Here is a 57,671-nt window from a genome sequence, read left to right on the forward strand (position 1 = left end):
TTGGAATTCAGTGTATTTTATGTCATCAGTAGTTGTTTGGTGGTCGTTATTGGGTATGACTTTTACAAAATTCACCTGAGACATTTCTACACCAACTACCGATATTCAAAAATATATAAGAAACCCAATCTAATGGCTTATTTATACGATAGAATACATGGAAGCGCCGAAGTAGTCGTAAAACAAAAACGACCGGAAAAATCTAAATTGATTTTAGAAGAAAAAATGATGTAGAAATTATTTAAAATAGCAGCACAAATTGCATATACTTAGTTTTGAGCCCTTGTTTGTTTTTCAAGCAGGGGCTTTTTTTAATAGAATGTGTAAAAGTTCGGGATAACTTAATTTTAATTCATGGTTATATTATTTTAAATCTTATTTGCTTTGCTTATTTTTGTAAGTTCATACTCATTTATGTCAGACATTATTCAGCTTTTACCCGATCATGTAGCCAACCAAATCGCAGCCGGTGAGGTCGTGCAGCGTCCTGCATCTATTGTAAAAGAGCTTTTGGAGAACTCTATCGATGCGGGAGCTTCAAAAATAGAGCTGATTATAAGAGACTCTGGAAAAAACCTTATTCAGGTGGTTGATGATGGAAAAGGAATGTCTGAGACCGATGCAAGAATGTCTTTTGAAAGACACGCTACATCAAAAATAAGAGGAACTGAAGATATATTTAAAATTGCAACAAAAGGTTTCCGCGGTGAGGCTCTGGCTTCTATTGCAGCTGTTTCTCAGGTAGAATTGAGAACCAAACAAAAAGATGATGCTTTAGGAACCAATATTTACATTGAGGGCGGAGTTTTCCAATTTCAGGAACCGATACAAACCTCAGAAGGATCTAATTTTTTAGTTAAAAACCTTTTCTATAACGTTCCGGCAAGAAGAAAGTTTCTTAAAAACAACAATATTGAATTTCGTCATGTCATAGATGAATTTCAACGTGTAGCACTGGCTCACGAAGGTCTAGAATTTTCTCTTTTTCATGATGACGAACCTATTTTTAAACTGAGAAAAGGAACTCAGATGCAGCGAATTGTCGATATTTTCGGCAGAAAGCTTCATCCACAGCTGATTCCTATCAAAGAAGATATTCTATGGTGTCAACTTCATGGTTTCGTAGCAAAACCGGAAGGTGCTAAAAAAAACCGTGGCGAACAATTCCTTTTTGTAAACGGAAGGTTTTTTAAGAGTCCATATTTCAACAAAGCCGTTCAGGAAGCTTTTGAAGGACTGCTTTTACCGGGATATATTCCTACGTTTTTTCTTTTCCTGGAATTAGACCCTGAAAAAATTGACGTTAATATTCATCCACAAAAAACGGAAGTGAAATTTGAAGATGAGCATCTTATTTTTGCTTTACTCCGTTCTACCATTAAACGTGCTTTAGGAATTTACAATATTGCACCAAGCTTAGATTTTGAAAGAGATCCGCAACTTGATGAAATGATGAATAAAAGCTTTTCGAGCAAAAGTAATAACATTGGAAATCTCAAAATGCCCGAAATAATTGTAGACCGAGATTACAATCCTTTTTTGGAAGAAAGAGGAAATCCGCAAATAGAAATTCAGAATCTTACAAAAATGTATCATCAGAACATTTCTGCAGAGCCTTCAAAGATCAATTTATTTGAGGATGAAGATTTTGATGAAGATTTGATGCGACTTCCTAACGGATATTGGCTTTTCAACAAAGGAGACAGCACATTAATGCTCGATTTGGGCAGAATGCATCGTCTTTTGGTGGCAGAAAGCAATAAAAAATCAAAAAAATCCACAAACAGACAGTCTCTCTTGTTTTCGTTAGAGTATCATATGAACGAGACCGAAAAGAGCAAGTACAAAGCAATAAAAAAATATCTTCCAGAACTGGGGTTTGAAATGAGCATCAATCACGACAGTGTTTTAAGTATTGATGCGGTGCCGGAAGGGTTGAAAGAATCTCAGGTGATGAAATTTCTGGAGAATCTTTTTGATGTTTTAGAATACAAAACCGAAGAAGAGTTTTTACAGTTTTATCAGAATCAATGGAACAAAATGCAGTCGAAATCCCGTTTTGATTTCATCTATAAAGTAGATGCTGAGCAGCTTATCAAAGATTTTACAGCTTTAGGATTTCCTGAATTTTTACCTAACGGAAAAAGATGTTTTTATGAAGTTCCGTTTAATGATTTTAAAAATAAATTTTAAGTAGATGTTTAATAATATACCACCACTTACAAGAGGTTTGATTATAATAAATGTTATCGTTTATATAATATCAAACTTAATTTTATCTGACGAGCTATATTTTTATCTCTCAGCATACTTCCCACTATCTCCCTTTTTTAAATCATGGCAAATTATCACTCACATGTTTATGCATGCACCGATAGGAGATGGTATTGGGTTAATGCACATTATTTTCAATATGTTTACCCTTTATAGTTTTGGCCCTATTTTAGAGCAAAGTTTAGGTGATAAAAAATATTTAATCCTTTACTTTTTAAGTGGTTTAGGAGCATACTTTCTTTTCAATGGCTGGAATTTCATAGAATATCAAAATATTTACAATCAGCTTGAGGCTGTCGGATTTGATGTAAAAGACTATATAAATAATCCTCAAACTTATTTGGCTTCCTCTAAAATTGTTATTGAAAACAGTGAACAATTACAAAAACTAAATTCAATTATGTTTGGGCCTATGCTTGGAGCGTCCGGAGCAATTTTCGGGGTTATTGCAGCATTTGCAACTTTATATCCAGAAGCAAGAATAGGCATTATGTTTATTCCCGTTCCTGTAAAAGTTAAATATGTACTCCCTATTGTGGTAATAGGTTCAATTTACTTAGGCATTAGTGGAAATGGCGGAGGAATTGCTCATTTAGCTCACGTTGGTGGCGCAATTGTAGGATTTATTTTAGCTAAAATCTGGAAAAAACACTTATATCGATTCAAATAACATTTTGTGAAAATTTTCCGATTAATACTTTTTATACTGCATTTAGGATTATTATTTCTGTTAACAGGAGTTTTACTGAATGCTTATATTCCACCAAAGATTTTTCCTTGGTTTAATTTATTATCTTTAGGTTTTCCTATTTTAGTTATTGGATATATTTTAATCACTTTTTTCTGGATTTTCAGCTGGAAAAAAAGAGCATTTGTCTTTATGTTTATGGGATTATTTTTCCTGAATCCCGTTAAAAGATGGGTTAATTATTCTTCAGAAAGTAAGGAAACGGCAAATCTTAAAGTTCTTACATTTAATATAAAAGGAGGGAAATTAGGTAAACAAAAAGTAATTGATTACATCAATGAGCAGAATGCAGATTTAGTTTTTATACAAGAATATGGAGATGAGGGCGAACTGCAATTGAATAACATCACAGGAAAGCACACTGCTTCCATTGTATCTCTTTATACACATTATAAAATATTAAGTCGAAAAAACCTTTTCGATGATCTTCCAGATACAGATATAACCTCACAATGTGAACAAATCGACCTCGAAATAAAAGGCAAAACCTATCGTATTTTTAATGTTCATCTCCAATCTTTTGGTGTTGTAAAAAGCATGGTAAAGCTTAACGGAAGCAGCGAGGAAGATGAGCAAAAAGTGAAAAATATTATCAAAAAATTAATTCCAACCTTTAAGTCGCATCAGGAACAGGTAAAAATCATCCGAGAAAGTATTGATAATTCTCCTTATCCTGTAATCGTAGCAGGAGATTTTAATGCAGTCCCCAACTCTTATGAATATTATAAAACTTCAGAAGGATTAAAAGATGCTTTCTATGAAGTAGGAAGAGGCAGCGGAACAAGCTTTCACGACTACAAATATCCTTTAAGAATAGATTATATTTTCACTTCAGAATCCATAAAACCAGTAAGCTATACCGTTGATCGTTCGGTCAATCTTTCAGATCATTTTCCAGTGATTGCTACTTTTAAAATAGATTAAAAAATATTTATAAAAGCTCTATAAATAACTGATTGGCAGAATTTTTGTTGCTCAACAGATATTTTGAGTTTCATGAAGCGGTTTCCTTTTTTACTTTTCATCCATCTAGGAGTTTTAATATTATTATTGAGCACATTTGCCAACGCCTGGATACCACCCAACTATTTCAGCAAACTCAATCTTCTTTCGCTAGGTTTTCCTTACTTAATTTTAGCGCATATTTTATTAAGTTTTATTTGGATTATAAAAAAGAAAAAAATTGCTTTCGTTTTTATTCTTTCAACTTTAATATTTTACAATCCTATAAGACGATGGATTAACTTTTCGCCCCAAAACAACGACATCGATACCTCAAAAACAGACATAAAAGTTTTAACATTCAATGTAAAATATGGAAGTTCTGGTTGGAGTAAAGTAAAAAAATATATTACCGATCAAAATGCTGACATTATTTTGGTTCAGGAAAAAGACACTAATAAAGCACTAAGAAGCGATTTGATAAAATATCCTTCGGTGATATTAAAAACCAAACATAAAATTTTACGCCAGGGAGACTTAATAGATGATGATTCTAAAGGCAATTCTTTTTACGCAGACATTGATATTAATGGTAAAATAATAAGGGTTATCAATGTTTATCTGGAACCATTCAGACTCAATAAAAATATGCTTGGCATGGAAGATGAAAACTCCGAGAAGCCAGAAAAAAATAAAATTGAAGCCTTATTTTCAAGGTTGATTCCTACCTTCAAAACCCATGAAGATCAAGTAAGGAAAATCAGAAAAGCGGTTGATCATTCGCCTTACCCAGTAATTCTTGCGGGAGACTTTAACTCTGTTCCGAATTCCTGGGAATATTATAATTTAGGTAAAAACTTAGATGATGCCTTTGTAAAAGCCGGAAATGGAAGTTCTACAAGCTTCCATGATTATAAATTTCCTTTGAGAATAGATTATATTTTTGCATCGAGCAGCATTATTCCTAAAAGTTATAAGGTAGATTATTCTGTAAAATTATCGGATCACTATCCTGTAATTGCCGAATTTCTATTAAATTAGTCGTATGAAAAATGTAATCTTTGCTGGGGTAATTTTATCATTGTTAACAGTTGCCTGTTCTAAAAGAGAACCGGTTGTTGATACTGCTCAGGAATTAAAATTAAAATACGACACTACAGCAATAGATTCTTTTTCGCCAGGGGCTATTTCTGTAGATATTGCGAGACAAATAAGAATGTCTTCTCAAAAATATCAGGATTCTTTAAAAGAGGTCTTAAAATTGCAACAGGAAGAAAAAAGAATCACCGCAGAGCTTGAAAAAGAAAATAAAAAGAAAGCTGAAGCAGAGAAAAAGCTAAAAGCTTCTGAAAAAACCACAGAACTTAAACAGGAATAATTAAATCAATTTTTATCGCAAAAGAAATTTTTTGTTCCTTTTTTCGTTTAAAAAACACATCATTCATTTAGATTAATTAAAAAAATATACACAATGAAAAAGCACATTTTAGCAGCAGTAGCAGTGTCTACATTATTTGTTGCATGTACCAAATCTACAACAACTGAAAAAACTGAAAACCCTGACGGATCTGTAACGACGACAACGACGACAGAACTCGGTACCGGATTGGTAGATACCTCAAAAATAGATAAAGCCAAAAGCGATATTAAAAATACCGTAGATAATACAGGTGATAAAATAGAGAATACTGCTCAGAAAGCAAAAGAAGATATCAACGCTGCAGGAAAAGATCTTAAAAGCGAAGCCAATAAAGTGGGCAAAGACATCAAATCTGGAGCTCAAGATGTGAGTAAAGACGTAAAAGATGCAGCCGCAAAAGGTGCTCAGAAAGTAGAAGATGGTGCGAAAAAATTTAAAGAAGATCTTAAAAAGTAAATATTTGATTGTTTTTTAGCGAAAAAACCAAATTATTTGTAAAACTTGTAGTATATTTAGATTTCTAAAAATCACCAAAACAAGTTATTATGAAAAAACTAACTGTATTAAAAGCTAAAAAGCTAACAAGAGAAAATCTGAAAAAAGTACAAGGAGGCTATGTTCCAAAAGATGAGGATGACGGATGCGGATGGAATATGTGCAGGAATTCATTTGGAAGATGCTCTGTCTTTGCTTGTTGATTAAATAAAATCAACTTCAAAATAAAAAAACCGCAGAACAATCTGCGGTTTTTTTTACACTCTATTTAGCTCCAATAAAGGATCGATATATTCTCTGTCATTACTCAGTCTCGGAACTTTGTTTTGCCCGCCCAGTTTACCTTTAGATTCAAGCCAGCAATAAAAAAGATTGGGTCTTGCAATGTGTACCACCGGTTTTTTCAGCGTAATGTTATTGTATCTTTTGGCTTCGTAATCTGAATTAATAGTTTTAAGATGGCGGTCAAAAATATCGGTAAATAATTCTAAATTTTCGGGATGCTCACTAAATTCAAAAATCCATTCGTGGGCGCCACCTTCATTTTCTTTCATAAAAATCGGAGCTCCGGTAAAATCTTTTACAGCAGAATTGGTTTCCTGACAAGCTTTAGTTAAAGCCGATTCTACATTGGTAATCATCAACTCTTCTCCAAAAGCATTGATATAATGCTTTGTACGACCTGTAATTTTTATTCTGAAAGGGCTGATTGAAGTGAAAACGACTGTATCTCCTATTAAATACCTCCAAAGTCCACCATTGGTTGTAATTACCATTGCGTAATTTTTTCGCACTTCTACTCCTTCCAGACTCACCACTTTTGGATTGGAATGATAAAACTCATCCATTGGAATAAACTCATAGAAAATTCCGTAATCTAGCATTAGAAGCATTTCATCACTATTCGATCTGTCCTGAATTCCAAAAAAGCCTTCAGAAGCATTGTAAATTTCATAGTAATTGATGTTTTTTCCGATAATCGGTTTATATTGTTCTTTATAAGGTTTAAAGCTAATTCCACCATGAAAGAAAACTTCCAGGTTTGGCCAAAGTTCAGAAACACTTTTTACATCCGTCTCTTTCAAAACTCTTTGTAAAAGTACCATCATCCAGCTTGGAACTCCCAAAATACTTCCTACATCTTCATTTTTAACTTCAGAAACTATGGCTTTAAGCTTACTTTCCCACTCTCCCATCAACGAAACTTTTTTGCTCGGAGTAGTGGTAATTTCTACCCAAAAAGGAAGGTTATCAATTAAAATAGCCGAAAGATCACCAAATTTTGTATTAAAATCGGCGTATAATTCCGAGCTTCCGCCCAGACGCAGGTTTTTATTGGTGAAAAGCTGATTTTCAGGATGATTGTTGGCATAGATAGACACCATGTCTTTTCCTGCTTTCAGGTGGCAATATTCTAGGCTTTCTGCAGAAATAGGGATGAATTTACTTTTGGCATTAGTTGTTCCCGAAGATTTTGCAAAATGCTTGATGTAGCCCGGCCAGCTTACGTCTTTATGCCCTTGTCTTGCACGTTCTACATACGGTTCAAACTCTTCATAAGAAACGATAGGAACTTTATTTTTAAAATCCTGATAACTCGAAATAGAATTAAACCCATACTTCTTACCGTATTCGGTATCTTCTGCATGGAATAACTGAGAAAACAGGATTCCTTTCTGCGTCTCGATAGGATAATCCATAAAATTCTGAATCTGATCTATCCTTTGCTTGATAAACCAATTAACTACCGTATTGAAAAGTGCTTTCGTTGCCATTAAGACAAATATAATAAATTTTATATTTCATCAGTATTTTTAATACCTATATCTTATTTTAAACATTTAAAAACAAAAAATCAGAATATAACAATCTCATTATCAAAATAAATAATATATATATTCTTACCCATTGTGCGTTTTGAATCTTTGTCTTTCGAAAATAAGTGAAACGGCTTTGTTTAACCTTATTTTAGTTTTTTTATTAAACTTTTTGTATATCCTTGCGTTTTTTTATCCGCCAAGACAGACAAAGTTTTTACAATAAATGCTTTCTTTAAAATAAACAAAGGCATTTCATTTAGAAAAGAAATACAATCGTTTAAATATCAATTATCTAAAAGTATTTACAAAATCCAGAACGGGGTATATTCTCATAAAAGCATAATTTACGATAAGATTTCTTATTTGTACCATACAATATTATAATTAATACGTCAACCTATCTCTAATCATTTGTATTTTTAATCATCATGGTCGTAAATGACATTATTATAAATATAAAAAACCATCACAAATTTGCAATGGTTTCTCTATAAATTTTATTATTGTTAGATTAACAATACTCGTCGTATGCAGCCTGTAGGTTAGCAGCAATTGCTCCTGCAGGATTACCTTCGATATGATGTCTCTCAAGCATATGAACCAACTCTCCATCTTTGAAAAGCGCCACACATGGTGAACTTGGAGGAAATGGAGCTAAATGCTTTCTTGCAGCTTCTACAGCTTCTTTATCAAAACCTGCAAAAACAGTCGTTAAATGATCAGGTTTTTTTTCTCCTGTTAAAGAATAAACAACTCCCGGTCTTGCTGCTCCAGCCGCGCAACCGCATACAGAATTGATTACTAAAAGGGTAGTTCCTGATTGCTTTAAAGCATCTTCTACCTGAGCAGGAGTTGCCAAATCTACGAAACCTTTATCTGTAAGCTCAGCCTTCATAGGCATTACTAAATCTGTTGGATACATTTCTTATTTTTTTTAGTGTTTACAAATTTACAACTTTTCTATATCTATTTACAATTTATAAAAACTATCAAAGTATTTAATAAACAAAATAAATCTCAGCCAACATATAAGAATAAAATAATAATTTCAAATATTAATTAAACTTATTATACACATATTGTTATTTTTTTGTTAGATTTGTAATAGTTCTAAAAACTACTTCCATGAAAAAAAACTTATTGAATTAATAATTCAGGACATTAGAGAAGATCTACTGTCAATGTAATTCCCTCACCTTTATCTCTGTTTATTAGAAAGTTTTTAGAATTAAAAGAACATTGATAAAGGATTTATAATAAATGAAGCCCGAAACATAATGTTTCGGGCTTCGTTAATCAAATCGATATGCAAAGGTTGAATATCCTTTATAAAATTAGTTAATAGGTTTTAGTTGCTTGTTGATAGATCATCTAACAACTGTTGACCTAAAACTATGAAAGTAATTTCTTAGCCATCTCGGAAATACTTTTCCCGTCAGATTTTCCGGCTAAATTTTTTGAAGCGATTCCCATTACTTTTCCTAAATCTTTAATAGATTCAGCTCCTGTTTCAGAAATAATCTGCTTAATTTCAGCTTCTAATTCTTCAGAAGATAGTTGTGCAGGCAAAAATTTCTCAATGACTTTCATCTGAGCTTCTTCTACTTCTGCCAAATCATTTCTTCCCTGAGCGGTAAATTGCTCATAAGAATCTTTACGCTGTTTGATCATTCTCTGCAAAATTGCAATTTCCTGCTCAGGTGAAACTTCTGCTCCTAAGGCTTCCGTTTTCAGCAATAATATCTGAGATTTTACAGCACGAAGAGAGTCTAAAGCCACTCTGTCTTTAGCTCTCATTGCTGTTTTTATTGCTTCGCTTATTATTAATTCTAAACTCATAGTCATTAATTTAACAATGTAAAAGTGTAGCAATGTATCAATCATTTAAATGCACAAAATTGTTACATTATTAGATTGATACATTGTTACATTATTTAGTCTACGTCTTTATTTAAAAATCTGTTTTCTCTGATTTGCATGTTTCCATTGTTATCAGACAAATAGGTGTTGATATTTTGATCTGATGCATTAGAACCATCAATCGAAATATTTTTTCTTTTGAAGGCTGGTACAGACTCAAATTCATTCGCATTATCGAAATTTTGATAACGAGAATTAAATTCTTTCAACTTGTTTCTTCTCTCTACCACTCTTTCCTGATCCGCAGGCTTATTTACGAAAGTGAATTCAGATTCTGGCTGTTTCTGAATTTCTACTTCTGCTCTGTTTTGGAAAACCTGTCTTTCTTCTACCCTTGGCTGCTCAGGAGTCTGATAGAAGGTTTCCATCGTCTGGGTAGTTTCTTCTATTTTTCTCTCGATTACTACTGAAGATTCAAGTTCGTTTTTTGGCTGACCAAAATCATATTTAGGCTCAACAAGAGGTTCGTTAACGGTAAAATTAAACTCAACTTTTTTTTCGTCTGAATAATGATTGTTGAAAGAATTATCAGAAGGTTCTTCTTTTTTATTTTCAAAATCAAAAGAAAAAGACTGAATTTCCAAATCATTAGGATCATCATCAAAAGAAAACAAATGAGAATCGTTATTATTGCTTAATTCTTCATCTTTCCAGCTCTGAATTGGGCTTTCTACTGTATCTCCTTCTCTATCAGAGAATTTCATATCAGTTTTTACATTTTCATCCTCAATAATCATTTTTTTTTCAGAAGACGACATTTTAAAACGTGGCCCGTCGTGATCTTCGTCATCTAATCTGAAAAGATTTTTCCCTCCAAAATCATATCCCTGCTCTGGCGCAACCTCTCTCTCGTCTCTTGTTTTGAAAGGAGAAGATTTTGGTGCCTCCAAAGCATCATTTAAACTAATTCTGATTTTCTCTGTAGGACCCGAAAACTTTTGGTTATCATTTGAAAAACCTGTAGCAATCACCAATACACTTACTGCATCACCTAATTCTTCATCAGCACCAACTCCAAAAATAATGTCAGCTGTGTGACCCGCTTCTTTCTGGATATAATCCATGATGATACCGATTTCGTCCATTGTCGCCTCTTCTACACCACTTCTGATCAACAATAATACATTTCTTGCGCCTGTAATTTTGTTGTCGTTCAATAATGGAGAATCTAATGCTTTTCTTACTGCTTCTTCAGCTTTATTTTCACCTGAGGCTGTACCGGTAGACATCAATGCCGTACCAGAATTTTGAAGCACAGATTTAGCATCTCTAAAGTCAATGTTTACATCAAAGTAACCCGTAATAACCTCTGCCATTCCTTTTGCAGCATTGGTTAAAACCTCATCGGCTTTTGAGAACCCTTGTTTGAACCCAAGGTTACCAAATTGTTGTCTTAATTTATCATTGTTGATTACAATTAATGAATCAACATTATTTCTTAGTTTATCTAGTCCCAATTCTGCCTGATCGAGTCTTCTCTTCCCTTCAAAACTGAAAGGTACGGTAACAATACCTACCGTAAGAATCCCCATATCTTTAGCAACTTTGGCAATAACTGGCGCTGCACCGGTACCGGTACCACCACCCATTCCTGCAGTGATGAATACCATTTTGGTATTTTGGCCCATTGCTGCTTTAATCTCTTCGATACTTTCGATAGCCGCTTTTTCTCCTACTTCAGGATCTGCGCCTGCTCCAAGACCTTCAGTAATGGTAATCCCCAACTGAACTTTGTTTGAAACCGGATTGTTATCTAAAGTCTGAGCATCGGTATTACAGATCACGAAATCTACCCCGTGAATTCCTTTTTCGTACATGTGTTTTAGGGCGTTGTTTCCTCCGCCCCCAACTCCGATAACCTTGATGATCGAAGAATTTCCTTTTGGCAGATCAAATGAAAATCCTTGTGTGCCTATATTTTCCATATTTAATTTTTTCTAATTGATAATCGATTATGATCGTTGATGAAAATATCATTCATCGCTTATCATGCATCATTTATAGTTTTTATTCTACTTCTTCAAAGAATTTTTTAACTTTCTCCATCAGCGACTGTCCAAACGTTGGTTTCGAAGATCTTGATGTTTGTACAGGAACTTTAACCTCTTCCTCTACTTGCGGTGTTACAAGGGTCTGAGATTCAGCATTACTATTAATTTCCTCTACATTTTGCTCAATTTTGTTCTCAACTTCAGTTTCAACCTCTTCTTCTACAGCAACTGTTTTCTTATCTCTTATCTTTAAGCTTTCCATCAATAAACCGATAGAAGTTGCAAATTCTGGGCCTTTAAGATACTGATTTTTATCATTCGCAACGTATTCATTTGCAAAACCAATTCTGCTGTCGAAGCCTGTCGTATAATTTGCCAGCTGACGAAGGTGTTTTAAATTTGAACCACCACCTGTCAAAACAATTCCTGCAATCAGTTTTTTCTTTTGTTCGAAAGCTCCGTAAGCTTTCAATTCTGTATTGACCATTTCTAAAATTTCCTCCACTCTAGCATTGATAATCTGTGCTAAAGTTTTAAGAGAAATCTCTTTATCTGGTCTTCCGTGTAGTCCCGGAATCGTTACAAATGTGCTGTCTTTTTCCAACTCAGGAACTGCAGAACCAAACTTAACTTTTAATTGCTCGGCGTGCTTTTCTATAATGGAACATCCTTCCTTAATATCTTCAGTAATGATACCGCCACCATAAGGAATGACACAAGTGTGACGAATAATATTATCTTTAAAAATAGCAATGTCTGTAGTACCACCACCAATGTCTACAATGGCTACTCCTGCTTCTTTTTCTTCTTTGGTAAGAACAGCTTCAGAAGATGCTAAAGGCTCTAAAGTAAGCGCCTCCATTTCCAAACCTGCTTCTCTTACGCATCTTGCGATGTTTCTGATGCTTCCCATTTGCCCTACGACAACGTGAAAATTGGCTTCCAGACGTTTTCCGTGCATTCCCACGGGCTCCTGAATTTCACCTTCAGAATCAACTTTATATTCTTGCGGAAGAACATGAATAATTTCTTCTCCCGGTAACATTACTAATTTTTTTACTTGGTCTTTTAATGCTTCGATGTCGTCATCTGTGATGAATCTATCTGGCTTCTCTCGCATAATATAATCCGAGTGCTGCAATGAGCGAATGTGCTTTCCTGCGATACCCACAGTGACCTTATGAATAGGAACTCCTGAACTAGATTGTGCTTCTGCCACAGCTGCCTTAATAGAGTTGATGGTTTGTGAAATATTATTCACAATCCCTTTATGAACTCCAAGACTTTTTGCCTTCCCTACACCGAGAATTTCTATTTTCCCGTGTGCATTCCTCCTTCCGACAATGGCGACAATCTTGGTTGTCCCGATGTCAAGACCTACTGAATACTCTTGATTTTCCATTGTATATATTGATTTGATTTAATTCTAATTTAATTTTGACACTTATATCTTATCTTTTGTCAATTTGTCCATTCAGGACTATTTTTTATTCTATATTAACCTTTGCTTTGGGTTTTGTCGTCGTTTTATTTTTCCCTTTGGGTTTGACGACAGCTTTAGGTTTTGTGTTTTCTTTGGGTTTTAAAGAAACCGAATTGATTTTTCTAACTGTCGGTTTTAAATTGATTTCTGCTTTTTTAACAGAAGAAACTGCAACCGGAGCTTTTGCTAAATCTTTATGGCTCGCCTTTAAAATACTATCATTTTCTTTAAAATAAGGATTCAGTGTTGTTACAATCTGATTTTGATATTTTACCGAAATCATCTTATACTTTTGCGGGTCCTGAAACACCAGATATTTTTCTACAAAAGTTTTAAAACCTTTTACTTTTAATTCAATATTATCCAGATCCCCTATCTCCACTCTATAAATCCCTTCACTGGTCAGAAGATTATAGCTGTCTTTATATTTTGAGATTCCGATGAAATATTTTTTGCTGAAATCATCTTTGTCAATTTTATCAACCAACTCAGCCAATTTTTCATACTCATCTTTTTTCACATCACCCGTCACTAACATACATGGATGAGAATAAGTTCTTGAAATTGGAAATTCTACGCCTTTTTCATCCACATAAAAGTCTTTTCCTTTATAATTCAGCCTAAAAACCGGAACCCTTTGTTTGATATCTAAATTTAATTTTCCGTTTAAATTTAAATACACATTCGCACTGTCAACTGCAGGAAGTGCATTGATTTTTTTTTCCAGCTCGGGAATATTTAAATCTCCCACTTTCCTTGACGGATTTTCTTTATTAACGATCTCACGAATATCTTTTTCATCAATAAAATAAACCGGAGTTTTTTCATTCAATTTTACAGAAATTTTATTGTCCGTAATCTTCTGACCCCCAAATTTCTTCAAAGAGAAACTCAGCAGGAATCCAAGAATGATTACTGTGATGGCAATTTTTAAAATTCTGTACTTGTTTTTCATTATTTTGTTTTTCCTTTTTAACGCTATGGTCGCAAGGATTTCTTTTAATTAATACCGTTTATTTTTTGTTCGCTAAGGCGTTTCACTCAGCGAAGGTTTTTTTATAATTTATTTACTACTCTTTTTACTCCGTTCTTAAATAATGTAGAATGAAAATTTAAAATCATTCCTAACTTCATTTCTGTTATTCTTAAATAGTTTAATAGCTGGAAAAAATGATAATCATTAATATCTGGAACTGCTTTTATTTCTATTATTACTTTATTCTCAATTAATAAATCTACTCTAAATGCTTTGTCAATAATTAAACCTTCATAGTTGACACTAATATCTTTTTGACTTTCAACACTAATTCCACTACTTTTCAATTCGTGAATTAAACATTGTTCATAAACATTTTCATAGAGACCAATTCCAAGTTTGCGGTGAATTTTCATTCCCGCATCAAAAACAATACTTGAAATTTCATTCTCTGTCATTTTGTATTTTTATTACTCTACAATGATATTTTTAGCTAACATTTGCTGAGTGAAACGCCCTTGCGAACGATTTTTCATAATTTTAATTAAATACCTTTGCGTTCGTTGCGCTAAAACTTTCCATCCATCCATTCACAAATCGGGTCGTACAACGTATCTATATTTCCTGCACCGACTGTAAGCAAAATGTCGAAATCTTTTTCTTTTATTTTATTGAAAGCATCGGATAAACTCGACACTTCTTTTTTATTTAAAATCACTTTTTCTAATAACCAGTCTGAAGTAATTCCTTCAAAATTTTCCTGAAGCTCTCTCGCAGGATAAATGTCGAGCAAGATCAATTCATTAGAATTATTTAAACTTTCAGCAAAGCCATCCGCAAAATCTCGTGTTCTGCTGAACAAATGTGGCTGGAAAACCACCAATAATTTTTTATCCGGATAGAACGTTTTAATTGAACTAACTACAGCATTAATTTCCGTTGGATGATGCGCATAATCGTCAATATAAATTTTGCCGCTCGGATAAATATGTTTCGTGTATCTTCTCTTAATTCCTTTAAAATTGGCAATTGCGTTCTTTAAGATTTCAAAATCGACTCCTAAATTGTTAAGAATAGCCAATGCAACCGTCGCATTTTCTACATTATGAATTCCCGGAACGTCCCACACAAAATCTTTTATTGTTTCTGTCGGCGTATGAAAATCAAAATAGATTTTGTCATGATCCATACGAAGGTTGTCTGAATAATATTCAGCTTTTTCGTTTACAGCGTACGTTTTATGCGCCCTTCCTATTTCAATGCCTTTTCTTACAAAAAGCTGTTTATCTTCCGGAACCAAAGCCGCAAACTGTTTAAAGCCTTCTTCAATCGTATTTTTATCACCATAAATATCCAGATGATCGGCATCTGTAGAAGTAATCACCGCCCAATCCGGAGAAAGGTTGAGAAAACTTCTGTCATATTCATCGGCTTCAACCACAGAATATTGCGAGCCATTGTACAGAAAATTTGATTTAAAATTCTCAGAAATTCCACCTAAGAAACATGAGAAAGGTAAATGCGCCTCTTTACACAAATGCGCCACCAAAGTGGAAGTTGTAGTTTTTCCATGCGTTCCTGCTACGGCAATACAATCCGTATTTTCAGTAATTAAACCTAAAACTTTAGCACGTTTTAAAACTTCAAACTGATTTTCATTAAAAAAATCTAAAATATCCAGCTTTTTAATTGCCGGAGTATAGATTACCAATGTATTTTCCTTCTGAAGCGAGGTAATTTTTTCATCAATCACGTCTTCAAAAACAATATCAATTCCTTCGCTCATCAAAGCAGTCGTCAATTTTGTGTTGGTTTTATCATAGCCCAGAACTTTCTTGCCCGAAGCATGAAAATAACGCGCCAAAGCACTCATTCCGATACCTCCGATTCCTACGAAGTAAAAATTTTGATATGTTTTTAAATTGTTCATTTTATAGATTCGAGATTTTTAGATTTGAGGTTCGAGATTTTCTCTTGTCTCATATCTTAATGTCTAATTTCTTTATTATTTCGTCTACAATCTCTTTTGCCGCATTGGGTTTGGCAAAATATTTCAGATTTTCAGACATTTCTTTTCTTACCTTTTCATTTTCACAGATCTCTGATAATGTATTCCAGAATTTCTCCTGCATTTCAGAATCTTTTACCATTTTGGCTGCATTTTTTTCAACCAGATTCATCGCATTTTTAGTTTGATGGTCTTCCGCCGCAAATGGGAAAGGAATCAATAAAACAGGTTTCTGCGCCACCGCTAATTCTGAAATTGCGATCGCTCCCGCTCTAGAAACAATTACATCAGCTGCAGAATAAGCTGTTTCCATATCTTTGATGAATTCCTTTATTTGTATTTGGTTGTTAGTTGTTGGTTGTTGGTTATTTCCATCAACGGACAACTGACAACTATCAACAATTTCTTTGAAATCCAATTTTCCGGTTTGCCAGATCAATTGATATCCTTTTTCTTTAAGTTGATCAAGATTTTCTTTCCAACCGTTGTTTAATGTTCTTGAACCTAAAGATCCGCCAACTGATAAAATGGTCAGTTTATTTTTATCTAAACCTAATTTCTCTTTAGCTGAAGAAGTCTCCTGCATTCCTGAAATAATATTCTCACGAATCGGATTTCCTAAAAACTTTATTTTTTCAGCCGGAAAACCTTCCACTTTTGGATAGGCTGTAAACACGGCTTTCGCTTTTTTACTTAAAATTTTATTCGTCACTCCTGCATGAGCATTCTGTTCCTGAATAAAAATCGGGATTCCCATTTTGCTGGCTTCATATAAAGCAGGTCCGCTCGCAAAACCACCAGTTCCTACTGCGAAATCGGGAGCGAAATTTTTAATTATTCTTTTAGATTTAGATAAACTTTTTAAAATTTTGAAGGGCAAACCTAAATTCGATAACATATTTCCTCTATCGATTCCTGCAATGTCAATTCCTTCGATTTTGTAGCCAGCTTGCGGAACTTTTTCCATTTCCATTTTTCCGTTGGCTCCAATGAACAAAAACTCAGCATCAGGAAATCTTTTCTTGATTTCGTCTGCAATAGCAATTGCCGGGAAGATGTGTCCTCCTGTTCCGCCACCTGATAACAATACTTTTAGTTTTTTGTTCATGCTTTTTATTATTGATAAATGATGATTGATAAGCGATATGAAAATCAATTATAAATTATCATCTATATTTTAAGCAATGTCATTTATTTCGACAATGCTTTGTTTTTTGCCCATTCCTTCTTCATCGTAAATCTGGATTCTTGAGCTTATATTTAAAATAATTCCAAGCTGGATGTAGGTTACCAACATGGAGGTTCCTCCATAACTAATCAGTGGTAATGGCTGCCCTGTAACCGGGATAAGATTCACAGCAACGGCAATATTTACTGCCAATTGTATGAAGATCATCACACCGAGACTGAGAACTAGTAATGAGCCGAAAAATGCCGGCATTTTACTGGCTATCATTACAATTCGTACAATCATAATCAGATACATACTGATGAGAAATCCTGCTCCTATTAAACCATATTCTTCTACAATTACTGCAAAAATAAAATCGGATGCAGATTGCGGAAGCATTTGCTTTAATGCAGATTTCCCAGGTCCCATTCCGGTAATTCCACCGTGAACGATCGCGGCTTTCGCCTGCATTACCTGATAATTTTTTGCCTTTACACTTTCATCATCAACATCTGCAGATTTTGCTTTGCTCGATGTAAATGTTTCGATACGGCTCATCCATGTATGAACACGGTTTCCGCCAATCATATTCGTATTCAAAGCAATTAATAAAAACAATGCAATGGCAACAAATGATGCAGAAATGAATCCTGCAATGTATTTCCAGTGTAATTGCCCGATAATCAAGACGATTACAGAAACCATTAAGATCATCAACGCTGTAGAACCATTATCTTTTGCAACCAATACAAAAACCAATAAAATCGGTCCGAAAATGTACATTACATTTTCAATAGGAAGTCTTTCTCTGGTAATTTTCTTGGTTAAATATCTGCACAGATAAATAATCAACATTAAAAAAGCAAAAGAAGACGGTTGGAATGAAATCGGTGTTCCCGGGATTTTCAGCCATCTTGAAGCACTCGCTCCGTCAATAGTCTGCCCTGTAAACATCGTGACAATCAATAAAGCAATCATTAAACCCAGCATAATACTACTGAGTTTTCCCATGTATTCATACTTCACAGTTCCTACCAATCGCATGATTGCCAAACCTAAAACCACAAAGAACATGTGCTTCATAACGTGACCCGTTGTAGTACCGTTATTTACAATATATTCTAAGTTTGAACTCGCAGAATAAACCGGGAAAATAGAGAAAATGGAGATCACAAGAATGACCATCCAAAGTACTTTATCGCCCTTTAGAAATTCGAATCTGCTTTCTTCTATATTCTGTTCGTTCATGTTATTAAATGAATAATGAAAAATTAATAATGAAAAATTTCTTCACTTTTAACTATTCATTGTTAATTCTTAATTTTTTAGCACCTGCTCTTTAAACTGGTGACCTCTGTCTTCGTAGCTTTTGAAAAGATCAAAACTTGCACAACATGGTGAAAGTAAAACCGTATCACCCTTTTTTGCTAAAGCTTTTGAAGTTTTCACCGCTTCTTCCATGCTTGAAGTACTGTAAATCAATTCTTTTTTGTTTTTAAAGAAGTCAATAACTTTCTGATTATCAATCCCTAAACAAACAATTGCTTTTACTTTTCTTTTAACTAAATCTTCAATTTCGGTATAGTCGTTTCCTTTATCTAATCCGCCAACAATCCAAACTGTAGGGTTTTTCATGCTTTCTAAAGCATAATAGGTTGCGTTTACATTGGTTGCTTTGCTGTCGTTGATGTATTTTACACCTTCAATTTCGGTAACAAGTTCCAATCTGTGTTCAACCGCCTGGAAAGTCATTAATGAATTTCTTATACTTTCATTATTGATTTCCAATATTTTACCTGCAATTGAAGCCGCTAAACTATTGGCAACATTGTGATTTCCCAATAAAGACAATTCTTCAATTTTCATTGAGAATTCGTCTTTTAGTTTTACCACAATTTTATCTTCATCTATAAAACCTCCTTCATTCAATTTTTCTTTGGTTGAAAAAGGAATCATTTTCGCTTTAATTTCAAATTTTTCAAGAATATTTTTGCTCATTTCATCATCTTTATTGTAGATGAAGAAATTATCATTTTCCTGATTTTCAGTTATTCTAAATTTTGCTAAAGCATATTCTTCGTAGTTGTAATTGTACTGATCCAAATGATCTTTCGACAAATTCAACAATAAAGAAATATACGGTCTGAAATTCTGAATATCATCTAACTGGAAAGAGCTTACCTCTAAAACATAATATTCATGGTTCTCATCGGCAACTTGTTTTGCAAAACTGTGGCCAATATTTCCGCCTAAACCAACATTCAATCCTTCATTTTTCAGGATGTGATAGATTAAAGATGTTGTCGTTGTTTTTCCGTTGCTTCCAGTGATGGCAATGATTTTTGCATCAGTAAATTCAGATGCAAATTCAATTTCGGAAGAAAGTCTGATTCCTTTCTCTTGAATTTTGATAATCATTTCTGTCTTTTTAGGAATTCCTGGGCTTTTTACAATCCAGTCTGCATTAAGAATTCTTTCCTCATCATGGTTTCCCTCTTCAAATTCAATATCATTTTCCGTTAAAAACTGTTTGTAATGATCCTTAATGGCCCCTTTGTCTGAAAGAAATACTTCCAAACCTTTTTTCTTAGCCAAATACGCAGCACCACATCCACTTTCGCCACCTCCTAAAACAACTATTTTCATAATTTTGTTTGATTTAATGATTAAAAAATTTAAACTTTTTGAAAATGCTAAACGCTTAAATTTTTCAATTTTTTAAATTACTTCTTATCTCATCTTCAATGTAATGAGACACACAATTGCCAACATAACTCCTATGATAATCATCCTATTAACGATTTTGCTTTCGTGAAAACCATCTTTCTGATAATGATGATGAAGCGGAGACATTTTAAACAATCTATTATTTTGGGCATATTCCAGCCCGAATTTTCTTTTTCTGTATTTAAAGACAATCACTTGAAGCATTACCGAGATATTTTCAATTAAGAAAATTCCACAAAGCACAGGAATCATCAGTTCTTTTCTTAAAATAACCGCCAAAACAGCAATTACACCACCCAACATCAAACTTCCGGTATCGCCCATGAAAACCTGCGCCGGATAGGTGTTGTACCAGAAAAATCCGATGACTGCACCGACCATTGCGACAGCAAAAATGGTAGTTTCACCCATATTCGGGAGGAACATAATGTTGAGATAATCTGCGAAAATAATATTCCCGGAAACATATGCAAAAAACGCAAGCGCCAAAAGAATAATCGTACTTGTTCCTGCGGCAAGTCCGTCGATTCCATCGGTAATATTTGCTCCGTTTGAAACAGCTGTTACAATGAAAATAACGATGGGAATAAAAACAATCCATGCCCATTCGTGGGCATCTTTGTCATTCATCCAAAATAAAATTCCACTGTAATCGAACTCATTATTTTTGGTAAAAGGAACGGTAGAAACAGTAATTTTTTCTGTCGGCATAAAGTTTTGCTCAACATTATTTCTGTTGACTACTTTTGCATCTGCATATTTTCTTTTAACCGTAATATCAGGATGAAAATACATTGTAACTCCGATAATTAACCCTAAACCGACCTGACCTACAATTTTGAATTTTCCGCTTAATCCGTCTTTATTTTTCTTTATTTTCTTTAAATAATCGTCTATAAAACCAATCGCTCCCATCCAAATCACCGTTACAATCAAAAGAACGATGTAAATATTGGTAATTCTTGTAAACAGCAATACCGGAATTAAGGTCGCAATAATGATAATGAAACCTCCCATTGTAGGCGTTCCTTCCTTTTGTTTTTGTCCGTCTAATCCCAAATCACGAACTAACTCGCCCATCTGTTTCCCTCTCAGGTAATTGATGATGCTTTTTCCATAAACGAGGGCAATCGTTAATGAAAGTAAAACAGCCATTCCTGCACGAAACGAAATGTACCTCAACATTCCCATTCCAGGAATATGGATGCCTTGGCTCGTTAAATATTCGTATAGATAGTATAACATTTTTTATTTTTTTATAAATGATAAATGATTATTGATGAATGATAAAATCAATTAACATTGATCAATTATCGATTATAAATTTTACTTACTCATAAGCTTCCAAAGCTCATTAATTACTTCTTTGTCGTCAAAATGATGTTTCACACCATTTATTTCCTGATAATTTTCGTGACCTTTTCCGGCTACAAGAATTATGTCTTTCGGTTCGGCAAATTTTATTGCCATTTTTATCGCTTCTCTTCTGTCTGGAATTGAAGTGTATTTGCTGAAGTTTTGTGGCTCAACGCCCGTTTCAATTTCTTTTATAATGGCTGCCGGATCTTCTGTTCGCGGATTATCTGACGTGATAATTGCCAAAGTTGATTTCTTTGTGGCAATATTTCCCATTTCAGGTCTTTTTGAGTGATCTCTGTCGCCTCCACAACCGAAAACCGTAATCAGTCTTTCGTTTTTCGTTCTGATATCATTTACGCTGTCTAAAACATTTTCGAGCGCATCCGGAGTATGAGCATAATCTACAATGAAGAAAATTCCACCGTCGGATCTGAACGTTTCAAATCTTCCGGAAACTCTTTTCAGAGTACTGATTGCCTGAAGAATCTCATCCTGTGGAAAACCTAATTCTGAAGCAATCCCGAAAACCAAAAGCAAATTGTAAACATTGAATTTTCCTGTTAAGGTTGTCCAAAATTCTTTTCCGTTGAAGTTTAACAGCATTCCGTTAAAATCAACTTCCAAAGTTCTTCCGTGATAATCTGCCATTGTTTTCAGAGCATAAGATTTTTTCTTTGCTTTCGTATTTTGCAACATCACATTTCCGTTTTTGTCATCAACATTGGTGATTGCAACGGCATTTTCATTTAACTCATCAAAAAATCTTTTTTTCGTTTTTAAATATTCGTCAAACGTTTTATGATAATCAAGATGATCATGGGTAAGATTGGTAAATCCAGCAATTTTGAAATGCAAACCTTCAGTTCTATTCTGAGAAATTCCGTGTGAGCTTACTTCCATAAAGGCAAATTCACAACCTTCTTCCACGGCTTTAGCTAAGATCTGATTGATTGTAATCACATCCGGCGTTGTATGTGTCGCAGGAATTATTTCTTCTCCAATTCTAATTTCTACCGTTGATAATAAAGCCGAAGTATAACCTAAATTTTTAAAAACATCAAAAAGCAAAGTAGAAACAGAAGTTTTTCCATTAGTTCCTGTAACGCCAATTAATTTTAATTTTTCTGAAGGATTTCCATAGAAATTAGAAGCCAATTGACCTAAAGTTTTAGACGTGTCTTTTACTTTAATGTAGGTAATATTTTGATCTAAATTTTCCGGTAGATCTTCACAAACAATTGTTGTTGCGCCTTTCTCAATAGATGATGCAATAAATGAATGTCCGTCTGCAACCATTCCTTTTACTGCAACGTAAAGTGAGTCTTCGGTAACCTTTCTGCTGTCGAAAACCAAAGCAGAAACTTCACGGTCGTTATTACCGTGACTTTCTAAAACTGGAATTCTGTTTAATAATTCAACTAATTGCATTGCTTGATGCTTTTTATTTTAATTCTTTATGAATATTTTATTTTTAATAGGATTACATCCTATCTTTTATTAAATCGTCCTTTCAGGACTCTTTTTATTAATTCTGCAGAGACAAATATATTCTCTGATTTTTACTTATCGTTGTCCCTTCAAGCGGAAATTGTTCCTTAATTCTTCCCACTCCCTTAAAATCTACACGATAGCCTAAATTTTCCAATTGCGGGATAACGTTTTTACCGATTAGCCCAACTACACTTGGCATTTGCTTATTGTTAATCGCTACTTTTACATTCGGTTCTACCATTTTATTAAGGTTCACCTTTCTGTCAACAAGCATTTCTTTTTCAATATTCTGTGGCGTTTTCAGGAAAGTTTTACCAGCAATCTCTTTAAAAACAGGAGCAGAAACAGTTCCTCCATAAAAACTTTTAGCCGTATTCGGCTCACTAATCATTACATAACACGTATATTTCGGGTTATCTGCCGGATAAAATCCTGCAAATGAGGCTCTGTATTTCATTGGACCAGGAAGCCAATATTCAAATCTTGCTGTTCCTGTTTTTCCTGCCATTTTTAGGTTTGGCGTGAATATACTTCTGCCCGTTCCCTTTTCTACTGCTTTTGTTAAAGCTGCAGTCATCATCTGAATCGCCTTATCAGAAGCCATTTTCTTAACAATTACCTCTTCTTTTGCCTGAAAAATTGTTTTCCCATCTTTCATTATTTTATCAATGAAAAGAGGTTTTACCATTTTTCCTTTATTCGCAACTCCATTGTAGAAAGTGGTCAACTGTAAAAGATTAATGTTTGATGAATAGCCATAAGATATTGAAGCCAATGTTGCAGCGTTCCATCTTTTATTTTCCGGTGTTACGATTTTTGGTTTTGTAATGCCTGGAAGCTCTATATCCATTTTATCAAATAGCTTCCATCTTCTTAAATGATCAAGGAAAATCTGCGGTTTTTCTGCGTAATATTTTGTAATCAGTTTTGCCGTTCCTACGTTGCTTGATTTTGCTAAAACATCACTGATGTCATATGTTCCACCACCATGACCATCAGAAATTCTCTGTTTAGCATACGTCCAGACTCCATTTCCAACATCTACCGTTGTGTTTTCATCAATAAAACCATCATCCATTGCCGCCAAAAGAGAAATCGTTTTAAAGGTAGATCCTGGTTCGATATTATCTTTTAAGGCATAATTGTAAGCATCTTCGTAAACTCCCGGTTCGGTTTGTCTTAAATTAACCAAAGCTCTCACTTTTCCGGTTTCAACCTCCATTACGATTACGGTTCCGTGTTTTGCTTCAAAATTGATCAGTTGTTTTTCTAAAGCAGAATGCGCAATATCTTGGATTCTAAGATCTAAAGTCGTATAAACATCCTGTCCGTCAACTGGTTCGCTAACTTTCCAGAAATCAATTGGTTTCCATTGAGATGAGTTGACTCTTTGCTCCAATCTGTTTCCATCAGTTCCGGTAAGATATTTTGAGAAAGCCCCTTCAAGACCAGCTTTTACTGCCCCATTGTCGATCCCAATTGTTCCAGAACCGATTTCTGAAGTTGCGAGTTCTCTTTTATAATTTCTGTCAACAATGAATCCTCCTTTATTTTTTCCTCTTCTAAAAATCGGAAAACTTCTGATTCTGTCGTATTGGTCAAAATCTAAACCCTTCACCAAAGAATAATATTGGTTTTTCTTTTTCTTCTGTTCGTCGAATCTTTTTCTAAAGTCAGCTCTCGGTTTTCCGAACATTTTGCTTAAAGAATCTGTCAACGCACCAATATTATTGCTGTAAACAGTATCTTTTATGGTTTTAAAATCAAGAAAAATATCATAACGCATCACCGTAGTTGCTAAAATAGATCCATCTGAAGCAAATAAATTTCCGCGAGCCGCTTTTAAAGTTGCTGTACGATAATTACTGTTGATATAATCGTCTTTAATTTCCTGAACATTGGTATTTTGAAGAACAACTATTCTCGCCAAAAACATCACGAATATACATAAAGCAACAGTTGCGAAGAGGTAACCCCATCGCAGTGTTTTTTTTCTTTTGTTATCGTAATCATTTTGTTTTTGCATCACTACTGTCTAATTTTATTAACAATTTGTGAGGGTGACTTTCTAAAGTCATTAATGAATCTGCGGCGACTTCTTTGCCCAATTGAGATTCCATTTTTACTTTTATGAGCTTGCTTTGGGCGTAAGCGTTTCTCGATTTATACTCTTCTGTTTCTTCTTTTAAAGCGTTAACAATTTTTATTTTTTTGTTGACTAAATGATTACTATAAATCATCGCCATCATTAAGACAAACAACAACAGGAAAAACTTGTAATGAATTTTTATTTCATCACGATTCAGAAAGTTTCCCTTTATAATATCTATAAAAGTGAGTCTTTTCTGGGGGCGATTTGTTGTTCTTTTTGCCACGTTTTCAATAATTGATGATTGATAAATTATAATTGATCTTAAAATCATTTATCAATCATTATTTATCATTTATATTTTGATTCCGGTTCTCATTTTAGCACTTCTGGCTCTTGAGTTTTCCTCAATCTCCTTGTCATCAGGAATAATTGCTTTGCTCTTTACCAGCTCGAATGTTTTTTCGTAATTCCCATAGATATCACGTTGCGGCTCGCCTTCAAACATTCCGTTCTTCAAGAATCTTTTTACCAAACGATCCTCCAGAGAATGATAAGAAATCACCACCAATCGACCTCCTGGTTTTAAAACATTATAAGACTGCACCAGCATTTCTTTTAATACATCAAGCTCTTGATTAACCTCAATTCTTATTGCCTGGAATAATTGCGCATAAAATTTATTCACTTTATGAGGTGGAAGATAACTGAACAACTTCTTCAAATCTTCAGTTGTTTCAATTGCTTTTATTTTCCTGTGATGTACGATGTCACGAGCTAATTTTCTCGCTTCTCTCAACTCACCATAATAGTAAAAAATATCCGCTAAAGCCTCTTCTTCATAATCATTGATTACTTTTTTGGCATCAAGACTCTGCATGACATTCATTCTCATGTCAAGCGGCGCATTGCTTCTCGTAGAAAAACCTCTTTCGCCTGCATCAAATTGATGAGACGAAACACCAAGATCAGCCAAAATACCGTCAACCTTAGAAACACCATACATTAAAAGAGAATTTTCAAGAAATCTGAAATTCTGATTGATTAATGTAAATTTCGGGTCGTCGATATTATTTTTGAGCGCATCAAGATCTTGGTCAAAACCGTATAGCTTTCCTTTTTCGGAAAGCCTGCTTACAATTTCGCGCGAATGTCCACCGCCACCAAATGTACAGTCAACATAAATACCGTCTGGATTGGTCACCAAATCATCCACACTTTGCTTCAATAAAACGGGGTTATGATACATGTTATATTTGTGTTTATTTAATTATTCTTCATCAAACGCTCCCATCACGCCTTCTGCAAGGCTTGCGAAATCATCTTCATTGGTTGCAATTACTTTTTCATATGCTTCTTTATCCCAAATTTCAAAAAGTTCACCCGCACTCGTCACCACAATATCTTTCTGAAGATTGGCAAATTGGGTAAGATCTTTCGAAATCTGCAGCCTACCAGCACTATCCAGCTCCACAGTTTTCACTCCAGCGGTAAACATTCTGATAAAATCAGCATTTTTTTTGATGAATCTATTCAACTTATTTATCTTATCCATCAGCTTATCCCACATTTTCATAGGGTAAACCTCAAGACATGGTTGAAACACAGAACGCTTTACCACAAAGGTTTTATCTTCAAAGTCTTCCATCTGCTTTATAAGAGATGAAGGAACTTTCAAGCGACCCTTGTCGTCTATTTTGCATTCATATGTTCCAATGAAATTCCTCATTTGGGACAAAATTATAAATATTTTTCCAAATCCTCCCACTTTTTCCCACTTTTTGACTTAATGTTAATAAGTTTACTAAATATTGACTATCAGAGAGATAAAATAATTTATCATATTTGCCGTAGCGGCTATTGTATTTAGGGCATAACAAAAAGAATTGTAAAAAACACCATAACAATAGGTCTCATATATTATTTTTAGTTTATATTAGTTATATCAAAAAATTTTTGGTGTTTAATTTGTATTTTTGCAAGGCTTAGATAGGCATTATGAGATTTATTACAAAAAAAGAAAAGAAATATACGTTTATAGAGGCTGGAGAAGGTCACCCGCTTGTGCTTTTGCATGGATTAATGGGGGGACTGAGTAATTTTGATAAAATGGTGAATTTTTTTTCAGAAAAAGGTTTTAAGGTTTACGTTCCTCAATTACCGATTTATGATTTGCCGGTACTCAACACCAATCTCACCACGATTGCAAAATATGTAATCAAATTTATAGAAACCAATATTGGAAAGCCTGTTACTATCGTAGGCAATTCTATGGGAGGTCATGTAGGTTTAATTTTAACTTTAGCACGCCCAGATTTGGTACAGAATCTTGTATTAACAGGAAGTTCAGGTTTATACGAAAGAGCTTTTGGTGATAGTTTCCCAAGAAAAAACGATCGTTCTTACATCAGGAAGAAAGCAGAAGAAGTTTTCTATGACCCCTCGGTAGCTACTGAGGATTTGGTAGATGAAGTTTTCAGCGTAGTAAATGACCGAATGAAAGGAATTAAAACGGTGATGCTTGCAAGAAGTGCCATCAAACACAATATGCTCAACGATCTCCCAAAAATCTCCAGGCCAACGTGTCTGATTTGGGGAAAACAAGACAATGTAACACCTCCGGAAGTAGCAATTGACATGCACAAATTTATTCCTAATTCAGATTTATTCTGGATTGACAAATGTGGTCATGCTGCAATGATGGAAAAACCCGATGAGTTTAATGAAATTCTTTACAGTTGGGTAAAAGACAAAGTATAAAATGATAAACCATTAAGACCTTCTTAATGGTTTATTTTTCTAAATAAAATTCAAGAAAAATGGTTATAAAAACAGCAGAGTTTGTGAAAAGCAGCGGAAAATGGCAGGAATGCCCTGAAGGAACGATTCCTGAATATGCTTTTATCGGACGATCAAACGTTGGGAAGTCTTCATTAATCAACGGAATGTTGAACAGGAAGGATTTGGCAAAAACTTCAGGAACTCCAGGAAAAACTCAGTTGATCAATCATTTCCTTATTAATGAAAACTGGTTTCTTACCGATTTACCAGGATACGGATATGCAAAAGTCTCAAAAGTAATGAGAAGAGATTTTGAAAAATTGATTAATAATTATATTTTAAACAGAAATAACCTCGTTAATCTTTTCGTTCTTGTTGATTCTCGTCACAGTCCGCAAAATATTGATTTGGAGTTTATCCAATGGTGTGGAGAAAGTGGCGTTCCTTTTTCAATTGTTTTCACGAAAGCTGATAAGCTTAAGCCAAGCATTTTGATTAAAAATGTGGAAGACTACAAAACTGAGCTTCACAAAACATGGGAAGATTTACCGGAAATCTACGTTACCTCTGGGGAAAAGAAAACCGGAACTGAAGAAATTTTAAGTTTTATTCAAAAAACAAATGAATTTTTGACTAATAACAGCGTAACATTCAATGAGTAATATTGTTTGGAAAATAAAAAGTTTCGAAGAACTGACGACTTCTGAACTTTACGAAATCATCAAAGCAAGAGTAGATGTTTTTGTGGTTGAGCAAGACACCCCTTATCCTGATTTGGATGGATACGATCAAAAAGCACTGCATCTTTGGGCAGAGCAAGAGGATAAGACCGTATTAGCATACTGTCGAATTTTTGACAGAGGAATAAAATATAATGAAACCTCAATAGGAAGAGTTTTAACCACAGAAAAAGCCAGAGGAAAAAATTTAGGTAAGCAATTAATACAATATGCCGTTGAAACGATAGAAAATAGATTTAAAACTTCTGAAGTAAGAATTTCTGCACAGGATTATCTCTTAAGGTTTTATTCTGGTTTTGGCTTTACAGCTACCGAAAAGAAATATTTAGAAGATAATATTCCACATACAGAGATGTTTAGGAAATAAATCTGATTACATCACTACATAAAAAGCCAGGGTTTTAAAAACTCTGGCTTTTTTCATTGAAATTATTTTAAATTTTATCATTTACGGGCGAACGCAAACAGCCTACATAATAACGTTATAACTTTTTACAATACTGATATATATATTGTTAAAGCATGCAGTAAAAAGATATTCTAAATACATTTCTCAAGCCGTGAAAACAAAATTATCCTTCAATAAATATATACAGCAATCTACATTGCACCCAAAATACTTTTTATAATTAAAAAATATAATTCTTATCCCTCACAATATCGATGAGTTTATCTTAATATTGGATTTTTTAGAATATAGAAAGTTTGTAAAACAAAAAAGACTGTTAATCAATGATTAACAGTCTTTCTATGTACCCCAGACGGGACTTGAACCCGTACACCCGAAGGCACAGGATTTTAAGTCCTGCGTGTCTACCAATTCCACCACCAGGGCGTGATGTGAGCGAAAAACGGGACTCGAACCCGCGACCCCAACCTTGGCAAGGTTGTGCTCTACCAGCTGAGCTATTTTCGCAATAAAGTAGTGCGGATGAAGGGACTCGAACCCCCACGCCTCACGGCACCAGATCCTAAGTCTGGCATGGCTACCAATTACACCACATCCGCATTATTATTGAGTTATTTTAAAGAACTTCTTTCGTTTTTCTGAGTGCAAATATAGGACAATTTTCTTTACCTCCAAACCTTTTTGAAAAAAAAATTAAATTTTTGTGAAATTTATTTGAAACCCTTCTTTTTAAATTTCATTTTATTACTTTTACACCGTTAATATTTACGATATGGAATTACAAGGAACGGTAAAGAAAATCACTGAAGTTCAAACATTTGCAAGTGGCTTTCAAAAAAGAGAAATGGTTATTCTTACACAAGAGCAGTATCCGCAGCCCATCAACATCGAATTTTTACAAGATAAAATAAATTTGTTGGACACATTGAAAGAAGGAGAAAATGTAAAAGTAGGAATCAACATCAGAGGTAGAGAATGGGTTTCACCACAAGGAGAAACTAAATATTTCAACTCTATTACAGGATGGAAAGTAGAAAAAGTTTTAGATAATGGTTCAGAACCTACACAGGCGTCTCCATCTCAATCTGCAACTCCGGTTTCTAACGAAAATCCTTTTGCAAGTGACGATGACGACGATTTACCTTTTTAATAAGAAATAAAATCAAATACTAATCCCGCTTTTTCAAAAAGTGGGATTTTTTCATCATAATGGTACGATTAGACGAAAACGCAATATCATTTCCAGACCCCGCACACTATGACGGTCACGAAGGCATCATTGCTTTCGGCGGTGATTTATCTGTAGAAAGAGTTTGGTTTGCTTATCAAAACGGAATTTTTCCTTGGTTTAATCCTGGTGAGGAAATTCTTTGGTGGTGTCCCGACCCGAGATTTGTATTATTTCCCAATGAAGTAAAAATTTCAAAGTCGATGAGAAAAATTTTAGATAAAAAAGCTTTTACCATTACTGAAAACCAAAACTTCCAAGAAGTGATAAAAAACTGTCGGGAAATCAATCGTAAAGGACAAGAAGGAACATGGCTTTCTGACGAACTAATGGAAACTTTTAACACCCTTCACCGTTATGGGCTTGCCCGAAGCGTAGAGGTTTGGCAAAATAATGAGCTCGTTGGCGGACTTTATGGGATACAGATCGGAAAAGTTTTTTGTGGTGAAAGTATGTTTGCAAAGGTGAGCAATGCCTCCAAAGCAGGGTTCATTCATTTTATAGAAACACACAAAAATGATCTTGAACTGATTGACTGCCAGTCGCACACCGATCATTTGGAAAGTTTGGGCGCGAGAATGATTCCTAAAAAAGATTTTTTGACAATTTTACACGAAAACAATGAACGCAGATAAAGAAAAATGGCTTCTTCTGATTATACTAAGTGTCATTTGGGGCTCTTCATTTATTTTAATTAAAAAATCCTTAGAACATTTCAGCCCTTATCAGGTGGGAGCTTTAAGAGTTTTAATTGCCGGAATTATTTTAATGCCGATTGCAATTTCAAAATATAAATTGTTCCCAAAGAAACATTTAAAATGGCTTATTTTAGCCGCGTTTACAGGCAATTTCATCCCAATGTTCTTATTCCCTATTGCCGAAACAGAAATCAGCAGCAGTATAGCAGGAATCATCAATTCTATGATGCCTATTTTCGTCATTATTGTCGGAGCTTTAGTCTGGAAATTTGAAACTACAAGAAGACAGATGACCGGAGTTTTCATAAGCTTTACCGGGGTTTGCCTGCTTGCATTTGGCGGTGATGACAGCGCTCAGTTTAAATTATTTCCCATTGTCCTGCTTCTTTTGGCAACATTGTGTTACGCAATGAGCACTACGACTGTAAAATCAAAATTAATGGATGTTTCATCTACCGTTTTATCGGCATTTGTATTTTCTTTCGTTTTGTTTTTGCCTTCAGTAATTGCTTTGCTTTCTACAGGTTTTGTTTCTGAATTCACTTTCAGCAAAGAAAATATGATCGGGTTAGGATTTGTGAGCTTGCTTTCAGTTTTCGGAACCGGACTGGCGATGATGATGAATTATAGATTATTAAAAGTTTCCACTCCTCTGTTTGCATCAACCGTTACTTTGATAATGCCGATTGTTGCTATTATTTGGGGCATTTTAGATGGTGAAAAATTAACTACTTTGCAATTTGCAGGAACAAGTGTCATTATTGCCGGTTTAATCTTTTTAAGAGCTAAAACAGCGGTAAAAAAATAATAAGCACATTTACGCTGAATTGATTTAAATCCCTTCCCTATCTGTAAAAAATAACTTACGTAAAACAAAAAAATCCCGCATCACTGCAGGATTTTCTTATTTTAATTAATTGCTTAAAATTGTTTTCAGGAAGGTTCAAAAACTTTCATCAACCAACATAAGACTATAAATTCTTCTTTTTCACTTTAGCTTTGGCTTTCTTCACCTCATCTTTGATGTACGGATATTTTTTCTGCATATCTGTAATCAATGAAGGATCGAGTTCTAAAGCCTTTTCCAAAGATTCGCTGCCTTCTTCTTTATTATTAAGAATAAAATGGCAGTTACTCAACTGATAAAACAATTCCGCTCTGTAATGATGCTTCAAAGCTAAATTTAAAACCGTAACGGCTTCTTCATATTCACCAACCAACATCAACACTTCAGAATACGCATACCAGTTGTAAAATCTTGAAGGTTCTGCATCTACCAATTTTTTCAAACAAGAAAGGCTTTCTTCAAACTTACCAGAATCGATGAACAAAAATGCCAATCTTTTCTGATAATCCAGATTGCTGTCATTTAACAATGTTGCTTCTCTTGCAAAATGCAAAGCTTCCGGCATTCCGCCCATTTCTTCGTAAAGATAAGACTGCTCCATCATCGCAAGATAAAACTGAGGATCTTCTCTTAATGATTTCTGGAAAGAATTTAAAGCAATGATCGGCTGTTTTAAAGCTTTGTGGCACAATCCGATTTTATAGAAAGTAAATGCTTTGGTATATTCCAACTCCAACATTTCTTCGTATACTTCAATTGCTTTCTGATACTGATTTAAAGCTTCGTAACACGCTGCTTTGCTCGCATAAACTCCAACTGCGCTGGAATTGATCGCCAACATATAATCGAAACCTTTGATGGCTTCTTCGTAATTTTTTCTATTGAAATAATACTGTCCATACTCGCTCCATGCAATTTCTGAATACGGAAAATCGTCAAGATAATCGTTCAGAAAAGCAATAGCTTCTTCGCCCTTATTCAAATCATTAAAGCAGATCATTGCGTTTTCTAAAGAATATTCATCCATAGGATCTTCTTTGAGTGCTTGCTGATAATGTTTAAGTGCGTTAAAAGGATCTCCCAGATTCACATATTCGTCTGCAATAAAGTTATTGAGGAAGTTTTCTTCTTCATTCAATTCTAGGGCTTTTTTGCAGATTTCGATGGATCTTTTAGGATTACCTAAATTCGAATAATATTTGGCGTAGCAAACCAAAAAGTCTGTATTCTCCATAGAAGAACCTTTTAACTCATTGATCAATTCTTTCGCCATATTATAATCTTCCCACTCTAAAAGAACCTCCAATTTTTTAATCTTGATTTCTAAAGAGTTGGGATGGAGTTTAAGACCGAAATTAACTGCCATATCGGCATAATTAAAGTCACCAAGCTCCAAGTAATAAACAATAATGTCTTCTAACTCTTCTGTATCGAAGTAGAATTCATCATTATTTTCCATCATTTCTTCGAACTTTTTTACAAGTTCATTTCCAAAATACTCTTCCAATACCGTTATCCTTGGTCGGCCAATGTCTGAATATACTTACAGACCTCGACAAACTTTTTTTTTAATTAATATTACTTCTGAAATTTATATTTCAAAATGTATGCAAAGTTGCGATTTTTTTTTGACATTCATTTTCGTAAATTTCTATCTTAAAGATAGTGAAAAGAACATTATAATCAAACGATTGTGGATAAAAAAAAGAGTTATTGTTAAATTAACACAATCAGACGCTTTCTGGTGGAAATTTCGTCTTCCCAAATCATTTCAATATCTTTCAAGTGAACGGTTTCGGTATCAATTTTTAATTTTCCGCTAACTGCAGCACGAAACATCTCAGGAATAACCTCAGAAAGAAGCAATTTCATTTCTTCTTGGGTCCAGCTTCCCAAACCGGAGCCAGAAATTTGGATATCTGTTCCACGTAAAATCTGGGAAGATAGCTGAATCGTGTCACCGCTCATTCCGCCAACGGAAACCAAACGTGTTTTAGGGGAAAAAGTTCCGTCACCTTTTAAAGCTGATAAAATATTTTCAACCGAATGTCCCCAAATATAATCCAAGACAATATCAATCGGATTTTCGGAATGAATATCTTTAATTTTTTGTTTAAATTCTTCATCATTGAGCTGTAAAGAAACAACCTCATCGGCTCCTAATTCAAGCAACGATTGCAAAGCTTCTTCGTTTCTTCCGGTTGCAATAACTTTTTTAGCGCCATATAATTTGGCAATCTGAACGGCAACTTTTCCGGTGATTCCTGTAGCACCATTAATTAAAACAGTTTCTCCTGATTTTAAATTAGTTTTAAACTTAAGTCCCATTGCAGAGCCCATTACAGCATTTGGTAAAGCTGCTGCAATCGCAAAATCTAATTCTTCGGGAATCGGAACAATCATTTTTTTGTCAGCAACTGCTTTTTCTGAAACAGTTCCTTTTTTACTGAAGAAATAAACCTTAGAACCATCTTCTAGAAAGCCTACTCCATCGCTTCCTACAATTGTTGGCTGATGTTCGGTATTTTCTGTTGAATAATGTTTTCCGCTGGCTCTTGCTCTGTCGAGATGTTTGATCGAGGCTGCTTTTACGAATATTAAAGCTTCATTATCATTATTAACGATTGGATCGGGGAAATCTGCGTATTGAGGAATTCCTCCTTTTTCAAATACTACTGCTGCTTTCATTTGTTTTAAATTTTATACAAAATTATTTTGAAGTGAGTAAAAGTGCAATAACATTTGTTATCAGTTGAGAAGGAAGCTAGAGGATTGAAGCAGGAAGGTTTTGAAAGCAATAAAGAGGACTATTAAATTAAAAAGTTCTTATCTAAATTTGGAATTATATTTGGTTGAAAAAACTTCCTTTTTCTAGCACTAACTTCTACCTATGAAAGCTTTTCTTTCAAAATTTTACTTTTAATTCTGCTCAAATGAACCGTTGTGATGCCCAAATAAGAAGCAATATAATGCTGTGGAACTCTTTTGATAATGTTGGGCTTTTCTTTACAAAGGTTAAGGTATCGCTCTTGCGGGCTTTCTTTAATGAACGAAAAAAAATGCTTCATATAATCAAAAACCCTTTCAAAAACAGAATCCATAAATTCGCTTCTCAGTTTCGGGTCTTCATAAACTTCTTCTAAAATTTTGTCTGCAATTTTTTTGTCAATCTGCCACAAAACACAAGGTTCGATCGTCTCAAATGAAACCATACTCGGTAAACCTTTTCGGAAACTTTCAAGCGAAGAAAACATGGTATTTTCCATGAAAAACTGAAATGTAACATCTTTCCCATCGTTGTTGTAACAGGCTCTTACAATTCCTTTTTCAATAAAATAGGCATTCTGTGAAATTTCATTTTCTTTTAAAAGAATCGTTTTTGCAGGAACTTCCAATCGTGTGAAGTTCTTCCTGTATTTTCCCCATGTTTCTTTTGGAAAAGAGAATCTATTTTGTAAATGTTCGAACATTTTTGTAAAAAAGAACGGAACCCAAAGCTCCGTTCTCATTATTTTTTTAAATCAAACTTTTGATTTTTGCGATTATATCGTCTCCTAATTTATCTGCTTCTTCCTGAGATTTAGCTTCAGTATAAATTCTGATGATCGGTTCTGTATTTGATTTTCTAAGATGAACCCAATTGTTTTCAAAATCGATTTTTACCCCATCAATGGTAGAAACATTTTCGTTTTGATATTCTTTTTCCATTTTTGATAAAATATCATCCACATTGATTTCCGGAGTCAGCTCAATTTTCTTTTTACCCATAAAATAGCTTGGATATCCTGCTCTTAACTCAGAAACTGTTTTGTTTTCTTTTGCTAAATGCGTCAAGAATAAAGCTACACCCACCAAAGAATCTCTTCCGTAATGAAGATCAGGATAGATAATTCCTCCGTTTCCTTCTCCACCGATTACGGCATCTTTTTCTTTCATTAAATTTACCACATTCACCTCTCCTACTGCACTTGCGAAGTATTCTGAATTGTGAGTTTGAGCAACATCTCTCAAAGCACGGCTTGAAGAAAGGTTTGAAATCGCTACGCCATTTTTATTTTTCAATAAATAATCTGCAACAGCAACCAACGTATATTCTTCTCCAAACATTTCTCCTTTTTCATCAACCAAAGCCAGTCTGTCAACATCCGGGTCTACAACAACGCCAAAATCGGCATTTTCTTTCTTTACCAACTCACAAATATCTCCTAAATGCTCTTTCAATGGTTCAGGATTGTGAGGAAACTGTCCGTTTGGTTCACAATATAATTTTACGGTTTCGCAGCCTAACTTATCTAAAAGCATCGGAATTGCAATTCCGCCTGTAGAATTTACAGCATCAAGAACGATTTTATATTTTTTAGCTTTAATTGCTTCAACATCAACCATCGGCAAATCAAGAATCTTCTGAATATGAATATCAAAAGCATCTTCTCTGGTTTCGTACTGACCTAAATCATCAACTTCAGCATAATTGAAATCTTCGTTTTCTGCCAAAGCTAAAACTTCAGCACCATTTTCTCCACTGATGAATTCTCCTTTTTCATTTAATAACTTCAGCGCATTCCATTGTTTTGGATTGTGAGAAGCAGTTAAGATAATTCCTCCGTCTGCATTTAATTCAGGAACCATTACCTCAACAGTTGGCGTTGTAGAAAGTCCTAAATCAACAACATTAATTCCCAATCCCTGTAGAGTTGCTGTAACTAAAGAATTAACCATCGAGCCTGAAATTCTTGCATCACGACCGATAATCAGCGTTAAATCTTTTTTATTTTTATTATTCTGAAGCCAGGTTCCGAAAGCAGAAGCAAATTTTACAACATCAAGCGGCGTTAAATTATCACCTACTTTTCCACCAATCGTTCCGCGGATTCCTGAAATACTTTTTATTAATGACATTATTTAATATTTTAAATTTTCTGATTATTAACCTAAATGCAAACTGCATTTTTATTTTTAAATCTCCAGAAAAAACAGATTAAGCTTATTTAAATTTTCCTTTGCAAAGATACTCAAAAGACAGTGAATTTATAAAACCGGAATCTTTTTCTGAATTTTCTTATAGTTCCTTTCTACAACCTTTGGAGGCGGAAAGCGATAACCGATGTAGAGAAGTCCGTAAGTATTATTATTTTCAACGGTAGAATTTTCTTTTTCGTCATAAGCGGTTGCATTAAAATTGAGCATTCCACCAAACAGAAACCGATCAGAATTATATCCTATACGCAAACCTCCCGATCCTTTGGCCGTTAGATATTGTTCATTTTGCTTTGGTTCTCTCGATCCATTTTCTAAAGTATCTTTGAAGCTTGTAAATTTTCCGCCCAAACCTACGGTTAAGTATGGAGCAACATTCACTTTTTCGGCAATCACCCAATTGTAAAAATAGCCGATGTTTGCACCGAAATTATATTGATATTCCTTACTTTTCAGACCATCGATCGTATTGCTGAAAATTGTAAAATCATAGTCTAAAAACGGAACCCAACTTCCTTTGCTTTTTTTCTGCCATTCGCCTTGTGTATAAAGGCTTTTTAATGAAAAATCTTCCTTTAAAATATAGGCTGTAGAGCCTCCAAAAGTCTGAACTTTTAAGTCCGGAAATTTGATATAAGGATCTCTGTCTATTTGCCATCCGGGAATAAGATCCTGCATATTTTCAATGTAAAATCCTTTTACATTTTTATAATATAAGGTCTGAACAAATCTGTCAGGAAAAAATCTGAATCTGAAATCGGTATAAGAACTATTTCCTTTTCTTTCATTATCATTATTTCCGGGAAAAAACCGAGGCGCAAAAGATATTGTAGCACTTATAATCTTGTAATCAACAGATACAGAAGCCTTTGTTTTGTTATTGATGGAAAGTATGGTTTGATTTAAATTTTCTTCGCCACCTTCAGAAAAAGTATAGTTTTCTATATTCGTATCAAAGTTTACGCGAATCATTACCTGATCTGCGTAAGACTTTATGTTTGTACTGTCTGTTTGTGCTCGTGAATAGAAACCCGACAGACAAAGAAAAAAAACAGAGACTACTTTTGAATTCAAATTGAAATTTACTTTTAGGAAATGAAATTACTACAAATAATTTATAACAATCGAAAGAATTTATTTTTTTTATGAAAATTCAAATTAGAAATAATTTATACCTTTGTAAAAAGCAGATTATGAATACGATAATAGTACATCCTACAACACCCGAAGAAACTAGCTTTTTAGAAAATCTTTTAAAAAGAATGAAGTTCTCCTTCGAAAAAGTTTCTGAAGAAATTATAACTGTTTCTCCCGAAGAATTAAAATCTATTAATATCGGTATTGATGAAGCTAATGATAATAAATTAACTGACAGCGCTGATGTTCATCAAAAAGCTCGAGCATTATGTTCAAAATAAAATGGACTGTTGAAGCAGAAAAACTATATTTTGAAACATTAGAATATTGGATTAACCACAATAAGTCTAATAATTATTCTTTAAAAATAATTGCAGAGGTGGAAAGAAAAGAGAAATTACTTTCTAATAATCCTTTTATTGGTGCAATAATTTTCGGAACAAAAGAAGAAGTAAGAAGAGTCCTGGTTTTAGAAAACTTTTCTATTCATTATAGGATAAAAAAAGCGACTGTTGAGATTTTATCTTTCTGGGCAAATAAAAAAGACAGTCCATTTTAATTTATAAAATCATTTTCTAAGAACATCCGCAATCTTTATCGCATCCTGATCTTTTGGAGTTGAATTTTTTTGGCGAAAAATTTTTCCTGATAAATCTATATAGAGAATAGCAGGCAAAAAGCACCAAAAGCGCAATAATGATATACTGAAAAATTAATGAAGAATCCATTTTACTTTAAGATTTGATAAGCTATCAACGACACAAAATATGCCAAACCGGTCATCATCGCCACCTGAAAGCCCGTCCATTTCCAGCTTTTGGTTTCTCTGTAGACTACTGCAAGTGTAGAAACACACTGCATTGCAAATGCATAAAACAATAACACCGAAACTCCTGTCGCAAAGTTGAATACTTTTTCGCCATTCGGTTTAATATCCTGTCTCATTTTATCGATTACTTTTCCTTCCGGAGCATCGTCATCCAAACTGTATAAAGTAGACATTGTTCCCACAAAAACTTCTCTCGCTACGAAACTTGTCAGAATTCCCACACCCATTTTCCAATCATAACCAAGCGGTGCAATTGCAGGCTCAATAGCTTTTCCCATTTTAGCAAGATAAGAATGATCTAAATGAACATCGGTTGCAACCATTTCATCCGGATTTTGTTTCGGACCGAAATAACTTAACACCCAAATAATGATACTTACAATGAATATAATTTTTCCGGCTCCTGTAATGAAGTCCCAAACTTTTCCTAAAACCAGTTTAAAATCATATCCGAAAAGAGGCTTTTTATACGTCGGTAAATCCATCACAAGATATGTTTTACCATCTTCTTTAATGAAATTTTTAAGAATTGCTGCTGATAATAAAGCTACGAAAAACCCTAAAAGATACATTCCTAAAAGCACCAAAGCTTTGTATTGAATTCCAAAAATGGTTTTATCTGAAATAATTAAGCCAATAATAATGCTGTACACCGGAAGCCTTGCAGAACAAGTCATAAACGGAGTTACCAAAATCGTGAGTAATCTTTCCTTTAAATTTTCAATATTTCTTGTAGAAATTACCGCCGGAATTGCACAAGCCGTTCCCGAAACTAAAGGAACAATACTTTTTCCGTTTAAACCAAACGGTCTTAAAAGCCTGTCCATCAAGAAAACAACTCTTGCCATATATCCTGAATCTTCCAGCAAATAGAGGAAGTACAAAAGGATTCCAATTTGCGGTGCAAAAATGATAATTCCGCCTAAACCAGGAACAATTCCTTGTGAAACCAATGAATTAATTGGTCCTTCCGGAAGATGTTCTCCTGCAAAACTAGAAAGCCAAGCGAAAGCTTCGTCGATCCAGTTCATAGGATATTCGGCCAAAAAGTAAACGCACTGGAAAATAATTAAAAGGATAAATAAGAAAACAACATATCCCCAGAATTTATGAACAAGAACTTTATCTAATTTTTCGGTTAAAAGTTCTTTAAACTGAGCTTTTTTAGTGATAACATCCGCTAAAATCTTGTCAACATTCTGATAACGTCTTACTGTTTCCTGAACCTGCAGTCTTTTCGGAACTATATTTTTTGATTCTGAATCTGAGTTTTTTCCAAGCGTAAAATTAATCCAAGATTGATACTCATTCTCTGAATTTTTATCGAGAAGATTTTTATGCTCAGCAGGAATTTCAAAACTCGGTTTTTCAGAAGTCACAAAATCATTGGTAAAAACAGCTTCTTTAATCGCTTCTATTCCTATCTGTTCTTTTGCATTGGTCTGAATAACTTTAATATTCAATGCCTGAGACAGTTTTTCAACATCAATATGAATCCCTCTTCTTTCAGCCTGATCGATTTGATTTAAAACCAAGATCATCGGAATTCCCAGATCCTGAATTTGCTGGAATAGCAAAAGACCTCTTTTAATGCTTAATGCTTCCAGAATATAAACCACTCCGGAATATTTTTTTTGTCCGTCTATTAAAAATTCAGAGAAAATAGCCTCGTCTTCAGAGCTCGGATAAATACTGTATGAGCCCGGAAGATCTACAATCTCTATTTCTTCGTTTTTGTATGAATAATTTCCTGAATGACTTGATACCGTGACACCTGCATAATTTCCCGTTTTTTGCTTTTTGTTTGATAAAGCGTTAAAAACGGTTGATTTTCCTACATTCGGGTTTCCGACTAAAAGTATCTGTTTTTTATTATTTTCCTGCATTAATCAAATCTTCTACAATGATGAAATCTCCTTCTTCTTTACGCAAAGCAATACGACTTTTTTCGTCGCCAAATTCTATGTAAAGTGGCCCGTTAAACGGTGCCTGATAAAGAATTTTAAACAGAGTTTCGGGAAGAAGCCCCATTTCTATAATTTTGGTCGGCATGTTTAGGTTATCATTATCATAGCCAATTATTTTCCCAATTTTATTTTTTGGAAAGCTGCTTAATGTATGTAATTGAATATCCTTCAAGACCCTATTTTTTGTGACTGCAAATATAACTATTTAAATTTAATCTAAATAACGCTACTTTTCATATTTAAAGGCAGTTAGAATTATCGTTTCTTCAATTATCTTACAAAATAAACCCAAACACATCACTGCATTTGGGTTTATTTTAAATATAATTAAGTTGAAATGAATGTTATTTTTTATCTTTTTCTTTACCTACTTTTTCAAGAGTACCAACGCTAATAGAATTTGCCTTTTCAATAGGGTTGTCATTGGCGTTATAGAAATCTTTATACATTTTCTCTTGCTTTTTCATCATATCTCCTATCGTCCCATCTGTTCCCGGCATTGGTTTAGACATTATTTCTTGCGACATCATAGGTCTTACAGAAGCAAAAGGATCTTTTTTGAAGTCATTAAAAGTCTTATCAAATTTTTCTCTCGTCAATTCTTTTGGTTTACCACCCGTTGCTTGCATTAGGCTTTCGATATAAGAAAACTCGTTGTATTCTTTTATTTTTTTATTTCCTTGTAATACCCAAGAATAATTTTTGTCGGTATCTTCAATTTTTACAATTAAACCAGGAAGTCCACTGAATTTATATGGGCCGTCCTGAAAAGGAATGTCTGAAGAAAACCAAGCCGTCCAAGTTCTTCCTCCATATTGGGCAGTTGCTTTTTGCGTGTTGTATTCACCAATTTTTTGCTTTTCGTTTGAGATCTTCCAATTAAGTTTCAGATCTTCAGTGTAAGCAATATTTACCGGAGTCATTCCATTCGCTACTTTATCGACATACTCCACTTTCATGCTTGGGTAAAATTTGTGGATTCTTGCCGAAAACTTTGGTGTTTTAAGTGATTTTGAAAGATCCTTATAAACTCCCGCTTTTTGCATTGCTTCCATTTCTATTTTTGTGATAGAATCCTGGGAAATCACAGTGTAATCCTGATAAACAGATCTGTTTTTATCTGTAATATCAAGCACTGTAATTACTTTATCAACCTTAGCAGAATCTTGTTTTGGCTTGAAGGTAAGTTCGTAAAAAAAGCGGTTTGAGCTTTCTTTTGATTCTTGTGCATTTGCAATAGCAAAAATGGCAACAAATAGTATTGAAAATATATTTTTCATTATATAAAGGTTTATTCAATTAGTTTGCATTAGTTGTTTTTTGTTACAGATGTTTTTAATCTTTTATTTAAAAAATAAATTTTCGTTCTTTTAAAAGTTTTAAATTTAAGCTCACCTAAACAAATATTATATGGATACCTTAAAACAATTAAGAAACGAGCTTGAAGCGGAGTATCAAACCACAAAACGATTTTTAGAAATATTTCCAGATGACAAGAATGATTACGCACCGCATCCTAAAAGTATGAAAATGATGCATCTCGCTACCCACATTTCGGAAGTCTTTGGTTGGCCAGGATTTATGCTGAATTCTTCAGAACTTGATTTTGCCAAAAGCGGGATGGAACCAAAACATCTTACCACAAAAGATGAACTTTTAAAGGTTTTAGAAGAAAACCATAAAGCAAGTCAGGAAGTATTAGAAAAAGCATCTGAAAATGATTTAGAACCAAGATGGGCTTTGAAAAATGATGGCCATGAATTGGCTTCGTGGACAAAATATGAAGCTATCCGTCACAGTTTAAACCAAATTTCGCATCATAGAGCGCAATTGGGAGTTTATTACAGATTAAATGACATTGAACTACCCGGAAGTTATGGACCAACTGCAGATAACCCTAATTTTTAAAGTAAATCTTCAAAGGATTTTAAAACAAAAAACCAATCTCGGTGAGATTGGTTTTTTCATTATTATTTAAAATTGAATTTTACAGCGAGCATTACCTGGCTCGGTCTTAGCTGCATGGTTGTTTGCGTAATTGTTGCATCCGCAACACTGATTCTTTCAAAAACTTTTTTGTCGGCAATATTCATCCACTTCAATTCGAAATCGACTTTCTTAGCAGACCAACTGAATTGATATGATATATCAAAGAAACCATTATTCAATTTGGTATCCCCTAAATTTGAGTTAATCTGATCCCAATAGAAACCAACCGTATGATTTTCTAAAGGATAGAAAAACACATTCAGATTATGACTATAGTTCTCTGTTTTGCCAAGATCATTAGTGATAATTCCGTTTGATTGTTTATTCCAAGTTTTAGTAAAATTAAAATCTACACTCATCCATGAGAAATAGGTATTATTAAATTTAAATCCCAATGCATTAGATAAATTTTTATTATCTAAAAATTCATTATTTCTTAATGACTGTGATATTGTTGTTGATTGATTAAAAGTAACAGAGGCATTTGTTTTGAATTTTGGGAAGTATTTTCCAACTTCTCCATATGAACTGTTTGTTTCTCTTTTGTTTTCTCTTTCAATATATTCTACAACACTGAAACCTAAATCATTCACAGCACTCGAAGCCAATAGATTATTTTTCGTGTCACTAATTCTATAACCTACGTTGAAAAAAAGGTTATTCAAAGGATTTCTGTATTCCAATCTTGCCCCTCCGCTTTTAGTATTAGTTTGAGGAATCGGATTTTTGGGATTCATTACATTAAATCCACTCGGACTTGTTAAAACATACCCAGCATAAGCTGTTTGAATATCTCCGAAGTTATTGCTAATATTTCCATTAATACTTGCTTTAAAGAATGAAGCAAAACCATATTGCGCAAAAATATTAGGAGTAAATGTCGTTTTATTTAATGTTTTAGAAACATTTCTAAATGCATCTTCTGCCTTAATATTATTAAAATTTACAGGAAAACTAGCCCAAACATTCCATGCATCTGATTTATAATTTGCGGTGACCGATGCACGTGGCGTAATTTCAGTAAACTTCAGATCATTTTCATATGAAGCATCATTAAAATTAAGTGGAATATCGTCTTTTATAAGTGGGTTAGGAATCGCCGTTCCTTGAAAGTTAGTATTAAGCCTATCTGTTGAAAAATCAATTCCAACTTCCGGAGTAAATGTCCATCCTTTAGTTGTAAAACTAATATTTGCGGAATGTGATGTATCGAGTGTTCTAATTCTGAAATCTTGTAAAGCCCTACTACCAGATGCAAAGTTAATGTTTGTAATGGTGTCTTTAACTAGATTTTTATATGGTAACTGTAAATAATTTGATGGTGAAATTTCTAAAGTCTGTCTGTCATCTTGATAATTTATGTATGACTTTAGATTCACCATTTTTTCTTTCCACGGAATAATTGTACTTAATGAGTTTTGGAATGATGAAGTTGGTGACTGTACGCTCTCGTTTCCAGATCTGTAACCAATTCTGTCATTTCTTTCTGCAAAAGCTCTATCTCCATTCCAAAACTGAGAAAATGTAGTCGTGTTTTTGAAAAATCCTTTCTTTGCATTTTTAGTGAAAATTAATTCACCTTTTAATTTATCTGTATAGAAATTATTAAGAAATCTAGTATTATATTGTGTTCCTTGTTGAAAATCTCTTGTAACACTATTAGATTCTCTTTCTACAACATTATTGGTATAATTTGCATTTGCTTTCAGTTCCCATTCTTTCTTGCTATCGATATTGGTTAAATAATTAGCTGAAAGATAATGTACATTATTAAATAAATATCTTTTAACTGGTAAATTTGGTACTGACGCATTTTCTACACCCAACCAGTTATTTTGTGAAGCATTTCCTCTTCTGCCTTCCCAAGAACTTCCGAAAGCTAAAATATTTCCTTCATTTTCTACCTGCTCTCCCATATTATTGGTCTTGTAATTAACAACCCATTGCTGCTTTTTACTGAAAAACATTGGTGTTAATTTCAAATTCCAAAGCCATGGGTCTCCAAAACCAGAACCTACTTCGCCTCTACCCGTCATCGTTACGGATTTTTTAAGTTTGATATTGATAGCTGCTGCATCAGAAGGAATTTTTCCCTGCAACATTTTTACAGGTTGGTGATTTTCTAAAACTTCAAGCTTTGCGACTGCATCTTTTGGTAATGAGTTGGTAATTGTTCCATAGCCTCCTTCCATTAAATCTTTACCTTCAACATAGAATTTATTAATTGCATTTCCTTGATAAAGAATTGTACCGTCGGTTTTCACTTCAATACCAGGAATTTTTTTCATTACATCTGCCAAAGTACGATCGCTTTTGTTGTCGAAAGCTTTCAGATCATAAGCAATCGTATCGCCTCTCGAAGTAATCATCTTTGTTTTCAGCTGTACTTCTTTTATTTCGGTAGCTTCAGACTGTAATTTAAATGTAAGCGTCTGATCGCTGTTGCTGATTTGTTTTGTAATCGGTTTTTGGTTAAAAGCTTTTACTTTTAAATCTACATTTGATTCTGAAGAAGTAAATGAAACTTTGTATTCTCCTTTCGAATTGGTAATTCCATAGGCAAGAATTGCGTCTTTTCCCGGTTCTTCAATCGTTACGCTTGCGCTTGGTATCGCCACCCCATCTTCATCAGTAATTTTCCCGGAAACCGTTTTTTGGGCAAACGTGATCACGGAGAAAAAAACCATCAGGAAAAGGTAAATTTTTCTTTTCATATCTATATTTTTAAAGAGTATTTGGAATCGCAGAATCTTAATTCATGAGGGTATTTTCCATTCACAGCGATTTCAAAATTTATTATTTGAGTAATTAGTTATTTATTAATGTGTTTTGTTACACATTTTAGAGATATAATTTTATTAAAAAAGTTAAATCTCTTTTTATACCTACAAACATAGTGATAAATTGTATTCATTTTATATTCTTTTAAATTTTAACATATTTTTATGCCATTAACCTCAAAAAAATAACTGTAAATTCACAAATCCATGAATAAAAACAAAGATTTAGTCTACTAAAATATCGTTCAAACAATTTAAATTAATATCATCTTTATTTCGACTTAATAAAAATGTGATTAAGGTCATAGATTAAAAACATCTTAAATCATTTTCCGTAAGTAAATATTTAATAATTTTGTAATATAAAATTTACAAAAATGGGGGTTATTCTAAAGCCTATAGATATTGTTGACGATATTACTCAAGAAGAGTTCCGCGAGAAATATCTGATCCCAAGAAAGCCGGTGGTGATAAAAAATATGGCCAGAAAATGGCCAGCCTATCAAAAATGGACGATGGACTATGTGAAAGAAGTGGTAGGGGATATTACAGTTCCTTTATACGACAGCAAAAAAGCTGATCCGGCCGCTCCCATTAACACGCCGACTACCGAGATGAAATTTGCAGATTACATAGATCTCATCCAAAGAGAGCCTACCGATTTACGAATTTTCTTTTTTGATCCTATCAAACATGCATCGAAATTGCTTGATGAATATATCCCGCCAAAAGAATTGATGGGTGGGTTTCTAGATAAATATCCTTCTATGTTTTTTGGAGGGAAAGGTTCGGTAACGTTTTTACACTTCGATATCGATTTAGCCCATATCTTCCATACCCATTTTAATGGGAGAAAACATGTGCTACTTTTTGAATACAAATGGAAAGACAGGCTTTATAAATTGCCTTATACAACCTATGCTTTAGAAGATTATGATATTTCAAATCCTGATTTTGAGAAATTCCCGGCATTGGATGGTGTGGAAGGAATTGAATGTTTTCTAGAACATGGTGATACTTTATTTATGCCAACCGGATGGTGGCACTGGATGAAATATCTTGACGGAAGTTTCTCTCTTTCTCTTCGTGCGTGGGATAAATCCTGGGCTGTAAAAGCCAATTCTTTGTGGAATCTTACTGTTCAAAGAAATTTTGACAATATTATGAAGGGCCAATTCAAAAAGAAATACATGGATTGGAAAGAGAAAAAGGCTGTCGAAAGAGCCAATTACGCTTTGAAAAGAGGATTACCAAAAAAATAGAAAAATACGCTTCAAAATTGAAGCGTATTTTTTATTTCAATTTAATATCGCAATTATTTCGACCTTTTTCATTTGGATATAAATTCGGAAGCAAGTCGCTCTGCCAGAATTCTTTAGTTTCAACGTTCATTATCGACAATGCGCCTGTAAAAGCAGCGTCTGTATCAAGATTCCAAACATTGGCTTTATTCACAGGTTTATCAATTCCTAAATGCAAAGTCGGTGTATGACCAATGAAAATTTCCTTATACAGAAGCAATCTCTTAGGATAAAGTTCTGAGTTTTTTGATAACTTCTTATCCATTGCAACCGCAGTTTCCCATAAGGTTCTATCCCAACGATAATTACTTGAATAAACTTCTTTTTCAGGACCGTGCATCGAAGAATAACCTGCATGAATAAACAAACGGTCTTCTTCATCAACATAATAATTTTTCATCTTTTGAAAAAATTCCAGGTGAATTTCCAGCTCTTCCAAAGAATATTCAGAATAACTGTCAACTGTACTTTGTCCGCCGTTGAAAAGCCATACATCGGGAGCATTTCCGAAATATAACCAATCTTCCGTCCATGCATCATGATTTCCCTTGATAAAAATACATTCCTGTTTTTTGGAAAGTTCGATTAAAAATTGAATGACTTGAGAAGATTCATTCCAACCATCAACATAATCTCCAAGAAAAATTAATTTATCATTTTCGGTAACATTAGCTCTTTCCAAGACTTGTTTCAAAGCTTTGAAACCACCGTGAATGTCACCTATTGCGAATGTTCTTTTCATTTAAATATTTTATAAAACCTTAATGAAATTTTTTTTTGATTTTTTTAGACTTCAAATTTAATTTTGCATAAAAAAACCCCTAAACGTTAATACTTTTAGGGGGGGCTATTTTCTTTATTTCCTAATTAAAAAGCATACCAACGTCCACATTTATTAATGCAAAATGGTTCAAAGTCAGGATCTATGGCAGCAGCTTGAAGGCATGTTGCCTCATTAGTGTAATATGGCTTACCTGAACCCCACCAAGATACACAATCTGGTGTAATTCCTCCTTTAATTGATTTTAAATTTTCTCTTGAGATTTTGTTTAATTTTTTCATAATGATTTTGTTTGATTTTCCTACTCTATCCGGTTTTCGGATATCCCGATATTAATACACTAATATATGAAATACATTATAACAAAATCAAAAAAAAATTATTGATAGTTTTAATTTTACTATTCGTCTTTATTATTGCGAAATGTATTTAATATCTACAAAATCTGTCAGCCAAACATTATTTTCTGAAAGATAAAATTCTATTCCATCATCAAACATTTTTTCAGTATTGATGGTTAAAATAATCGGTTTTCCGTGACGCATCCCCACTTTTGTTGCGGTTTCTTTGTCCTCACTCAAATGAACATGCTTTCGACTTCTTTTCTCAATTCCGTTTTCTAAAATAGAATCGATATTACTTTGAGCTGTTCCATGATATAAAAATTCAGGTGGTTTCTGTGAAATTAAAGCCAGATTAATATCAATAGAATGACCTTGATTTGCTCTGATTCTTGTTTTATCTTCATTAAAAATAAACCGTTTTTTATCATTAGTTTCTACAATTTCATCCAATTCTTCAAAGGTAAAACCTTGAGAATCGTTTGTAGATTTTGCAATTAATTCATCAACATTTGCCCATCCGTTTTCATCCAAATTCAAATTGATAAGTTCGGGATGATGCCTGAGAACGTAGCTCAGGAATTTGCTTGTTTTTTTCTTATGTTGTTCGTTCATGGTTTTTGTTCTAAAATATTAAGAATGTTTTGAACGTTAAAATAATCTTGTTTTAAATTTTCGAAAATCTCTTTTTCATCTTTATTTAATCTTGCTAAAAGAGCTTTCTGTTGGTAATAATATTCCTCAAAGTTATCATTCTCATTTTCCATTTTTCTTTCTAATTCCAAATATTTTTTAATTTCATCTTCTGTACAATTATATGAAAGTAGCTTCACTTTATTATACCAATTAGAATCGTATTCACCATCTTCTTTCACTTCTCTCTGAATCTTTTCTATTTTTATCTTATTTTCTCCCGAAGTTTCCCAATTATTTAATTTCCTCCATAATAAATCATAAATAATTCCTTCACCTAACTCCCCACTATCTGAAAAACTATTGCGAATAAATTCTTCAAGATTATTTAAAAATAATTCATTCTTGTTTCCATGCAAGAAAAGATTCCTAAGGTACATTCCATATCCGAAGTGTAAAGCAGAATCACCACCAAAATATCCAAGCCTTGACGCAAGAGATATATTCTTTAAAGATTTTGTACTTTCTTCGCTTAAATCTTCATTTATTAAAAAATCAACAGCCTCTTCTACAGAATTCAGATTCCTTCGTTTTTCTTTCATCTTTATTGAAATAACCTCATCTTCCCTAACCATATCTTCTATTTGTTTTCTTATTTCTTCGTCTGTAAATTTTTGAGGTTCTTGCTCTTTTACAATTACTGTATTAAAAAGATCAGCTAAGATTATTTCTCTTGAATTAGTTTCGAGAAATGTCTCCATTCTGTGTTTGAAAAAATATAATTCTTCCTCTACAATCATTTTTATTTTGGCACAATCTGCATTCTGAAGATCTTTTCCGAAAACATTTTCAATTTTAATTTTATCAATTAAAGAATGATTAAAGGTGTTCGTTTTCACTTCTGAAAGTCCACCAAACTCTGTCGGATTTTCATCAGGATGAGAATCTTTATACTCTGAAAAGCGAATCCAATCACAATCTATCTTTGCTGTAACTAAAATATTTTCGGTATACTCTATTGAAGTCTCCGCAAATTTTTCAATGCTTTCCTTATTAAATGTAAAAGGAATTTCATAGAACGGAAGTTTTGTAAAGTTATTTTTAGCAAGAAACTCCAGATCTTTCAATGTAAGCAATACGTAGAATGTGATTATTTTCTTCATTTTAATTTCTCATTTAATTTTTCACTTAGCTTTTCTATATCTTCCTTCCTCACCAACACATCAATCCATTCTTCAGGAATGTTTTCAAAACCATAATAAATTCCTGCAATTCCGCCTGTGATTGCTCCGGTTGTGTCGGTGTCCTCTCCTAAATTGACCGCTTTTAAAACCGCTTCAGAATAACTTTCTGCGTTTAGAAAACTCCATAAAGAGGCTTCTAGACTATGGAGAACATAGCCGCTGCTTTTAATTTCATCTTCATCATACCTTGAAATATCATTCTTTAAAATTCTCTGAAAAATCTCAACTTCTTTTGGGTTAAAACCTTGAATTTCTACATATTCCAAAGCTATTTTTTGAACATGATTATATGCTTCTTTTTTATCTCTTCCTTTAATCAATTCAATGGCAAAAATAACATAGATAAAACATGAAAAAACAGAACGAAAATGTCCGTGAGTAATGGATGAAACTTCTTTTACGGTTTGATATAGATTTTCAAGATTTTCTTCATCTTTAAGATAAAAAGCTAAGGGAAGGATTCTCATCAAAGAACCATTCCCATTATCTTCTTCAAAAATATTTCCTGAAAACCTTGCGCTTTCACCTTTAATTAATCTTGCGATGGAATGCCTTGTTGTTCCACCGATATCGAAAAGCCTTCCGTGAGCCGTCCAATGTCCATATTTATTCCATTTAACAAAGCTTTGTTCAATTTTTTCTAAATCATAGCCTTTCGTCAATTCATCAGCTAAACAAAGTGTTAATGAACTATCATCGCTCCAAGTTCCTTTGGGTTGATTCCAAGACATATATTCCAAATATCCGGTAACTGGGGATATTTTTAAGTCTTCTCTTTTCTTGAATTCCACAGGAACGCCCAAAGCATCGCCAATACAAACACCGAAGATTCCGGCTTTTACTCTGTTTTCCATTAGGCTAAATTTACAAGCTTATCAAACAATAATTTCATTCCTTTTGTTGCGGTTTCTTTCATGACAACGGCTCTTTGTCCGTATCCGAAGCCAGTTTCGTTAGGGTTGATGACAATCAACAGACAATCATCTTTGATGTCATGAAGCAATCCTGCAGCCGGATATACCTGCAAAGAGGTTCCTATTACCAAGAAAATATCGGCTTCTTTTGCTTTTTCCGTGGCTTCTTTCATTAATGGAACTTCTTCCCCGAACCAAACAATAAAAGGTCGCAATTGTGCTCCGTCTTCTGCTTTGTCTCCAATATTGATATCTTCTTTTTGATCGTAAATCAAACTTTTATTATTGCATGAGCAAGATTTTAACAACTCTCCGTGAAGATGAATAATATTGGTTGAGCCCGCTCTTTCGTGAAGATCGTCGATATTTTGAGTAAAAATTTGAACCTCAAAATGCTTTTCCAAATCTGCAATTAATTTGTGTGCATCATTCGGTTCCACTTCATGGATTTGGCGACGTCTTTGGTTGTAAAATTCAAGAACTAATTCTCTGTCATTTCTCCATCCTTCCGGACTTGCCACATCGGTTATACTATGATTTTCCCAAAGACCATCTCCGTCTCTGAACGTTTTTATTCCGCTTTCTGCGCTGATCCCTGCGCCGCTTAATATGGTTAGTTTTTTCATTTTGTTTAAAATTTAATCTGCGAGATAGTTCCGAATCAGAAAATTTAATCTCATTCTAATAATTTTTTATAAATCTCTTCATTCTCCTCATCAAAGCATACAAAAATAACTTTCTCAACAACATCTGACTTAAAATTTTTCACTTCTTGAATCGCAATTTTTGCAGCCAATTCTTTTGGAAATCTGTAAACACCAGTACTGATATTAGGAAAAGAAATAGTTTTTACATCTAAACTTTCAGCTAATTTCAAGGAGTTTCTATAACAATTAGCCAACTGTTGTGAACATTTTTCTTCATCATTATTCCAAATGGGACCGACCGTATGAATAACATATTTTGCAGGAAGATTTCCAGCTGTTGTTATCACAGCTTCTCCGGTTTTACATTTTCCTTGTATATTTCTGATCTGTTTACATTCCTCTAAAATTTCCGCTCCTCCTGCACGATGAATTGCTCCATCAACTCCACCGCCGCCAAGTAATGATGAATTGGCGGCATTGACGATTGCGTCTGATTTTATTTTGGTAATGTCACCTTTTATTAATTCAATTTTCATTATTTTAATTTTGATCTAATCTTAATTTTCTATTTAAGTTTTCATGATTAAATAACAATGGTTTTTCTTCGGGAAGAATTAAATTTTCTAAATTATCATTCAAAACAAATTGATGTTGTTCTTTCACAAAATCTGAAATATCTTCAATCAGAATAATATCTTCTTTAGCAAAAGAACGGGTAAATTCATTTCTTAAACCAATTTGAATTGCTCTTCTTTCCAGCTTCCCTCCAAAAGGATCATGATCCGGATCCCATTGCAATCTCACAGAAGATTCTTTTATCTGATCTTGCCACTCTTCTCGGGGAATTTCCAGTCTGTCATTGTACGACGAATAAACTGCATTTTCTAAATATCTTTTGAAAGCATCCATTTTTAAATGTATTGCCAAAATATATTCCTGACCTTCTTTTGTTCCCCATCCATTTCGGTACATCATCCAAAGGAAGTTGGGTTTTATCCAGGTCATTCTTTCTAAACTGAATTCACCACCAAAGTATTGATTTTTAACTGCAAACTCACCAATTTCTTTTCGATATGATTGATACACAATTATATTCTCATCATCAAATTGCGCCATGATATGTTGTCCTTTTTCAGGCCAATTCTATAGTTGTTCTTTATATTTTTTTAATTTGAGTTTCATTGTTTTAAGTTTAACATCAAGTTTTCGATTTCAGCATTTGCAGAATTCTTGAAATTATCCCCAATAAATACTTTTATCACTTCAATGTTTCCAACGATCGCCTGATTGAATGTTTCTAATTTTTCTGATGGAACCCACAATTCATTATGATTTCTGGCTCCAACATTTTGTGCAGGATATTTATTTACAACATCTTCCAACACTTCAAATTTGGTTACAAAACCTAGATAATTCCCTGCTTCATCTCTGGTATTCCATTTTTCTGCAATTTCCGATGCATAATCTTCATCTAAAACAGGATAGAAAATTGGTTGCCACTCTAATCTTGGCGGAAATTTTTTGAAATTGCTTTCTAAAATTAGAATCATTTCTTTTTCTCCGACAGGTCTGTATAATGTTATTTTTTTCATGATTATTAAATTGCAATTTTATTTAAGTTAAGACACTTTTCAATGTTTTTTAATGTCCCGCTTTTTCTTTTTTCATCAGTATTAAAATCAGCGGCTAAAAAATGAGTACAATGTTCAATTCCAAATAGATCTCTTTCATAATCAGAAGTAAAATCACCTATTATTTTCCATTTCCCTGTCATTGTTTTAAATGAATTGGCAAAATATCTTGGCTTTTTTCCGACATGAAGAATCGTTACGTTTTCAGATTTATCCTTTAAAAATTCCATCATTAAAGTATCGGTCCCTGAAAAATCTCCGATAATAAATTCGCATTCGGAAAGATTTAGTTTTTTTAATGGTTCAATATAAAATTCATGAAAGTTTTCCCACGTTACATTCCCATTTCCAGATACATATATTTTTTTCATCATTATGTTTTTAATATTTTTAATTAATTCTTTTAAAATCCGTAGAATAAGGTGAATAAGATCCAAAAACTTGATCAAATTTCATCTTAATATTTTCTATTTTAAATTCCTCATCCAATTGATCTAAACAAGTCACAACCAGATTTTTCTTATTGGCAACAACATAAGCTTCATCCAATTTCAGAGCATAATTTAATAAGCTATAATCCAAATTTCCAAAACGTAAATCCTTTTGATAATCATTAAAAATACAGGTTTCCTCTTCATTGTTTTTTAATGTTAACTCCTTTTCATTGCTCATCCAACCGCTTCCGTGACGTGTTGAATAAGATCTTGTGACGTAAAACATTTCTATATTCTCAATCTTTAAAAATTTACAAACTTCGTACGCATTTTTTGAGATGGTATTGGCAAATGTTACGTTCGGAAAAACGCCATGATCCATATCCAATAAAATCCCCTGACTTCCTTCAAAAATAAGATTGTTAAATGAATTCAGAAAACTGTAACCTTCAATTTTCCAATCAATTGTATCAATAGCTTCTAAAAAATCATGTAATGCAGTTTCAATTTCTTCACCTTCTTCAAAACCGTAATAATTGGCAATTCCTTTTAATTTTTCAACCAACATTGATTTTGGAGCAATTAAGTCAATTGCAAATAATTTAAACGGAGTTTCATTTCTTTTCATTGTTGCGCCCACTCCTTTTCCGCAGGTTCCATGTTCTAAATTTTTGATATTTTTTCTGTTGTATAAAACATCAAAAGGAGTGGTCACTTTTGCCAACGGATGAATATGCAACTCAATATTTCCGTTTTTCTTGATCAATTCCTCCCTTTCATTGAATAAAAAAGTCGGGTGAATCGTGCAATGTTCCGTAAAATAAGACGGCAAACCCCGCAACGCTCCACTTGCAAAACTTGAATGAATGTGTTTTTTATCACCAATCATCACCGTATGCGCAGCCTGTTGACCTCCTGAAAACCGAATAACTATAGACTCAGGATCTTGCTGAGCCAGAAAATCGGTGGTGATACCTTTCCCTTCGTCACCAAATCCTAAGCCTATAACTATTTGTGCTGTTTTCATTTCTTAATACATTTGAATATTATTAAAAACACCTAAATCTTTAGTTTTACTAAAGCCTTCTTTAAATTTACTGCAAACTACATCTTTAATTACCATCGGAACATCTCTGTAATCTTCAATAGACAAACAGTTTTGCCCCAACAAATCTTTCCATCCTTTATCTGCATCTTCTGCCTGCCCTGAATGCAAAACGCTAATGTGAAAAACTTCATATCTTTTTTGAGCTTCCGCCAATAATTCTGTGTGTCTGAAAGTCTGTTGACCCGTTCCCATCAACTCTCTAATCGCAGAAGCCGGAAGTGTTTTCAAGCAAGGTTCATCACCCACCGTAAATAACAAGCCTTTTTGATTTCTTTTTTCAAAAGCATCGGTTCTGGTGTGAAAAGCCGCAAAATACCAAGCCAATAAATAACTTTCTCCAGCATTTCCTCCACCTCCGGATTCAATATAAGTTCTTGTTAACCACATATCCAATTCTTCATCGCCTGATTCAAACTGACCGACCTGTAAAGGATAACCGTCACATTCATGGTCTCCGATTCCTAAGAATAAAAGTGCGGGATCGGGAACTCCGCCCTGGATAATTCCGCCCATTAATTTGGGTAACCCTTCTTTGATCAATTCATGAGGAATATGTCCCATACTTCCGGTGACGTCCAATCCTAAAATAATCGGAACAGAATTCGGATGAACCGCAGAATCTCTTGATTCTCTGAAAGAAATATTTTTAGGATTCATTGATTCGTGTGCCATTCTTTTTGCATTCTGAGTGAAAATTTCACTGGCAGATTTTGATGCATAACCTTCTCTTCTTGCTCTGTCATAACGAGCGTCCATGTCGTATCTTGTACTTCCCATAACTAAAATTTTTTACCAAATAAATATTCAAATCTTTTTGTAGAAACTTCCAGCTGAATATTTAAATTTCTGATTAATAATGATAATTCTATGTCTTTCTGAACGAATGCTTCAGGCTGAAAATCAGCAAATGTCAAACTGTTTTTGTCTAACGGACTGATGTCGATAAGACCTTCCTGTTCGCGTTTCAGTCTTTTTATTTTCAGTTCAATGTCTTCAACTCGGCGTCTGTATATCAACTCTGAATCTTCCCCGATTGTTCGGGCTCGATCTTCTCTTATCTGGTCATTATTTCTTTGTAATGATTCGATAAATCTGGGTTTTAAGTCTTCTTCCATGTTTTTAAATTTTTCATTTGTGTTAATAATACACTAATTTAAAAGTATACAAAAAATTATATTTAATTTTTAAACAAACTATCAATTGCGTTATTGTTACACAAATTTAAAACAATATGATTTTATTAACCAAATTTATTTGTGTTTATTTTACGCTAATTAAAATAAGTAACTGATTAACAGTATTAAAAATTTATTCCGATTAAATATTTACTATTCAAATATTTTTAACAAATGGTTAAAATTGAATATTGATTGATGATTTTCGATTGGAAAAAGAATTAAAGAAAGTGGTTTATTCGCTCATTTGTCATTCTGACGCAGGAAGAATCTCAACACTAATTTATAGATTCTTCATTCCGCTTCGCTTCATTCTGAATGACATTGGAGAAGTAATATATTGTTGGAAATTAATGCAAAAAGATTAGTGAAATTTGTATTAATAAAACTATTTAATTTCAAAATAAAAACCCTGTTCTTCAAGCTCTTTATACTTTTCCTGATTGAAAGTGAATAATTTCCCGGGTCTGCCGCTGCCTTCTTTTTTAAATTGGGAGGTTTCATTGAGAAGTCCGTAGCTCATGATTTTTTTTCTGAAATTTCGACGGTCAATTTCTTGTCCTATAATGGTTTTGTAAAGATTTTCGAGTTCAGAAAATACAAATTCATCATTTAAAAGATTAAAACCAATCGGCTGATATTGAATTTTCGTACGAAGTCTTTTTAACGCAATATCAATAATAGTTTGATGATCAAAAGCCAATTTAGGAAGTTGATTCACACTGAACCATTGCGCGTCTTCCGCATCAGAATCTGCAAACAATTCGTGATAAGAAGGATTGACCAAACCCAAATAAGCTACCGAAACTACTCTATTTCTAGGATCACGACCTACGTGCCCAAATGTATAGAGTTGTTCCAAAAAATCGGGTTTTATGCCCGCTTCTTCCTGTAATTCTCTTTTTACAGCATCATCCAGATTCTCATCATCTAAAACTAAACCTCCAGGTAAAGCCCAACCGCCTTTAAACGGTTCAATATTTCTTTTAATTAAAAGAATCTGAAGATCTTTTTTATCAAAATATCCGAAAATAACGGCATCGACAGCAACTTTGATATCCTGTAACTTTTTTGAAGAATCCATAATTTAATTTGCGTTATGAGTACACAAAAGTAGCAATTAGAAATCTGAATGTCAAGATTAAAATAATTTATTTTTGAATTCTATTTTTCATTAAATTTATAAACAACTTAAAACTAAACAATTATGAAAAAATTTATTCTTCGCAACCTGCGCTGCGCTTCTGTTTATCGCTTGTGATAAAGCAAAAATTGATGTAAAAACCTCTGACGGAAAAGATTCTATCGCCAATGAAGAATGGAAACCGGTAGATTCTGCAACCGCAAACAAAGCATGGATGGAATTTGCCACACCCGGAGATATGCAGAAAATGCTGGCAAAATCTGACGGAGTCTGGTCCGGAGAAAATACGATGTGGATGGAAGACGGCGGAAAACCTATGACAAGTACATCGACAACGACCAATAAAATGATTTTTGGTGGGCGCTATCAAAGCAGTGAACACAAAGGAAATTTTATGGGAATGCCTTTTGAAGGAATGAGCATTACAGGGTATGACAATGCTAAAAAGAAATTTGTAAGCACTTGGATTGACAATATGGGAACCGGAATGATGAATATGGAAGGCGATTGGGATCCATCCAAAAAATCTATTGAATTTAAGGGAAAAATGACAGACCCTACAAGACCAGGAAAAGACTGTAATATGAGAGAAGTCTATACTTTTGTAGATGATACTCATCAAACATTAGAAATGTATGGCCCTGATTCTAAAACAGGCAAAGAGTATAAAACAATGGAAATAAAATATACGAAAAAATAAAATCTAAACCGTTTCAGTTTAAACTTTTAAGAATAAAAAAATCCGCAGAAAATTTCTGCGGATTTTACTTTTATCTCTTGCCTTTTTACTTGGCTCTTTAGCTAGTCATTCAGTTTCAAAACTGCCATAAATGCAGATTGCGGAACTTCTATTCTACCAATTTGCTTCATCTTCTTTTTACCCTCTTTCTGTTTCTCAAGAAGCTTTCTCTTTCCATCATAATTTTTTTCTTCCTTTCTTGGGAGGGATTATTTTTTTAACCTCCTTATCAAAATCAGATATTATTTTTTGAGTTTTATTGAAAACTCCATATTCTTCAACC

Annotated in this window: 60 protein-coding genes, 3 tRNA genes and 1 pseudogene (2 of these 64 cut by a window edge); 19 read left to right on the forward strand and 45 right to left on the reverse strand. The window is 33.7% G+C overall.

From position 1 onward, the window contains the following. From B5X64_RS00290 to B5X64_RS22735, 8 genes are all read left to right on the forward strand, one after another. Nucleotides 1-234, forward strand: the 3' end of a protein-coding gene (locus B5X64_RS00290; RefSeq protein WP_079463370.1) for a YoaK family protein. It extends 621 nt beyond the left edge of the window; the window shows 234 of its 855 coding nt (coding positions 622-855); its start codon lies off the left edge, out of view; its stop codon occupies nucleotides 232-234. A 180-nt stretch (nucleotides 235-414) separates the two neighbouring features. Further along, nucleotides 415-2,193: a DNA mismatch repair endonuclease MutL gene (mutL, locus tag B5X64_RS00295; protein ID WP_079463371.1), complete on the forward strand. Its 1,779-nt coding sequence runs from the start codon at nucleotides 415-417 to the stop codon at nucleotides 2,191-2,193. 4 nt (nucleotides 2,194-2,197) lie between these two features. Continuing rightward, nucleotides 2,198-2,944 (forward strand): rhomboid family intramembrane serine protease, encoded by a 747-nt coding sequence (locus B5X64_RS00300; protein ID WP_079463372.1) that lies wholly within the window; start codon nucleotides 2,198-2,200, stop codon nucleotides 2,942-2,944. Between the two features lie 6 nt (nucleotides 2,945-2,950). After that, a complete protein-coding gene (locus B5X64_RS00305) occupies nucleotides 2,951-3,946 on the forward strand; it encodes an endonuclease/exonuclease/phosphatase family protein (RefSeq protein WP_079463373.1) in 996 nt (331 codons plus the stop codon). 72 nt (nucleotides 3,947-4,018) lie between these two features. Then, the gene (locus B5X64_RS00310; protein ID WP_079463374.1) at nucleotides 4,019-5,005 is read left to right on the forward strand and encodes an endonuclease/exonuclease/phosphatase family protein; all 987 of its coding nucleotides are present in this window, start codon (nucleotides 4,019-4,021) and stop codon (nucleotides 5,003-5,005) included. Nucleotides 5,006-5,009: 4 nt separating this feature from the next. Beyond that, nucleotides 5,010-5,342 carry a hypothetical protein gene (locus B5X64_RS00315; RefSeq protein WP_079463375.1) on the forward strand — a complete coding sequence of 111 codons (333 nt, stop codon included), beginning with the start codon at nucleotides 5,010-5,012 and terminating at the stop codon, nucleotides 5,340-5,342. 93 nt (nucleotides 5,343-5,435) lie between these two features. Beyond that, nucleotides 5,436-5,840: a hypothetical protein gene (locus B5X64_RS00320; RefSeq protein ID WP_079463376.1), complete on the forward strand. Its 405-nt coding sequence runs from the start codon at nucleotides 5,436-5,438 to the stop codon at nucleotides 5,838-5,840. Between the two features lie 89 nt (nucleotides 5,841-5,929). Continuing rightward, entirely contained in the window at nucleotides 5,930-6,082 is a 153-nt protein-coding gene (locus B5X64_RS22735; protein ID WP_164463462.1) for a bacteriocin-like protein, read from the forward strand. A 54-nt stretch (nucleotides 6,083-6,136) separates the two neighbouring features. Here the strand turns inward: B5X64_RS22735 and B5X64_RS00325 are convergent, their stop codons facing one another. The 17 genes from B5X64_RS00325 to mraZ form a co-directional block, all read right to left on the reverse strand. Next, nucleotides 6,137-7,654 (reverse strand): GH3 auxin-responsive promoter family protein, encoded by a 1,518-nt coding sequence (locus tag B5X64_RS00325; protein ID WP_079463377.1) that lies wholly within the window; start codon nucleotides 7,652-7,654, stop codon nucleotides 6,137-6,139. Nucleotides 7,655-8,210: 556 nt separating this feature from the next. After that, nucleotides 8,211-8,621, reverse strand: a complete 411-nt coding sequence (locus tag B5X64_RS00330) for a BrxA/BrxB family bacilliredoxin (RefSeq protein WP_079463378.1) — start codon at nucleotides 8,619-8,621, stop codon at nucleotides 8,211-8,213. Nucleotides 8,622-9,091: 470 nt separating this feature from the next. After that, nucleotides 9,092-9,538 carry a GatB/YqeY domain-containing protein gene (locus B5X64_RS00335; RefSeq protein WP_079463379.1) on the reverse strand — a complete coding sequence of 149 codons (447 nt, stop codon included), beginning with the start codon at nucleotides 9,536-9,538 and terminating at the stop codon, nucleotides 9,092-9,094. A gap of 95 nt (nucleotides 9,539-9,633) precedes the next feature. Then, nucleotides 9,634-11,544 (reverse strand): cell division protein FtsZ, encoded by a 1,911-nt coding sequence (gene ftsZ / locus B5X64_RS00340; RefSeq protein ID WP_079463380.1) that lies wholly within the window; start codon nucleotides 11,542-11,544, stop codon nucleotides 9,634-9,636. A gap of 82 nt (nucleotides 11,545-11,626) precedes the next feature. Further along, nucleotides 11,627-13,012 carry a cell division protein FtsA gene (gene ftsA / locus B5X64_RS00345; protein ID WP_079463381.1) on the reverse strand — a complete coding sequence of 462 codons (1,386 nt, stop codon included), beginning with the start codon at nucleotides 13,010-13,012 and terminating at the stop codon, nucleotides 11,627-11,629. A gap of 85 nt (nucleotides 13,013-13,097) precedes the next feature. Further along, the gene (locus B5X64_RS00350; protein ID WP_079463382.1) at nucleotides 13,098-14,048 is read right to left on the reverse strand and encodes a cell division protein FtsQ/DivIB; all 951 of its coding nucleotides are present in this window, start codon (nucleotides 14,046-14,048) and stop codon (nucleotides 13,098-13,100) included. A gap of 101 nt (nucleotides 14,049-14,149) precedes the next feature. Then, entirely contained in the window at nucleotides 14,150-14,527 is a 378-nt protein-coding gene (locus B5X64_RS00355; RefSeq protein WP_079463383.1) for a GxxExxY protein, read from the reverse strand. Between the two features lie 110 nt (nucleotides 14,528-14,637). Beyond that, nucleotides 14,638-15,999 (reverse strand): UDP-N-acetylmuramate--L-alanine ligase, encoded by a 1,362-nt coding sequence (gene murC, locus B5X64_RS00360; protein ID WP_079463384.1) that lies wholly within the window; start codon nucleotides 15,997-15,999, stop codon nucleotides 14,638-14,640. Between the two features lie 49 nt (nucleotides 16,000-16,048). Then, nucleotides 16,049-17,185: an undecaprenyldiphospho-muramoylpentapeptide beta-N-acetylglucosaminyltransferase gene (gene murG, locus B5X64_RS00365; protein ID WP_079463385.1), complete on the reverse strand. Its 1,137-nt coding sequence runs from the start codon at nucleotides 17,183-17,185 to the stop codon at nucleotides 16,049-16,051. Nucleotides 17,186-17,254: 69 nt separating this feature from the next. Beyond that, on the reverse strand, nucleotides 17,255-18,496 hold the full coding sequence (locus tag B5X64_RS00370) for an FtsW/RodA/SpoVE family cell cycle protein (protein WP_079463386.1): 1,242 nt from the start codon (nucleotides 18,494-18,496) through the stop codon (nucleotides 17,255-17,257). Between the two features lie 69 nt (nucleotides 18,497-18,565). Beyond that, complete coding sequence (murD, locus tag B5X64_RS00375; RefSeq protein WP_079463387.1) at nucleotides 18,566-19,894, reverse strand: UDP-N-acetylmuramoyl-L-alanine--D-glutamate ligase; 1,329 nt, start codon at nucleotides 19,892-19,894, stop codon at nucleotides 18,566-18,568. 84 nt (nucleotides 19,895-19,978) lie between these two features. Continuing rightward, the gene (gene mraY, locus B5X64_RS00380; RefSeq protein ID WP_079463388.1) at nucleotides 19,979-21,220 is read right to left on the reverse strand and encodes a phospho-N-acetylmuramoyl-pentapeptide-transferase; all 1,242 of its coding nucleotides are present in this window, start codon (nucleotides 21,218-21,220) and stop codon (nucleotides 19,979-19,981) included. 81 nt (nucleotides 21,221-21,301) lie between these two features. Further along, entirely contained in the window at nucleotides 21,302-22,762 is a 1,461-nt protein-coding gene (locus B5X64_RS00385; protein WP_079463389.1) for a UDP-N-acetylmuramoyl-L-alanyl-D-glutamate--2,6-diaminopimelate ligase, read from the reverse strand. Nucleotides 22,763-22,859: 97 nt separating this feature from the next. Continuing rightward, the gene (locus B5X64_RS00390) at nucleotides 22,860-24,851 is read right to left on the reverse strand and encodes a penicillin-binding transpeptidase domain-containing protein (protein WP_079463390.1); all 1,992 of its coding nucleotides are present in this window, start codon (nucleotides 24,849-24,851) and stop codon (nucleotides 22,860-22,862) included. After that, entirely contained in the window at nucleotides 24,835-25,200 is a 366-nt protein-coding gene (locus B5X64_RS00395; RefSeq protein WP_079463929.1) for an FtsL-like putative cell division protein, read from the reverse strand. The genes B5X64_RS00390 and B5X64_RS00395 overlap by 17 nt, the downstream gene beginning before the upstream one ends. A gap of 69 nt (nucleotides 25,201-25,269) precedes the next feature. After that, nucleotides 25,270-26,163 carry a 16S rRNA (cytosine(1402)-N(4))-methyltransferase RsmH gene (gene rsmH / locus B5X64_RS00400; protein WP_079463391.1) on the reverse strand — a complete coding sequence of 298 codons (894 nt, stop codon included), beginning with the start codon at nucleotides 26,161-26,163 and terminating at the stop codon, nucleotides 25,270-25,272. A 21-nt stretch (nucleotides 26,164-26,184) separates the two neighbouring features. Further along, on the reverse strand, nucleotides 26,185-26,643 hold the full coding sequence (mraZ, locus tag B5X64_RS00405) for a division/cell wall cluster transcriptional repressor MraZ (protein ID WP_079463392.1): 459 nt from the start codon (nucleotides 26,641-26,643) through the stop codon (nucleotides 26,185-26,187). 269 nt (nucleotides 26,644-26,912) lie between these two features. Between mraZ and B5X64_RS00410 the strand changes: the two genes are divergently transcribed. Genes B5X64_RS00410 through B5X64_RS00420 form a run of 3 tightly spaced genes read left to right on the forward strand, consistent with a single transcriptional unit; the run spans nucleotide 26,913 to nucleotide 28,802 of the window. Further along, nucleotides 26,913-27,674, forward strand: a complete 762-nt coding sequence (locus B5X64_RS00410; RefSeq protein ID WP_079463393.1) for an alpha/beta fold hydrolase — start codon at nucleotides 26,913-26,915, stop codon at nucleotides 27,672-27,674. Nucleotides 27,675-27,733: 59 nt separating this feature from the next. Further along, nucleotides 27,734-28,357, forward strand: coding sequence for a ribosome biogenesis GTP-binding protein YihA/YsxC (yihA, locus tag B5X64_RS00415; RefSeq protein WP_076561435.1), 624 nt, complete (start codon nucleotides 27,734-27,736; stop codon nucleotides 28,355-28,357). Continuing rightward, complete coding sequence (locus tag B5X64_RS00420; protein ID WP_079463394.1) at nucleotides 28,350-28,802, forward strand: GNAT family N-acetyltransferase; 453 nt, start codon at nucleotides 28,350-28,352, stop codon at nucleotides 28,800-28,802. Before yihA ends, B5X64_RS00420 begins: the two co-directional genes overlap by 8 nt. Before the next feature lie 386 nt (nucleotides 28,803-29,188). Here B5X64_RS00420 and B5X64_RS00425 read toward each other — a convergent pair. From B5X64_RS00425 to B5X64_RS00435, 3 genes are all read right to left on the reverse strand, one after another. Continuing rightward, nucleotides 29,189-29,270 (reverse strand) — tRNA-Leu (locus B5X64_RS00425). Between the two features lie 8 nt (nucleotides 29,271-29,278). Then, nucleotides 29,279-29,351 (reverse strand) — tRNA-Gly (locus B5X64_RS00430). A gap of 10 nt (nucleotides 29,352-29,361) precedes the next feature. Continuing rightward, nucleotides 29,362-29,443: transfer RNA gene (locus B5X64_RS00435), tRNA-Leu, on the reverse strand. Between the two features lie 173 nt (nucleotides 29,444-29,616). Here B5X64_RS00435 and B5X64_RS00440 point away from each other — a divergent pair. Genes B5X64_RS00440 through B5X64_RS00450 form a run of 3 tightly spaced genes read left to right on the forward strand, consistent with a single transcriptional unit; the run spans nucleotide 29,617 to nucleotide 31,578 of the window. Beyond that, entirely contained in the window at nucleotides 29,617-29,994 is a 378-nt protein-coding gene (locus B5X64_RS00440) for a DUF3127 domain-containing protein (protein WP_079463395.1), read from the forward strand. 59 nt (nucleotides 29,995-30,053) lie between these two features. After that, nucleotides 30,054-30,707: a leucyl/phenylalanyl-tRNA--protein transferase gene (gene aat, locus B5X64_RS00445; protein ID WP_079463396.1), complete on the forward strand. Its 654-nt coding sequence runs from the start codon at nucleotides 30,054-30,056 to the stop codon at nucleotides 30,705-30,707. Beyond that, a complete protein-coding gene (locus tag B5X64_RS00450; protein WP_079463397.1) occupies nucleotides 30,694-31,578 on the forward strand; it encodes a DMT family transporter in 885 nt (294 codons plus the stop codon). The genes aat and B5X64_RS00450 overlap by 14 nt, the downstream gene beginning before the upstream one ends. Nucleotides 31,579-31,741: 163 nt before the next feature. Here B5X64_RS00450 and B5X64_RS00455 read toward each other — a convergent pair whose 3' ends face one another. The 5 genes from B5X64_RS00455 to B5X64_RS00475 all read right to left on the reverse strand — a co-directional run bounded on the left by B5X64_RS00455 (nucleotide 31,742) and on the right by B5X64_RS00475 (nucleotide 37,668). Further along, a complete protein-coding gene (locus B5X64_RS00455) occupies nucleotides 31,742-33,124 on the reverse strand; it encodes a tetratricopeptide repeat protein (protein WP_079463398.1) in 1,383 nt (460 codons plus the stop codon). A 209-nt stretch (nucleotides 33,125-33,333) separates the two neighbouring features. Then, nucleotides 33,334-34,305, reverse strand: a complete 972-nt coding sequence (locus B5X64_RS00460) for a quinone oxidoreductase family protein (RefSeq protein WP_079463399.1) — start codon at nucleotides 34,303-34,305, stop codon at nucleotides 33,334-33,336. A 200-nt stretch (nucleotides 34,306-34,505) separates the two neighbouring features. Continuing rightward, nucleotides 34,506-35,126 (reverse strand): Crp/Fnr family transcriptional regulator, encoded by a 621-nt coding sequence (locus tag B5X64_RS00465; RefSeq protein WP_228418668.1) that lies wholly within the window; start codon nucleotides 35,124-35,126, stop codon nucleotides 34,506-34,508. 7 nt (nucleotides 35,127-35,133) lie between these two features. Beyond that, nucleotides 35,134-36,516, reverse strand: a complete 1,383-nt coding sequence (glmM, locus tag B5X64_RS00470; protein ID WP_079463400.1) for a phosphoglucosamine mutase — start codon at nucleotides 36,514-36,516, stop codon at nucleotides 35,134-35,136. Nucleotides 36,517-36,645: 129 nt separating this feature from the next. Then, nucleotides 36,646-37,668, reverse strand: a complete 1,023-nt coding sequence (locus B5X64_RS00475; protein ID WP_079463401.1) for a DUF4421 family protein — start codon at nucleotides 37,666-37,668, stop codon at nucleotides 36,646-36,648. A gap of 119 nt (nucleotides 37,669-37,787) precedes the next feature. Here B5X64_RS00475 and B5X64_RS00480 point away from each other — a divergent pair, with 119 nt between their 5' ends. Both B5X64_RS00480 and B5X64_RS00485 read left to right on the forward strand, forming a co-directional pair. Then, nucleotides 37,788-38,012: a hypothetical protein gene (locus tag B5X64_RS00480; RefSeq protein ID WP_123873385.1), complete on the forward strand. Its 225-nt coding sequence runs from the start codon at nucleotides 37,788-37,790 to the stop codon at nucleotides 38,010-38,012. Then, the gene (locus B5X64_RS00485; protein WP_079463402.1) at nucleotides 38,000-38,290 is read left to right on the forward strand and encodes a type II toxin-antitoxin system RelE/ParE family toxin; all 291 of its coding nucleotides are present in this window, start codon (nucleotides 38,000-38,002) and stop codon (nucleotides 38,288-38,290) included. The genes B5X64_RS00480 and B5X64_RS00485 overlap by 13 nt, the downstream gene beginning before the upstream one ends. 170 nt (nucleotides 38,291-38,460) lie before the next feature. On the opposite strand, the gene feoB is transcribed toward B5X64_RS00485, so the two are convergent. From feoB to B5X64_RS00500, 3 genes are all read right to left on the reverse strand, one after another. Then, nucleotides 38,461-40,446 carry a ferrous iron transport protein B gene (feoB, locus tag B5X64_RS00490; protein WP_079463403.1) on the reverse strand — a complete coding sequence of 662 codons (1,986 nt, stop codon included), beginning with the start codon at nucleotides 40,444-40,446 and terminating at the stop codon, nucleotides 38,461-38,463. Then, nucleotides 40,433-40,690 carry a FeoA family protein gene (locus B5X64_RS00495; protein WP_079463931.1) on the reverse strand — a complete coding sequence of 86 codons (258 nt, stop codon included), beginning with the start codon at nucleotides 40,688-40,690 and terminating at the stop codon, nucleotides 40,433-40,435. Before B5X64_RS00495 ends, feoB begins: the two co-directional genes overlap by 14 nt. A gap of 181 nt (nucleotides 40,691-40,871) precedes the next feature. Continuing rightward, nucleotides 40,872-41,807: a GLPGLI family protein gene (locus B5X64_RS00500; RefSeq protein ID WP_079463404.1), complete on the reverse strand. Its 936-nt coding sequence runs from the start codon at nucleotides 41,805-41,807 to the stop codon at nucleotides 40,872-40,874. A gap of 130 nt (nucleotides 41,808-41,937) precedes the next feature. Here B5X64_RS00500 and B5X64_RS00505 point away from each other — a divergent pair, with 130 nt between their 5' ends. Then, a complete protein-coding gene (locus B5X64_RS00505) occupies nucleotides 41,938-42,435 on the forward strand; it encodes a DinB family protein (RefSeq protein ID WP_079463405.1) in 498 nt (165 codons plus the stop codon). Nucleotides 42,436-42,497: 62 nt separating this feature from the next. On the opposite strand, the gene B5X64_RS00510 is transcribed toward B5X64_RS00505, so the two are convergent. Beyond that, nucleotides 42,498-45,230 (reverse strand): carboxypeptidase-like regulatory domain-containing protein, encoded by a 2,733-nt coding sequence (locus B5X64_RS00510; protein ID WP_079463406.1) that lies wholly within the window; start codon nucleotides 45,228-45,230, stop codon nucleotides 42,498-42,500. Nucleotides 45,231-45,673: 443 nt separating this feature from the next. Here B5X64_RS00510 and B5X64_RS00515 point away from each other — a divergent pair, with 443 nt between their 5' ends. Further along, nucleotides 45,674-46,558: a cupin-like domain-containing protein gene (locus B5X64_RS00515; RefSeq protein WP_079463407.1), complete on the forward strand. Its 885-nt coding sequence runs from the start codon at nucleotides 45,674-45,676 to the stop codon at nucleotides 46,556-46,558. 31 nt (nucleotides 46,559-46,589) lie between these two features. Here B5X64_RS00515 and B5X64_RS00520 read toward each other — a convergent pair whose 3' ends face one another. The 14 genes from B5X64_RS00520 to B5X64_RS00585 form a co-directional block, all read right to left on the reverse strand. Further along, nucleotides 46,590-47,339, reverse strand: a complete 750-nt coding sequence (locus B5X64_RS00520) for a metallophosphoesterase family protein (protein ID WP_079463408.1) — start codon at nucleotides 47,337-47,339, stop codon at nucleotides 46,590-46,592. A gap of 125 nt (nucleotides 47,340-47,464) precedes the next feature. Then, complete coding sequence (locus B5X64_RS00525) at nucleotides 47,465-47,659, reverse strand: hypothetical protein (protein ID WP_079463409.1); 195 nt, start codon at nucleotides 47,657-47,659, stop codon at nucleotides 47,465-47,467. Between the two features lie 132 nt (nucleotides 47,660-47,791). Continuing rightward, on the reverse strand, nucleotides 47,792-48,334 hold the full coding sequence (locus B5X64_RS00530; protein WP_079463410.1) for an RNA 2'-phosphotransferase: 543 nt from the start codon (nucleotides 48,332-48,334) through the stop codon (nucleotides 47,792-47,794). After that, a complete protein-coding gene (locus B5X64_RS00535; RefSeq protein WP_079463411.1) occupies nucleotides 48,331-49,515 on the reverse strand; it encodes a hypothetical protein in 1,185 nt (394 codons plus the stop codon). Before B5X64_RS00535 ends, B5X64_RS00530 begins: the two co-directional genes overlap by 4 nt. After that, entirely contained in the window at nucleotides 49,512-50,450 is a 939-nt protein-coding gene (locus B5X64_RS00540) for an ADP-ribosylglycohydrolase family protein (RefSeq protein ID WP_079463412.1), read from the reverse strand. Before B5X64_RS00540 ends, B5X64_RS00535 begins: the two co-directional genes overlap by 4 nt. Beyond that, nucleotides 50,450-51,136, reverse strand: coding sequence for an SIR2 family NAD-dependent protein deacylase (locus B5X64_RS00545; protein WP_079463413.1), 687 nt, complete (start codon nucleotides 51,134-51,136; stop codon nucleotides 50,450-50,452). The genes B5X64_RS00540 and B5X64_RS00545 overlap by 1 nt, the downstream gene beginning before the upstream one ends. 50 nt (nucleotides 51,137-51,186) lie before the next feature. Next, nucleotides 51,187-51,693: an O-acetyl-ADP-ribose deacetylase gene (locus B5X64_RS00550; RefSeq protein WP_079463414.1), complete on the reverse strand. Its 507-nt coding sequence runs from the start codon at nucleotides 51,691-51,693 to the stop codon at nucleotides 51,187-51,189. A 4-nt stretch (nucleotides 51,694-51,697) separates the two neighbouring features. Next, nucleotides 51,698-52,273, reverse strand: a complete 576-nt coding sequence (locus B5X64_RS00555; RefSeq protein ID WP_111944901.1) for a DUF4291 domain-containing protein — start codon at nucleotides 52,271-52,273, stop codon at nucleotides 51,698-51,700. Between the two features lie 62 nt (nucleotides 52,274-52,335). Then, entirely contained in the window at nucleotides 52,336-52,749 is a 414-nt protein-coding gene (locus tag B5X64_RS00560; protein ID WP_079463415.1) for an ADP-ribosylation/crystallin J1, read from the reverse strand. A gap of 5 nt (nucleotides 52,750-52,754) precedes the next feature. Beyond that, nucleotides 52,755-53,159, reverse strand: a complete 405-nt coding sequence (locus tag B5X64_RS00565) for a hypothetical protein (protein ID WP_079463932.1) — start codon at nucleotides 53,157-53,159, stop codon at nucleotides 52,755-52,757. A 19-nt stretch (nucleotides 53,160-53,178) separates the two neighbouring features. Next, complete coding sequence (locus tag B5X64_RS00570) at nucleotides 53,179-54,249, reverse strand: adenylosuccinate synthetase (protein ID WP_079463416.1); 1,071 nt, start codon at nucleotides 54,247-54,249, stop codon at nucleotides 53,179-53,181. Nucleotides 54,250-54,252: 3 nt separating this feature from the next. Continuing rightward, complete coding sequence (locus tag B5X64_RS00575) at nucleotides 54,253-55,107, reverse strand: hypothetical protein (RefSeq protein ID WP_079463417.1); 855 nt, start codon at nucleotides 55,105-55,107, stop codon at nucleotides 54,253-54,255. 2 nt (nucleotides 55,108-55,109) lie between these two features. Next, a complete protein-coding gene (locus B5X64_RS00580) occupies nucleotides 55,110-55,445 on the reverse strand; it encodes a hypothetical protein (RefSeq protein WP_079463418.1) in 336 nt (111 codons plus the stop codon). A gap of 448 nt (nucleotides 55,446-55,893) precedes the next feature. Continuing rightward, complete coding sequence (locus B5X64_RS00585) at nucleotides 55,894-56,589, reverse strand: NUDIX hydrolase (protein ID WP_079463419.1); 696 nt, start codon at nucleotides 56,587-56,589, stop codon at nucleotides 55,894-55,896. A 274-nt stretch (nucleotides 56,590-56,863) separates the two neighbouring features. Between B5X64_RS00585 and B5X64_RS00590 the strand changes: the two genes are divergently transcribed. Next, the gene (locus tag B5X64_RS00590) at nucleotides 56,864-57,349 is read left to right on the forward strand and encodes a DUF1579 domain-containing protein (protein ID WP_111944900.1); all 486 of its coding nucleotides are present in this window, start codon (nucleotides 56,864-56,866) and stop codon (nucleotides 57,347-57,349) included. Between the two features lie 101 nt (nucleotides 57,350-57,450). Here the strand turns inward: B5X64_RS00590 and B5X64_RS00595 are convergent. Together B5X64_RS00595 and B5X64_RS00600 are read right to left on the reverse strand one after the other, a co-directional pair. Further along, a pseudogene (locus B5X64_RS00595) lies at nucleotides 57,451-57,561 on the reverse strand (hypothetical protein); the annotation flags it as partial. Between the two features lie 4 nt (nucleotides 57,562-57,565). Beyond that, on the reverse strand, nucleotides 57,566-57,671 hold the final stretch of the coding sequence (locus B5X64_RS00600) for a virulence RhuM family protein (protein WP_079463421.1). It continues 917 nt past the right edge of the window; only the last 106 of its 1,023 coding nucleotides appear in the window; its start codon lies beyond the right edge, outside the window — the gene reads right to left on this strand; its stop codon occupies nucleotides 57,566-57,568.

Origin of the sequence: Chryseobacterium balustinum (assembly GCF_900168205.1) — a bacterium.
In the GTDB taxonomy this organism is placed as follows: domain Bacteria; phylum Bacteroidota; class Bacteroidia; order Flavobacteriales; family Weeksellaceae; genus Chryseobacterium; species Chryseobacterium balustinum.

Coding starts and splice junctions, on each gene's coding strand:
- mutL (WP_079463371.1), top strand. CDS start 415: ATGTCAGACATTATTCAGCTTTTACCCGATCATGTAGCCAACCAAATC.
- B5X64_RS00300 (WP_079463372.1), top strand. CDS start 2,198: ATGTTTAATAATATACCACCACTTACAAGAGGTTTGATTATAATAAAT.
- B5X64_RS00310 (WP_079463374.1), top strand. CDS start 4,019: ATGAAGCGGTTTCCTTTTTTACTTTTCATCCATCTAGGAGTTTTAATA.
- B5X64_RS00315 (WP_079463375.1), top strand. CDS start 5,010: ATGAAAAATGTAATCTTTGCTGGGGTAATTTTATCATTGTTAACAGTT.
- B5X64_RS00320 (WP_079463376.1), top strand. CDS start 5,436: ATGAAAAAGCACATTTTAGCAGCAGTAGCAGTGTCTACATTATTTGTT.
- B5X64_RS22735 (WP_164463462.1), top strand. CDS start 5,930: ATGAAAAAACTAACTGTATTAAAAGCTAAAAAGCTAACAAGAGAAAAT.
- B5X64_RS00325 (WP_079463377.1), bottom strand. CDS start 7,654: ATGGCAACGAAAGCACTTTTCAATACGGTAGTTAATTGGTTTATCAAG.
- B5X64_RS00330 (WP_079463378.1), bottom strand. CDS start 8,621: ATGTATCCAACAGATTTAGTAATGCCTATGAAGGCTGAGCTTACAGAT.
- B5X64_RS00335 (WP_079463379.1), bottom strand. CDS start 9,538: ATGAGTTTAGAATTAATAATAAGCGAAGCAATAAAAACAGCAATGAGA.
- ftsZ (WP_079463380.1), bottom strand. CDS start 11,544: ATGGAAAATATAGGCACACAAGGATTTTCATTTGATCTGCCAAAAGGA.
- ftsA (WP_079463381.1), bottom strand. CDS start 13,012: ATGGAAAATCAAGAGTATTCAGTAGGTCTTGACATCGGGACAACCAAG.
- B5X64_RS00350 (WP_079463382.1), bottom strand. CDS start 14,048: ATGAAAAACAAGTACAGAATTTTAAAAATTGCCATCACAGTAATCATT.
- B5X64_RS00355 (WP_079463383.1), bottom strand. CDS start 14,527: ATGACAGAGAATGAAATTTCAAGTATTGTTTTTGATGCGGGAATGAAA.
- murC (WP_079463384.1), bottom strand. CDS start 15,999: ATGAACAATTTAAAAACATATCAAAATTTTTACTTCGTAGGAATCGGA.
- murG (WP_079463385.1), bottom strand. CDS start 17,185: ATGAACAAAAAACTAAAAGTATTGTTATCAGGTGGCGGAACAGGAGGA.
- B5X64_RS00370 (WP_079463386.1), bottom strand. CDS start 18,496: ATGAACGAACAGAATATAGAAGAAAGCAGATTCGAATTTCTAAAGGGC.
- murD (WP_079463387.1), bottom strand. CDS start 19,894: ATGAAAATAGTTGTTTTAGGAGGTGGCGAAAGTGGATGTGGTGCTGCG.
- mraY (WP_079463388.1), bottom strand. CDS start 21,220: ATGTTATACTATCTATACGAATATTTAACGAGCCAAGGCATCCATATT.
- B5X64_RS00385 (WP_079463389.1), bottom strand. CDS start 22,762: ATGCAATTAGTTGAATTATTAAACAGAATTCCAGTTTTAGAAAGTCAC.
- B5X64_RS00390 (WP_079463390.1), bottom strand. CDS start 24,851: ATGCAAAAACAAAATGATTACGATAACAAAAGAAAAAAAACACTGCGA.
- rsmH (WP_079463391.1), bottom strand. CDS start 26,163: ATGTATCATAACCCCGTTTTATTGAAGCAAAGTGTGGATGATTTGGTG.
- mraZ (WP_079463392.1), bottom strand. CDS start 26,643: ATGAGGAATTTCATTGGAACATATGAATGCAAAATAGACGACAAGGGT.
- B5X64_RS00410 (WP_079463393.1), top strand. CDS start 26,913: ATGAGATTTATTACAAAAAAAGAAAAGAAATATACGTTTATAGAGGCT.
- yihA (WP_076561435.1), top strand. CDS start 27,734: ATGGTTATAAAAACAGCAGAGTTTGTGAAAAGCAGCGGAAAATGGCAG.
- B5X64_RS00420 (WP_079463394.1), top strand. CDS start 28,350: ATGAGTAATATTGTTTGGAAAATAAAAAGTTTCGAAGAACTGACGACT.
- B5X64_RS00440 (WP_079463395.1), top strand. CDS start 29,617: ATGGAATTACAAGGAACGGTAAAGAAAATCACTGAAGTTCAAACATTT.
- aat (WP_079463396.1), top strand. CDS start 30,054: ATGGTACGATTAGACGAAAACGCAATATCATTTCCAGACCCCGCACAC.
- B5X64_RS00450 (WP_079463397.1), top strand. CDS start 30,694: ATGAACGCAGATAAAGAAAAATGGCTTCTTCTGATTATACTAAGTGTC.
- B5X64_RS00460 (WP_079463399.1), bottom strand. CDS start 34,305: ATGAAAGCAGCAGTAGTATTTGAAAAAGGAGGAATTCCTCAATACGCA.
- B5X64_RS00465 (WP_228418668.1), bottom strand. CDS start 35,126: ATGAGAACGGAGCTTTGGGTTCCGTTCTTTTTTACAAAAATGTTCGAA.
- glmM (WP_079463400.1), bottom strand. CDS start 36,516: ATGTCATTAATAAAAAGTATTTCAGGAATCCGCGGAACGATTGGTGGA.
- B5X64_RS00480 (WP_123873385.1), top strand. CDS start 37,788: ATGAATACGATAATAGTACATCCTACAACACCCGAAGAAACTAGCTTT.
- B5X64_RS00485 (WP_079463402.1), top strand. CDS start 38,000: ATGTTCAAAATAAAATGGACTGTTGAAGCAGAAAAACTATATTTTGAA.
- feoB (WP_079463403.1), bottom strand. CDS start 40,446: ATGCAGGAAAATAATAAAAAACAGATACTTTTAGTCGGAAACCCGAAT.
- B5X64_RS00500 (WP_079463404.1), bottom strand. CDS start 41,807: ATGAAAAATATATTTTCAATACTATTTGTTGCCATTTTTGCTATTGCA.
- B5X64_RS00505 (WP_079463405.1), top strand. CDS start 41,938: ATGGATACCTTAAAACAATTAAGAAACGAGCTTGAAGCGGAGTATCAA.
- B5X64_RS00510 (WP_079463406.1), bottom strand. CDS start 45,230: ATGAAAAGAAAAATTTACCTTTTCCTGATGGTTTTTTTCTCCGTGATC.
- B5X64_RS00515 (WP_079463407.1), top strand. CDS start 45,674: ATGGGGGTTATTCTAAAGCCTATAGATATTGTTGACGATATTACTCAA.
- B5X64_RS00520 (WP_079463408.1), bottom strand. CDS start 47,339: ATGAAAAGAACATTCGCAATAGGTGACATTCACGGTGGTTTCAAAGCT.
- B5X64_RS00525 (WP_079463409.1), bottom strand. CDS start 47,659: ATGAAAAAATTAAACAAAATCTCAAGAGAAAATTTAAAATCAATTAAA.
- B5X64_RS00530 (WP_079463410.1), bottom strand. CDS start 48,334: ATGAACGAACAACATAAGAAAAAAACAAGCAAATTCCTGAGCTACGTT.
- B5X64_RS00535 (WP_079463411.1), bottom strand. CDS start 49,515: ATGAAGAAAATAATCACATTCTACGTATTGCTTACATTGAAAGATCTG.
- B5X64_RS00540 (WP_079463412.1), bottom strand. CDS start 50,450: ATGGAAAACAGAGTAAAAGCCGGAATCTTCGGTGTTTGTATTGGCGAT.
- B5X64_RS00545 (WP_079463413.1), bottom strand. CDS start 51,136: ATGAAAAAACTAACCATATTAAGCGGCGCAGGGATCAGCGCAGAAAGC.
- B5X64_RS00550 (WP_079463414.1), bottom strand. CDS start 51,693: ATGAAAATTGAATTAATAAAAGGTGACATTACCAAAATAAAATCAGAC.
- B5X64_RS00555 (WP_111944901.1), bottom strand. CDS start 52,273: ATGGCGCAATTTGATGATGAGAATATAATTGTGTATCAATCATATCGA.
- B5X64_RS00560 (WP_079463415.1), bottom strand. CDS start 52,749: ATGAAAAAAATAACATTATACAGACCTGTCGGAGAAAAAGAAATGATT.
- B5X64_RS00565 (WP_079463932.1), bottom strand. CDS start 53,159: ATGAAAAAAATATATGTATCTGGAAATGGGAATGTAACGTGGGAAAAC.
- B5X64_RS00570 (WP_079463416.1), bottom strand. CDS start 54,249: ATGAAAACAGCACAAATAGTTATAGGCTTAGGATTTGGTGACGAAGGG.
- B5X64_RS00575 (WP_079463417.1), bottom strand. CDS start 55,107: ATGGGAAGTACAAGATACGACATGGACGCTCGTTATGACAGAGCAAGA.
- B5X64_RS00580 (WP_079463418.1), bottom strand. CDS start 55,445: ATGGAAGAAGACTTAAAACCCAGATTTATCGAATCATTACAAAGAAAT.
- B5X64_RS00585 (WP_079463419.1), bottom strand. CDS start 56,589: ATGGATTCTTCAAAAAAGTTACAGGATATCAAAGTTGCTGTCGATGCC.
- B5X64_RS00590 (WP_111944900.1), top strand. CDS start 56,864: ATGGAATTTGCCACACCCGGAGATATGCAGAAAATGCTGGCAAAATCT.